Source organism: Ancylomarina sp. 16SWW S1-10-2 (assembly GCF_009669305.1).
Classification (GTDB): domain Bacteria; phylum Bacteroidota; class Bacteroidia; order Bacteroidales; family Marinifilaceae; genus Ancylomarina.
In genome coordinates this window covers 115,344-173,014 of sequence record NZ_SADB01000004.1, presented here as the reverse complement: position 1 = coordinate 173,014, position 57,671 = coordinate 115,344, and the positions used below count along the sequence as shown (strand labels likewise).

Annotated in this window: 49 protein-coding genes, 4 tRNA genes and 1 pseudogene (2 of these 54 cut by a window edge); 33 read left to right on the top strand and 21 right to left on the bottom strand. The window is 33.3% G+C overall.

Features of this window, described 5'->3' with window-relative positions:
• The 7 genes from EMN46_RS04760 to EMN46_RS04730 all read left to right on the top strand — a co-directional run.
• Positions 1-77, top strand: the final stretch of a protein-coding gene (locus tag EMN46_RS04760) for a proton-conducting transporter membrane subunit (RefSeq protein WP_154199533.1). 1,906 nt of this gene lie to the left of the window's left edge; the window shows 77 of its 1,983 coding nt (coding positions 1,907-1,983); its start codon lies off the left edge, out of view; the stop codon is at positions 75-77.
• 1 nt (position 78) lies between these two features.
• The gene (locus EMN46_RS04755) at positions 79-993 is read left to right on the top strand and encodes a respiratory chain complex I subunit 1 family protein (RefSeq protein WP_154199532.1); all 915 of its coding nucleotides are present in this window, start codon (positions 79-81) and stop codon (positions 991-993) included.
• Position 994: 1 nt separating this feature from the next.
• Positions 995-1,624: a hypothetical protein gene (locus tag EMN46_RS04750; protein WP_154199531.1), complete on the top strand. Its 630-nt coding sequence runs from the start codon at positions 995-997 to the stop codon at positions 1,622-1,624.
• 1 nt (position 1,625) lies between these two features.
• Positions 1,626-3,050, top strand: coding sequence for a proton-conducting transporter membrane subunit (locus EMN46_RS04745; RefSeq protein ID WP_195715186.1), 1,425 nt, complete (start codon positions 1,626-1,628; stop codon positions 3,048-3,050).
• 5 nt (positions 3,051-3,055) lie between these two features.
• Positions 3,056-4,579 (top strand): NADH-quinone oxidoreductase subunit C, encoded by a 1,524-nt coding sequence (locus EMN46_RS04740; protein ID WP_195715185.1) that lies wholly within the window; start codon positions 3,056-3,058, stop codon positions 4,577-4,579.
• A 10-nt stretch (positions 4,580-4,589) separates the two neighbouring features.
• Positions 4,590-5,333 (top strand): NADH:ubiquinone oxidoreductase, encoded by a 744-nt coding sequence (locus tag EMN46_RS04735; RefSeq protein WP_154199528.1) that lies wholly within the window; start codon positions 4,590-4,592, stop codon positions 5,331-5,333.
• Positions 5,334-5,830: 497 nt separating this feature from the next.
• Complete coding sequence (locus tag EMN46_RS04730; RefSeq protein ID WP_154199527.1) at positions 5,831-6,292, top strand: hypothetical protein; 462 nt, start codon at positions 5,831-5,833, stop codon at positions 6,290-6,292.
• A 201-nt stretch (positions 6,293-6,493) separates the two neighbouring features.
• Here the strand turns inward: EMN46_RS04730 and EMN46_RS04725 are convergent, their stop codons facing one another.
• Complete coding sequence (locus tag EMN46_RS04725; protein WP_154199526.1) at positions 6,494-7,057, bottom strand: DUF2179 domain-containing protein; 564 nt, start codon at positions 7,055-7,057, stop codon at positions 6,494-6,496.
• 166 nt (positions 7,058-7,223) lie between these two features.
• Between EMN46_RS04725 and EMN46_RS04720 the strand changes: the two genes are divergently transcribed.
• The 7 genes from EMN46_RS04720 (at position 7,224) to EMN46_RS04690 (ending at position 15,214) form a co-directional block, all read left to right on the top strand.
• Positions 7,224-8,102 carry a DnaJ C-terminal domain-containing protein gene (locus EMN46_RS04720; RefSeq protein WP_154199525.1) on the top strand — a complete coding sequence of 293 codons (879 nt, stop codon included), beginning with the start codon at positions 7,224-7,226 and terminating at the stop codon, positions 8,100-8,102.
• A gap of 1 nt (position 8,103) precedes the next feature.
• The gene (locus tag EMN46_RS04715; protein ID WP_154199524.1) at positions 8,104-8,397 is read left to right on the top strand and encodes a chaperone modulator CbpM; all 294 of its coding nucleotides are present in this window, start codon (positions 8,104-8,106) and stop codon (positions 8,395-8,397) included.
• Between the two features lie 481 nt (positions 8,398-8,878).
• Positions 8,879-10,033, top strand: coding sequence for a hypothetical protein (locus tag EMN46_RS04710; RefSeq protein ID WP_154199523.1), 1,155 nt, complete (start codon positions 8,879-8,881; stop codon positions 10,031-10,033).
• A 255-nt stretch (positions 10,034-10,288) separates the two neighbouring features.
• On the top strand, positions 10,289-10,555 hold the full coding sequence (locus EMN46_RS04705) for a hypothetical protein (protein ID WP_154199522.1): 267 nt from the start codon (positions 10,289-10,291) through the stop codon (positions 10,553-10,555).
• A 386-nt stretch (positions 10,556-10,941) separates the two neighbouring features.
• Positions 10,942-11,014 (top strand) — tRNA-Lys (locus EMN46_RS04700).
• Between the two features lie 682 nt (positions 11,015-11,696).
• Positions 11,697-14,585: a class I SAM-dependent DNA methyltransferase gene (locus EMN46_RS04695; protein ID WP_154199521.1), complete on the top strand. Its 2,889-nt coding sequence runs from the start codon at positions 11,697-11,699 to the stop codon at positions 14,583-14,585.
• Positions 14,585-15,214 (top strand): hypothetical protein, encoded by a 630-nt coding sequence (locus EMN46_RS04690; protein WP_154199520.1) that lies wholly within the window; start codon positions 14,585-14,587, stop codon positions 15,212-15,214. Before EMN46_RS04695 ends, EMN46_RS04690 begins: the two co-directional genes overlap by 1 nt.
• Positions 15,215-15,267: 53 nt before the next feature.
• Here EMN46_RS04690 and EMN46_RS04685 read toward each other — a convergent pair.
• From EMN46_RS04685 to EMN46_RS04675, 3 genes are all read right to left on the bottom strand, one after another.
• Positions 15,268-15,349 (bottom strand) — tRNA-Leu (locus tag EMN46_RS04685).
• Between the two features lie 482 nt (positions 15,350-15,831).
• Entirely contained in the window at positions 15,832-17,385 is a 1,554-nt protein-coding gene (locus EMN46_RS04680; protein ID WP_154199519.1) for a glycine--tRNA ligase, read from the bottom strand.
• A gap of 92 nt (positions 17,386-17,477) precedes the next feature.
• Positions 17,478-17,720, bottom strand: coding sequence for a DUF4834 family protein (locus EMN46_RS04675; RefSeq protein WP_154199518.1), 243 nt, complete (start codon positions 17,718-17,720; stop codon positions 17,478-17,480).
• Positions 17,721-18,038: 318 nt separating this feature from the next.
• On the opposite strand from EMN46_RS04675, the gene EMN46_RS04670 reads away from it, so the two are divergent.
• Entirely contained in the window at positions 18,039-19,247 is a 1,209-nt protein-coding gene (locus EMN46_RS04670; RefSeq protein ID WP_154199517.1) for a thioredoxin domain-containing protein, read from the top strand.
• Positions 19,248-19,472: 225 nt separating this feature from the next.
• On the opposite strand, the gene EMN46_RS04665 is transcribed toward EMN46_RS04670, so the two are convergent.
• The 4 genes and pseudogenes from EMN46_RS04665 to EMN46_RS20370 all read right to left on the bottom strand — a co-directional run.
• A complete protein-coding gene (locus EMN46_RS04665) occupies positions 19,473-20,984 on the bottom strand; it encodes a DUF5723 family protein (RefSeq protein WP_154199516.1) in 1,512 nt (503 codons plus the stop codon).
• Positions 20,985-21,001: 17 nt separating this feature from the next.
• Complete coding sequence (locus EMN46_RS04660; RefSeq protein WP_154199515.1) at positions 21,002-22,663, bottom strand: hypothetical protein; 1,662 nt, start codon at positions 22,661-22,663, stop codon at positions 21,002-21,004.
• Positions 22,664-23,689: 1,026 nt separating this feature from the next.
• On the bottom strand, positions 23,690-23,752 hold the full coding sequence (locus EMN46_RS20375) for a hypothetical protein (RefSeq protein ID WP_368667496.1): 63 nt from the start codon (positions 23,750-23,752) through the stop codon (positions 23,690-23,692).
• Positions 23,753-23,960: 208 nt separating this feature from the next.
• Positions 23,961-25,232, bottom strand: a pseudogene (locus EMN46_RS20370) (DUF3352 domain-containing protein); the annotation flags it as partial.
• 593 nt (positions 25,233-25,825) lie between these two features.
• Here EMN46_RS20370 and dusB point away from each other — a divergent pair.
• On the top strand, positions 25,826-26,818 hold the full coding sequence (dusB, locus tag EMN46_RS04650) for a tRNA dihydrouridine synthase DusB (RefSeq protein WP_368667494.1): 993 nt from the start codon (positions 25,826-25,828) through the stop codon (positions 26,816-26,818).
• 83 nt (positions 26,819-26,901) lie between these two features.
• Here the strand turns inward: dusB and EMN46_RS04645 are convergent, their stop codons facing one another.
• From EMN46_RS04645 to rbfA, 3 genes are all read right to left on the bottom strand, one after another.
• On the bottom strand, positions 26,902-27,561 hold the full coding sequence (locus EMN46_RS04645) for a hypothetical protein (RefSeq protein ID WP_154199513.1): 660 nt from the start codon (positions 27,559-27,561) through the stop codon (positions 26,902-26,904).
• Between the two features lie 119 nt (positions 27,562-27,680).
• Positions 27,681-28,823 (bottom strand): ABC transporter permease, encoded by a 1,143-nt coding sequence (locus EMN46_RS04640; RefSeq protein WP_229130272.1) that lies wholly within the window; start codon positions 28,821-28,823, stop codon positions 27,681-27,683.
• A gap of 123 nt (positions 28,824-28,946) precedes the next feature.
• Positions 28,947-29,285 (bottom strand): 30S ribosome-binding factor RbfA, encoded by a 339-nt coding sequence (gene rbfA, locus EMN46_RS04635; protein WP_154199511.1) that lies wholly within the window; start codon positions 29,283-29,285, stop codon positions 28,947-28,949.
• A gap of 620 nt (positions 29,286-29,905) precedes the next feature.
• Between rbfA and EMN46_RS04630 the strand changes: the two genes are divergently transcribed.
• From EMN46_RS04630 to EMN46_RS04615, 4 genes are all read left to right on the top strand, one after another.
• Positions 29,906-31,420 (top strand): GH3 auxin-responsive promoter family protein, encoded by a 1,515-nt coding sequence (locus EMN46_RS04630; protein WP_154199510.1) that lies wholly within the window; start codon positions 29,906-29,908, stop codon positions 31,418-31,420.
• A gap of 10 nt (positions 31,421-31,430) precedes the next feature.
• The gene (locus tag EMN46_RS04625) at positions 31,431-32,195 is read left to right on the top strand and encodes a hypothetical protein (protein WP_154199509.1); all 765 of its coding nucleotides are present in this window, start codon (positions 31,431-31,433) and stop codon (positions 32,193-32,195) included.
• 102 nt (positions 32,196-32,297) lie between these two features.
• Complete coding sequence (locus EMN46_RS04620) at positions 32,298-32,927, top strand: deoxynucleoside kinase (RefSeq protein ID WP_154199508.1); 630 nt, start codon at positions 32,298-32,300, stop codon at positions 32,925-32,927.
• 76 nt (positions 32,928-33,003) lie between these two features.
• Complete coding sequence (locus tag EMN46_RS04615; RefSeq protein ID WP_154199507.1) at positions 33,004-33,618, top strand: deoxynucleoside kinase; 615 nt, start codon at positions 33,004-33,006, stop codon at positions 33,616-33,618.
• An 87-nt stretch (positions 33,619-33,705) separates the two neighbouring features.
• On the opposite strand, the gene recO is transcribed toward EMN46_RS04615, so the two are convergent.
• From recO to EMN46_RS04595, 4 genes are all read right to left on the bottom strand, one after another.
• On the bottom strand, positions 33,706-34,431 hold the full coding sequence (gene recO / locus EMN46_RS04610; RefSeq protein ID WP_154199506.1) for a DNA repair protein RecO: 726 nt from the start codon (positions 34,429-34,431) through the stop codon (positions 33,706-33,708).
• A 64-nt stretch (positions 34,432-34,495) separates the two neighbouring features.
• Positions 34,496-35,068 carry a non-canonical purine NTP diphosphatase gene (locus EMN46_RS04605; protein WP_154199505.1) on the bottom strand — a complete coding sequence of 191 codons (573 nt, stop codon included), beginning with the start codon at positions 35,066-35,068 and terminating at the stop codon, positions 34,496-34,498.
• A 154-nt stretch (positions 35,069-35,222) separates the two neighbouring features.
• Positions 35,223-36,047, bottom strand: coding sequence for a universal stress protein (locus EMN46_RS04600; protein WP_154199504.1), 825 nt, complete (start codon positions 36,045-36,047; stop codon positions 35,223-35,225).
• A gap of 306 nt (positions 36,048-36,353) precedes the next feature.
• Positions 36,354-37,178, bottom strand: a complete 825-nt coding sequence (locus EMN46_RS04595; RefSeq protein ID WP_154199503.1) for a universal stress protein — start codon at positions 37,176-37,178, stop codon at positions 36,354-36,356.
• A gap of 342 nt (positions 37,179-37,520) precedes the next feature.
• Here EMN46_RS04595 and EMN46_RS04590 point away from each other — a divergent pair, with 342 nt between their 5' ends.
• A complete protein-coding gene (locus tag EMN46_RS04590; protein WP_154199502.1) occupies positions 37,521-38,564 on the top strand; it encodes a glycosyltransferase family 9 protein in 1,044 nt (347 codons plus the stop codon).
• Between the two features lie 267 nt (positions 38,565-38,831).
• Here the strand turns inward: EMN46_RS04590 and EMN46_RS04585 are convergent.
• Positions 38,832-38,905: transfer RNA gene (locus tag EMN46_RS04585), tRNA-Gln, on the bottom strand.
• 256 nt (positions 38,906-39,161) lie between these two features.
• On the opposite strand from EMN46_RS04585, the gene EMN46_RS04580 reads away from it, so the two are divergent.
• The 3 genes from EMN46_RS04580 to purU all read left to right on the top strand — a co-directional run bounded on the left by EMN46_RS04580 (position 39,162) and on the right by purU (position 45,270).
• Entirely contained in the window at positions 39,162-42,260 is a 3,099-nt protein-coding gene (locus EMN46_RS04580) for a DUF2723 domain-containing protein (protein ID WP_154199501.1), read from the top strand.
• A 540-nt stretch (positions 42,261-42,800) separates the two neighbouring features.
• The gene (locus EMN46_RS04575) at positions 42,801-44,105 is read left to right on the top strand and encodes a serine hydrolase (protein ID WP_195715182.1); all 1,305 of its coding nucleotides are present in this window, start codon (positions 42,801-42,803) and stop codon (positions 44,103-44,105) included.
• 301 nt (positions 44,106-44,406) lie between these two features.
• Complete coding sequence (gene purU / locus EMN46_RS04570; protein ID WP_154199499.1) at positions 44,407-45,270, top strand: formyltetrahydrofolate deformylase; 864 nt, start codon at positions 44,407-44,409, stop codon at positions 45,268-45,270.
• Between the two features lie 511 nt (positions 45,271-45,781).
• Here purU and EMN46_RS04560 read toward each other — a convergent pair.
• The 3 genes from EMN46_RS04560 to sppA all read right to left on the bottom strand — a co-directional run bounded on the left by EMN46_RS04560 (position 45,782) and on the right by sppA (position 48,684).
• Positions 45,782-46,249 (bottom strand): hypothetical protein, encoded by a 468-nt coding sequence (locus tag EMN46_RS04560; RefSeq protein WP_154199497.1) that lies wholly within the window; start codon positions 46,247-46,249, stop codon positions 45,782-45,784.
• Between the two features lie 34 nt (positions 46,250-46,283).
• Entirely contained in the window at positions 46,284-46,748 is a 465-nt protein-coding gene (locus EMN46_RS04555) for a DUF4190 domain-containing protein (RefSeq protein ID WP_154199496.1), read from the bottom strand.
• Between the two features lie 139 nt (positions 46,749-46,887).
• Positions 46,888-48,684 carry a signal peptide peptidase SppA gene (sppA, locus tag EMN46_RS04550; RefSeq protein WP_154199495.1) on the bottom strand — a complete coding sequence of 599 codons (1,797 nt, stop codon included), beginning with the start codon at positions 48,682-48,684 and terminating at the stop codon, positions 46,888-46,890.
• A 200-nt stretch (positions 48,685-48,884) separates the two neighbouring features.
• Here sppA and folK point away from each other — a divergent pair, with 200 nt between their 5' ends.
• Positions 48,885-49,370, top strand: a complete 486-nt coding sequence (folK, locus tag EMN46_RS04545; RefSeq protein WP_154199494.1) for a 2-amino-4-hydroxy-6-hydroxymethyldihydropteridine diphosphokinase — start codon at positions 48,885-48,887, stop codon at positions 49,368-49,370.
• On the opposite strand, the gene EMN46_RS04540 is transcribed toward folK, so the two are convergent.
• Together EMN46_RS04540 and EMN46_RS04535 are read right to left on the bottom strand one after the other, a co-directional pair.
• The gene (locus EMN46_RS04540) at positions 49,367-51,001 is read right to left on the bottom strand and encodes a SulP family inorganic anion transporter (protein WP_154199493.1); all 1,635 of its coding nucleotides are present in this window, start codon (positions 50,999-51,001) and stop codon (positions 49,367-49,369) included. The two genes, folK and EMN46_RS04540, sit on opposite strands and share 4 nt — an antisense overlap.
• Positions 51,002-51,145: 144 nt before the next feature.
• A tRNA-Gln gene (locus EMN46_RS04535) sits at positions 51,146-51,219 on the bottom strand.
• A 158-nt stretch (positions 51,220-51,377) separates the two neighbouring features.
• On the opposite strand from EMN46_RS04535, the gene EMN46_RS04530 reads away from it, so the two are divergent.
• The 8 genes from EMN46_RS04530 to EMN46_RS04495 form a co-directional block, all read left to right on the top strand.
• Entirely contained in the window at positions 51,378-51,728 is a 351-nt protein-coding gene (locus EMN46_RS04530; protein ID WP_154199492.1) for a hypothetical protein, read from the top strand.
• A gap of 180 nt (positions 51,729-51,908) precedes the next feature.
• The gene (gene rsgA / locus EMN46_RS04525) at positions 51,909-52,832 is read left to right on the top strand and encodes a ribosome small subunit-dependent GTPase A (protein ID WP_368667493.1); all 924 of its coding nucleotides are present in this window, start codon (positions 51,909-51,911) and stop codon (positions 52,830-52,832) included.
• 200 nt (positions 52,833-53,032) lie between these two features.
• On the top strand, positions 53,033-53,833 hold the full coding sequence (locus tag EMN46_RS04520) for a TIGR00266 family protein (protein WP_229130271.1): 801 nt from the start codon (positions 53,033-53,035) through the stop codon (positions 53,831-53,833).
• A gap of 95 nt (positions 53,834-53,928) precedes the next feature.
• On the top strand, positions 53,929-54,957 hold the full coding sequence (gene mnmH / locus EMN46_RS04515; RefSeq protein ID WP_154199491.1) for a tRNA 2-selenouridine(34) synthase MnmH: 1,029 nt from the start codon (positions 53,929-53,931) through the stop codon (positions 54,955-54,957).
• A gap of 177 nt (positions 54,958-55,134) precedes the next feature.
• A complete protein-coding gene (locus EMN46_RS04510; protein ID WP_154199490.1) occupies positions 55,135-56,280 on the top strand; it encodes a PAS domain-containing sensor histidine kinase in 1,146 nt (381 codons plus the stop codon).
• Positions 56,281-56,545: 265 nt separating this feature from the next.
• On the top strand, positions 56,546-57,067 hold the full coding sequence (locus EMN46_RS04505; RefSeq protein ID WP_154199489.1) for a DUF177 domain-containing protein: 522 nt from the start codon (positions 56,546-56,548) through the stop codon (positions 57,065-57,067).
• A 15-nt stretch (positions 57,068-57,082) separates the two neighbouring features.
• The gene (gene rpmF, locus EMN46_RS04500; protein WP_154199488.1) at positions 57,083-57,268 is read left to right on the top strand and encodes a 50S ribosomal protein L32; all 186 of its coding nucleotides are present in this window, start codon (positions 57,083-57,085) and stop codon (positions 57,266-57,268) included.
• Positions 57,269-57,464: 196 nt separating this feature from the next.
• A protein-coding gene (locus EMN46_RS04495) for a beta-ketoacyl-ACP synthase III (protein WP_154199487.1) crosses the window boundary here: on the top strand, positions 57,465-57,671 show its start. The gene runs 792 nt beyond the window's last position; only the first 207 of its 999 coding nucleotides appear in the window; its start codon is at positions 57,465-57,467; its stop codon lies beyond the right edge, outside the window.

The following is a 57,671-nucleotide window of genomic DNA, read 5'->3' as shown; positions in this document are numbered from 1 at the left end:
AAATCCAACACTATTTACTTTATGCCCTGTTATTTTTAGTCTTAATTTATTTACTCACTCATTTTAATTTAATATAAGATGATTAGTTTATTACTGATATTAATCTCCTCTCTATTTTTTGTAGGAATCATAGTAAAAACTAAGGCAAAAATTGCTGCACGTAAAATGCCCTCAGTTCTTCAGCCTGTTTACGATGTTGTCCGATTATTCAAAAAAGGAGCTGTTTATAGTCAAACAACAAGTGCTATTTTTAAAATGGCACCATTAGTTTATTTCGCGTCGGTATTCTTAGCCGTATTATTTATTCCTATAGGTTCTCAAAAAGCTCTTTTATCCTTCGATGGTGATTTCGTTTTCTTTGCTTACTTACTGGGTATCGGAAAATTTATGATGATAATCGCTGCCATGGATACCGGAAGTGGCTTTGAAGGAATGGGAGCCAATAGAGAGGCGCTATATTCAATGTTAGTTGAACCTGCATTTTTTATTCTTGTGGGTTCTGTGGCATTATTTACAAATAATGTCTCGTTTCAGGATTTGTTCTTACACTTAAAACTAGATACCAACTTATACTACATTATTGGGATAGCCTCTATTTATGTATTCGTATATATTGCAATGGTAGAAAATTCTAGAATGCCTGTTGACGACCCTAAAACACATTTAGAATTAACCATGGTTCATGAAGTTATGATTCTTGATAATAGTGGATTCGATTTGGCATTAATACACATTGTTACTTGGTTGAAATTTTCAATTTATGGCGCATTAATCTCGAATTTTATCATCTCAAATTCATGGGCTATCTATTGGCAAATTGCTGCATTTTTTGGAATTCAATTAGCTTTTTCGCTTACAGTTGGCATATTAGAAGCCTTTAAAGCAAGAAATAAGATGGAGAAAAATCCACAATGGATTATCATGCTTTCGGCTATCTCTATTGTGGTATTTCTAACAGTATTAATCATCACTGAGAAAATAATTTTAAATTAAAATGACATACTTATTCATTATTCTATACGCCATAACCTTAATTTATTTTGCTCTATCGGAACGGGTAAAGAAATTTGTGTGGCTCTTGTGTATGCAAGGTTTTATGCTTTTTGGAATAGTCTTTTTCAGTTTGCATAAAATAGAGATTTTCGATTTTATATTTATTCTTACCGAAACCATTTTAGTTAAGTCCTTAATTGTTCCCTGGTTTCTAAATAAGGTTAGAAAGCACAATCAACTTAAAAGAATACAAGAGACTTCTGTTCCTGTCTTCTTCTCAATAATTGTTGTGGTATTAAGTCTCATATTTAGCTTCTTCTTAAGCAACTTTTTAAATAGTAATCAAATACATACCAAGTATTTTACTGTCGCTTTTGCTTCAATTATTTTTGGTATCTATTTTATTATTATACACAAAAATATTTTCTCACACGTTGTTGGTTATCTCATCATCGAGAATGGAACATTCTTATTATCACTTGCCGTGGGAAGCGTTATGCCAATGATGGTGAATTTAGCCATACTACTCGATGTGCTTATGGGTGTATTGGTATTAGGCGTATTTATTAACCGAATTGGTGATGCTTTCGAAAGCACCAAAATTGACCAACTATCTAGTCTTAAAGATTAATATGATGATTTTTATATTTATAATTTTTGCTCTGTTTTTAAGTATTTCAATCTTTATTAGCAGAAACAAATTAGTGAACTACTTTTCAGTAAGTCTGTTTTCAATAGCCTTATTTGCTTTAACTATTTATTCGTACATACATATTAATCAGTTCGATAGCATCTACTATAAATTTGATGCTCTAGGTGTTTTACTGACTGCTGTTTTAAGTCTTTTAAGTCTATTTTCTTTCTATCATAGCTATTTATATCTAAAAAGGAAGTCTAATAATTTAAAACAGAAAGCGCAGTACTATTCTACACTAATTCTATTTATAACTGCAATGATTAGTGCCTATTTTGCTGAGAATTTAGCCCTATTGTGGGTATGCATAGAAGCAACAAGTTTATTTGTTTCAATATTAATATTCCACTCTCGTACAAAAGATGCATTGGAAGCCACCTGGAAGTATTTATTTATTTCATCGGTAGGTTTAGCTATTGCTTTTATTGGCATTTTATTTTTAAGTATTGTTGCTAGCCAAAATGGTGTTAACAATCTAAATTTCACCAACTTGATTCAAGCAGCTCAAAATATGGATATCCTTTGGGTGAAAATAGCTTTTGTTTTAATCCTCACAGGTTTATCTGTGAAAATAAGTATTTTCCCATTATACGCCGTTGCTATTGATGCAAAAACAATAGCTGCTACGCCTGTAAATGCGCTAATGTCAACAGCCTTAGTTAATGTAGGCTTTGTTGGTATTTACAGAATGTACCTAATCGTTGCTCAAACAACAACTTTAATCTGGGCACAACATGTTTTAATGCTTGTTGGTGTTCTTTCAATTCTTATTGCAACCATTCAATTAACTCGAGTTAGGCGGTTTAAACGTCTGTTAGCATTCTCATCGATGGAACATATGGGAATTGTTACCATTGGATTAGCAATTGGTGGTGTGGGTGTTTATGCAGCTATTTTGCATCTTATTTTCCATTCATTTGTAAAAGCAGGTATGTTTTTTCAATTGGGTGCTATTCGTAATCATTTTAAATCGATATGGATAAAAGATACGGGTAATTACTTTAAAATAAACCCATTAGGAGCTATTGCTCTTTTATTAGGTGTCATTTCAATCTTGGCAATTCCTCCATCAGGTTTGTTTGTCAGCGAGTTATTGGTTTTTAAAGCCCTATTTTTCAAGAATTATTTAATCGCAATTCTTGTACTTATTCTCCTTAGTATAATTATTTATATCATTATTAAACGTTTTGCTCATCTGTTATACGCTGATGTTGCTGATGATTTATTGAATAAGGAAGCACAAATAAATCCTTATGAGAACATTTCTCAGTTCATATTATTCGGATTGGTCATTTACCTAGGTGTAAATCCACCTTTATTTTTCACCGATTTGATTCATGCAGCTATCGCAATTTTAAATTAGAAATGATGATTGAATTAGAAAACATATCACGAATCAGGAACAATCAATCTATTGATTTAAATAAGATTACAGCCTTATCATATCATGCATTTTTCGACCTAAGCATAAAGCTCTTTGAGCAAGAAAGTAAGCATTGCCTTACTTATTTTGCATACAAAAAAGACAAGGGGTTACAATTTATAATGGCTGTTGCCGATGATGAAAATCACGATATCATTCTACTATCCCATTTTCTTAAATCATCAGAAAAACAGGAATTAAAATCCCTAAGCGAAACCATTTTTGCTTTACATATTTTTGAAAGTGAAATACATGAGAATTTTGGTGTTGATTTCTTAAACCACCCTTGGCTAAAACCTGTTCGGTTTGCACACAATCGTGCCAATAAAAAATCACAAATTAGCAATTATCCATTTTACGCCATACAAAGCGAAGAATTACACGAAGTTGGTGTTGGACCAATTCATGCAGGCATAATAGAACCCGGACATTTCCGTTTTATCTGCAATGGCGAAAATGTGTTGCATCTCGAAATTCAATTTGGCTGGCAACATAGAGGTGTCGAACAACTTTTTTTAGATAAAAAACACAACTTACAACGCAATATATTAGCCGAAAATATTGCAGGCGATACAGTTATTGGACATACAAGTACATTTGTACAAACCATGGAAGCTCTTGCCGACAAACAGGTTTCCGAACAAACACAAATAGAACGTGCATTGGCTTTGGAATTAGAACGAATAGCGATTCATACCGGCGATATTGGTGCACTCTGTACGGATGCTGCTTACCATCTTGGATCCAATGTTTTCGCGATTTTACGAACCTTAATTATCAATTTTACGCAATTTTGGTGTGGGAATCGGTTTGGGAAAAGTTTAATCCGCTTGGGTGGAACACATCTCCCATTTACCGAAGAATTTAAAAAAGAACTACTTGAAGTCTTATTGAAATTCGAAAAACAATTTAACGAAATGGCCTATGTAACCTATCATTTGCCAAGTATTCAAAACCGTTTCGATTTTGTTGGTACAGTAAGTCAAAAACAAGCACGCTTGATTGGTACCGTAGGCGTATCTGCTCGAATGTCTCAAATAGAACGAGACATAAGGGTTTCACATCCAAATTTTGCTTATCAAAAATACCCTTATAAAACAATTACAGCAGAAAAAGGCGATGTTTTCGCACGTTTTTTATTGAAGAAAAAAGAAATAGCAAGATCAATTGCCTGGATACGAAATTTAATGGACAATTATCAATTTGAGGCTTCGAAAACAGAGAAGCCAAACTACAACTTAACTCTACAAACCAATAAACTAGCCATCTCTATAAATGAAGCATGGCGAGGCGAAGTTTGCCATTGTGCCATTACAAATGAAGAAGGTAATTTGGAGCATTATAAAATAACAGATCCTTCCTTACACAACTGGAAAGCCCTAGAATTATCCTTAAGAAATGTTGAAATATCCGATTTCCCTATCAACAATAAAAGTTATAATTTAAGTTATTGCGGACACGACTTATAAAATTTAAAGCATGCTAAACGAAGTTAAAGTAATAGCCCATAACGGGAAACAATATATTCCTGATTTAAGAAATGTAAACCTTAGAGCACCATACAGAGGTAGACCTGAAATATCGACCGTTAAAGTTGATGAACAAGCCTTGGTTGATATTTGTCCGCTCGGAGCTATTTCTTCTAATCCTGTTCGTATTGACCTAGGTAAATGTGCATTTTGTGGGGAGTGTGCTTTTGCTTTTCCTGAAAAAATAAAATTTACACAAGACTATAAAATCTCTTCTAATATTCGCGAGAATTTAATCGTAAAAGAAGGTGAAAACCATCCCATTCTTTTTGATAAGGATAAAATCAGAAAAGACATAAAAAAAACCTTCTCAAAGTCACTCAAGTTACGAGCAGTATCGGCAGGTGGCGATAATTCCTGCGAAAATGAATTGGGAGCAAGTGGAAATGCGAACTTCGATATGGGGCGTTATGGAATTGAATTTGTAGCATCGCCTCGTCATGCCGATGGGATTGTAATTACAGGTCCTATTACCGAAAATATGGCTGAACCTTTACAAATTTGCTACGATGCAATTCCCTCACCTAAAATCATTATTCTTGCTGGTGTTGATGCTATCAGCGGTGGTGTTTTTGCTGGAAGTCCTGCTTTAAATCGAAGCTTTTTAGATAAATATAAAATAGATTTATATATAGCAGGTAACCCAACACATCCGCTTACAATTGTTAATGCTCTTTTAGATTTAACACGATAATTGATGAAAAACCAATAGAATCACACATCTAAAAACAATAGCGTCTTAAAAGTTTTCATTACAACTCTAGTGTTTTGATATGATGCCAGTTAATACTAATATTCAAATGATGGAAATGTTTTTTTTAGACGCCTTAAGAGCTGGCATTTTTTTAAATGATTTTTGTTTAACGAAGGCTTTAGAAAGACTAGGAAGTTGAGAACTTGTTCGAAAATCACCTAGTCGTACTTAAGTCTGAGGCAAATAAAAAAAACATTTAAAAAGTAGCCTTGAATTTCTTTGCTTCGTTTCTTGTTTCAAGACAAGAAATGATGTCGGGTTTGGGCGGAAAGCCCAATTGTTAAAATCATTTAGAACAAGATTGATCTAAAAATAAAAGAATCGTAATTTCAGAGAATCTAATTAAGTTTCCACATCAATAAAGGTGAAAAATCCCAAAGAAACGAGGACTAACCTTACTTGCAAGCTAAAGGTAAAGCCAATAAAAACTGAAAAGGATGAATTACAAAGACAAAACATTTGAAATTGATGATAATCAGATAAAATTTAAGAATGGGATATTTGTCTTATTCATAATCATTTTCAGCTCAACATTAGCATTCAATTTTATATATTCAAAAGGAAGTCTTATATCTATTGCATCATCAATAATAGGTCTAGTAATCGCATTTTATATTATGAGAATGTTCATTGGGTTTTATTTAAAAAACGCAATTGACCTGTCAGATATAGATTATGTAAAAGCGCAAATTTGGGATAAGAGCATTGATAAAAACAGAAACTTTTGGGGAACTAATCGATTTAAATATCACTTTCCTACAGGATTAAATAGAAAAGAAAATCCACAAGTGATATTTGTACACATAAAAGATAGAAAAGCAGCCGTTGGATTTGTGCCAGAAAATTACGAAAATGTTATTTCTTCATTAAAGGAAAAAGGCATCAAAATTATTTCCTAAGCTGCTTTAATTTTAGAAATATAGAAGAGGTTTAATGTTATAAAGAAGACTCAGCCATCAGCGAATAAAAGCCATAGGTATTAGCAAGTATCATGACATAACAGCACCATCAATAAAGGAAACTATCAACAACACCACATTAACTAAGTAGGTTCACATTTATCTGCAAATCGGTTTGCCGTTTATTAGATTTAACATGACTTATTTATACTGAGTTTTTGACCACATATGTCTTTTTGCAGGCGGCAAATATTCAGGATCGGCAACAAATCGTATGTCTTCTATTGTATAATATGCTTTGGGATTATACTTATTTACAATCTCAATGACTTCGCGCGTCACTTTCCTTTTCAAAATCATGAAAACGATACCTACTTCGCCATCCCTCCCTTCACCTACAACACTGGTGACTGAATATCCTTTTTGGCGCAATACACTTACAAGTTCATCCACCTCAGATCGAGTAATAATTCGCAAAAGTTCATATCCCATTGCTATTTTCTCTTCAATACGCATTCCAATATAAGTACCCATACCAAATCCGGCTGCATAAGCAACATACGTTAACCAATTATCAAGATTTTCCATGATTCGAGTAATCGTAACAATCCAAATCAGGACTTGAACGAAACCAATATAGGGCGCATACTTGCGATATCCCTTGGAAACCATAATCACACGTATCGTGTCAAGCGACACATCACATATACGGGCCATGAAAATCAATAATGGCAGTATTATATAGTCAAAATAGATTGAATCCATACTTCTGGGTGTAAGATTTTTATGTGTAATTTATAATTAATTGACCACTATGGATTCAAGATGTAAATATTTAGTGGACTTGGTCAATTTATTAATCAGTCCAAAGAGTCAAATAAAAGCTAAAAATAGTAACTTTACTCAACAGCCAACTAAAAAAACCTAAAAAATGGCATTTATAAATTATTATAAAATTTTGGGCGTTTCAAAAACTGCAACGGAGAAAGAGATTAAAGCCTCCTATCGAAAACTCGCCCGCAAATATCATCCTGATTTAAACCCAGACAACAAGAAAGCTGAATTAAAATTCAAGGAGATAAATGAAGCAAATCAAGTTTTAAGTGATCCTGAAAATCGAAAAAAATACGACAAATACGGTGAGGACTGGAAACGTGGCGAAGAATCTGAAAAAGCTCAACAACAATATCAATCTCAGAATAGATCGAGACAGCAAGATTTTTCTGATCGAGAATATTCTGATTTCTTCGAATCTATGTTTGGAGGAAGAGCATCTTCTAGACAAAGTCATTACACAAAATTTAAAGGCCAAGATTACCATGCCGAGTTGCATTTGGATTTAAAAGATGCTTACACAACTCATAAACAACTATTAACTGTCAACAACACCAAAATACGACTCACCATACCCGCAGGCGTAGAGAATGATCAGGTAATCAAAATAAAGGGTAAAGGCGGAGAAGGTTTGAATGGTGGTCCCGATGGCGATCTTTATATTAAGTTCATCATTAACAATCAGACACAATTTAAGCGGGATGGCAATAATCTATATTCAAATGTTAATATAGACCTATACACTTCTCTTTTGGGTGAAGAAATAATGGTAGACACCTTTAATGGCAAAGTAAAACTTAAAATTGCACCTGAAACTCAAAATGAAACGAAAGTAAAATTGAAAGGAAAGGGCTTTCCCGTTTATAAGAAAAAAGACGCGTTTGGTGATCTCATAATCACCTACCATATAAAGACGCCAACACATTTGAGAGAAAAAGAAAAGGAGCTATTCAAAGAATTACAAAAACTAGGGTAACATGGAAAACAATTTAATAGCAATAACAACTCTTTGTTCACACTACGAGATTGAATTTTCGTTTATTGATGCTTTGCGCAAAACAGGACTTATTCAAATTGTAATTATTGAACAAGATCAATTCATAGATCAGGACCAAATAAGTGAGCTTGAAAAAATGATTCGTCTGCATAACGAGTTAAATGTTAACATAGAAGGAATAGATGTCATATTTAATCTTCTGGAGAAAGAAAAGGAATTAAGAGAAGAATTAAGTGCTCTGAAAAACAGATTAAGACTTTTTGAAGAAGACTAAATCTATTTTTTTGTATCGCAATCTATATCTTCTGTAATTACAGTTAATGGTAGTAAATGGATTCCTGACTTTTACAACGAGGTTTTGGTATTTGTACGAATTCCCAGTATTACCTATTCCTGAATAAAACATTTTATTTCATGACCCAAAAATCAGCCTATCCTCTTATCAAATTAAAAATTCCATTAATATGATCATATTTTGGAATGATTAAATTAACAATATGAATATTAGTTTTTAATTGACACTTTAGCTTAGTTTTGTTAAAAAGAGGCACAATACCGCCCATATAGGAGTGTATTGTGAACCTTTAAACTAGATAAAGTAGAAATAAGTGCACCAGTGCACATTCTAACAAGTTAGGCAACATATTAATGAACATTTTCGATAGAAGTTTATTTAGAAAGATAAAGTTCAATTTGAACTTAAAACCACATGGCTGTTGAAGTCTGAATATTACCAATTTAAAATTTCACCCCAAATGAGAAAACATTTATTTTTTCTGTTTTTTAGTTGTTTTGTAACAGTTGTAAATGCGCAGGACTATATTCCTTACTTTCATAACATAACAGATGTTGAAAATCAAATAAGGAGTTACAAGTTTTCTTCAGCTCTTAAAACTTATGACTCTCTTTTTAAAATATATCCAAACATTTCCTACAAAAATGTTCATAATGCATGCATTTGTGCAATTAAAACTAAAGATTTCAACTCAGCATTTAAGTCTGCTAAACAGCTTGTTTTAAAGGGCTATGAGCTAAAATATTTTGAGAAGCCAATATTTGCTGATTTACGGAAAAGAACCAGAAAGTGGAACTCATTTGTAAAGGGATATGATAGGCTAAAAAACGAGCGACAATCCAAACTAAATAAAACAGAGCGGAATTATTATTACCAAAAGTATATAGAAGACCAAAAGGCAGCTTCTTCTTTTAATATACCTGTACAAGATAGTGGTTTCTTTAAATTAGCATATGAATTGTCTTATCATATTAAGAAAAATGATTTTCCTAACTTGTTTCTATCAAAGGATACATTAAGCCATAAGGTTCATGTCATGTTTCGACACTATTATGGATTATTTAACCGAATTAAAAATGATCAAGAATTACAAAATGATCCCTCTTACTCTTGTCGTTCAACAAATCCACTTAAAAAAATAATAGAAAATGCTTTAATAGGAGGTTTGATAACTCCTTCAATTTTTGAAAATATAGTTTCTTATAATGATGGTAATCCTTTTGGTGAACTTGCTGTGAAAATTGATATTGATAATAAAAAAGTATACCCTATTTTGCAAGTTAAACCAGAAGATCTTGATGAAATGAACTCAAAAAGATATTCCATTGGCCTTGGCCCCATTGATGATAATTCTTCCTCTTACCTAAAGGGATCGTGGTATTCGTACTACCCTTTTGAGGAAGTGGAATATGCTGTTGAAAATTGTGATACTTGCACTAGCATTCTAGATTACAGTTCAGTTATAAATAAAATAGAGCACGAATATTCAGACAAATATGAGAAGGTAGGCAAACTAGAAGGCTTTCTATTGATTGATTATGTAAATGGTAACACGAAGTATTGTAAGTATAAATTCATGAGGGATTTAGTAAAGAATGGTATTAATATAAAATGAATTGTTGTTAGATAGGGTGAGAGATACTTTGCCTAACAAAAGCTATATGTAATGCGGGGTTTAGCGGGTAAATCAACCGCATTTCTCCGTTGCAACACCGCCAAATCTTTGATTTGTCAATTTATAATTTGAATTAATGTAAATCAAAGTTTTGGCTAAATGCGGATTTGAAAGTGAATTGCTTCGAAATCCCGCAAAACACATAGCAAGCCCGTTGGCTTTAATACCTGAAAATAAAACTTTTAAAAAATACTAATGAAAAAAAATAAATTAACTGAACTTACAAACGAAGAATTACAGATTGAAAAAAAGAAATTAAAAAAACGTAAATTCTTAAAAGCATTATTAATCGGAGTTTTAGTAGGAGTTTTATTTATATTAGGCGCTGCTACAGTTCATTACGAAAGCCCTTTTGGATTTATACCAGTGTTCATTTTACTCTTCATAATTGTTAAAATTGTAAAAAGTCCTGATAAAGACAAAATCCTTGAAGAAACTTTAAAAGAACGGAACATAAATTAACCAGGTCTTAAACCTAAAAATTGATTGAGTTAAAAAATAAAAGTACTAAAGCCAACAACGTGTATAGTTCATAGCGGTTTAGTACTAAATTCAAAGATAGTACCTTTGTATAAAGTTCAGTAATAAATTGAATGGTTTGTACCTTAAAAGCCGCTACTATTCTTATACAAACCGTTCTAATCACCACTCCCTCATCGCACAAACTTGATTAATTCTACAGGCAAAAATCAGAAATAGTGTGATTTTGAATAAATAAATGTTAAATGATATGGCACAATTATATAGATTTTTTTAATAAAACCAGTCTGTAAAAAATTTAATCTTTTTTTTACAGAAAAAGTAATGAGTTAATAAAATTAATATTACTTTTGTCAAACAAAATTGATGACTTCGTAGCTCAGTTGGTAGAGTAAGTGACTCTTAATCATTGGGTCGTGGGTTCGAACCCCACCGGGGTCACATAAAAAAAGCAACTTACATAAGTAGGTTGCTTTTTTTTGTTCTTATGTCTCGACCTAAAATAAGTTGGAACAATTCAAATATCAATCCATACACAAAGCTGGAATCGAACCAGTCCAATTCGCCCCACTACCATTTGAGATCAACGCAACTCCTTATTTCTTTTTATCCTACAAGCAAGAGCCTGAGCTAAATCCGAGTTAACCTATAAGCCATCCTGTTACGAATTTTGCAATCAGAATTAGGTTTATTCGACGTCCTGTAGCTTCAAAAGCCTCCCTGTTGAACAGGAAACGACAAAATGCATACAGGACAACTGTGTAAAGCCACAGGAAAGCCAAACGAACCGCAAGACAAGAAAATAAGCGACTGGGAAAACACTTATCCCTACTGGAAGACGTAAAAGATGAGCAGGACAAGAAATAAACCCACAAGGAAAGGTGAAATATAGGATAAACGAGCTGTGGTGGCTGGGAAGGAGATTGATTGGAATGAATAGGCACTTTCTGTTTATACCTATAAAAATAGTCGACTACAAAACATTGTCTTATTCTGATTTGGGATAAGAAAACTCATTAAAATGAGAGATTCATCTATAGAATTAACAAAATTGCAGATAAGGGCAATCAGTTTTTTTTTTATAAAAATACACCGTGCTTAAAAAATATGTATTTTTACAACGATGAATCAGCCTTCAATAAATAATGTATTAGAGAAACTGGATTTTAAACCAAAATCTAAACTTTCAACTCTATTTTTCACTTCAAAAAATTATAATTCATACGAATTATTATTTGAGGAGAGGTTAATTCTTGATGTTGCAAAAAAACTCAAAGCGGCTGCTGTCTATTTCAGACGATTTACAGAAAATCAATCATCCAAAGCACAACTTTTTATATTTGATAATACCCTAAATTCTTTTACTGAAGAAGAGTTAGCTGAACTCCACAGAAAAATTTGGAGTAGTGGTATCGTTCCTTTATATTATGTATTTGACAAAACCAACATCAATATATTTGATGCTAGGAAACACGTTAACTATAACAAGAATTCTAAAAAGATAAGCGTAGATCCCTTTGATTGTCTTCCTATAATTGCTGAATCTTATGAACGACATCAAAGATATTCGGCTAAACTTTTTGCAAACGGGACGTTTTGGGAACAAAAAGAAGTTGAAAATCGTTTCCTAAGCAAAGAGAGTTCTGAAAACAAATTAATTGAAGGCTTAAAAAAAGTTAGAACAGACTTTATCAACGAAAGTGGACTCGATTCTAAATTAGCACACCAATTACTCGTCCTATCAATTTTAATAAAATATCTTGAAGAACGAAAAGATGAGCATGGCAATCATGTCTTCCCTAATGATTACTTTAATAAATATCAGCAAGCCTCTTCGTTTTGTGAGGTATTGCGAACAGGTGAGGTCGTCAACTTATTTGATGATTTAAGCACTCACTTTAATGGAAAAGTATTTGAACTTGATGAGCCTGATAAACAAATTCTATCAAAAACAGATTTAAATAAACTTGCGGGTTATCTCGATGCCAATTCCCATAATGGACAATTGGTTTTATGGCCACTTTATTCTTTCGAGTTTCTTCCTGTTGAATTAATCAGTAGAATATACGAGGAGTTTGTCGATCAACGAAAGGATGCCGTGTATACGCCAATTCATTTGGCACGTTTGATGGTAGATGAATGTATGCCAATTGCAGAGCCTAAACCAAACTACAAAGTAATAGACGTGAGTTGTGGTTCGGGTGTTTTTTTGGTAGCTGTATTTAAACGCCTTGTTCAATGGTGGCAAAAAGAGCAATTCGAAAAAACGGGGAAACTGATTTTCCCTACAGTAGATGATTTAAAAATTATCTTAAAAAACTCAATTCATGGGGTTGATATTGAAGAAGCATCGGTTCGCCTTTCTGTATTTAGTTTAAGTATTGCACTTTGCGACATGCTTAAGCCTACCGAAATATGGATGAATTTACGTTTCGATGACCTAAGAGAAGAGAACATTTATCTCGGAGATTTCTTTAAATATCTTAATCAAACAAAGAAAGCTCAGTTTGATTTGGTTATTGGTAACCCTCCTTTTGAAGATAAAAAGAAGGATTTCAATAGGTTAATTGCTGATTTCAAGATTGATAGCGACTACCACATACCAAGAAATCAGATTGCCATGTTGTTTCTGCAGCAAGCAATGAAACTTTTAAAACCCAACGGACTGCTATCGTTCGTCATGCCATCGGGTCCCTTACTTTACAACAATACATTAGAATTTAGAAAAGAGTTCTTTTCAAGGTACAAAGTGCCTCAGATTATTGATTTATCTGAACTGCGTGATGCATCTGTCCTTTTTGAAAAATCAATTGCAACGGCTGTTGTATTTGCCTACAATACCATTCCAGACAGGAATCATATATTGACACATATTGGGGTTAAAAGAACTAAAACAACAAAAGAACGCTTGTTTTTTGAGATTGATCATTACGACATGCATCCCGTTTCTCAAGAAATCGCTGAAAATGATCTTGCTATTTGGAAATCGAACTTGATGGGTGGAAATCAATTGTATTATCTGGTTAATAGACTTAGACAATTGAGAAGTCTCAGTAAGTTTTTAGATGATAAAAAGGAGAAAAATGGATGGGCTTATGGAGAAGGTTTTCATTATGGTGATAGAAAAAAGACTGGAATACATTTGACTGGAAAACCTTTAGTGGAGTCAAAAATGTTTACAGAAATAGGTATTAAAGAGACTCGAATAGAATCATCAAAATATTTTGGAAGGACTAGGGAGAGTAATAAATTAATATTTAATGCTCCGCATTTATTGATTAAAGAAATTCTTGGTAAGACTAAATTTATTACAGAATTTGTTGAATATGATTTAATTTTTAAAAATAGAATTGTTGGAATACACTCCCCTGAGTGTGAAAAAAATGAATTAAAACAAATCGAAAATGTATTATTAAATAATTATAACCTGTACAAAGTTTTAATACTGTCATTAAGTGCCGAAGCAGGGATTAATAGATCAGGGGGATATGTAATGTACATGAAAGATATAATAAATCTTCCATACCCTGAAGATGAAAAGGACCTAGAACTTTCATATAGTGAAGAGATCATAAAAGATGATGTCCTCAATTATAAACTAGAAGAACTTACAAAAGGCGAAAAAGCAAAAATTAATACGCAGCTTGTTTCTGAATCAGAACTCTCTGATTTCGGAATCGTTCTATGTAAGAGTTTAAATCCCTTATATGAAAAAGGCGATAAGAGATTTAGAGCATTAACACCTATTAAAACCCTTTCGTATACCTGTTTTCCTTTTGCATACGGCAATGATGAATTTTCTCCAGAAATATCCCCAAAAATAGCAGACGGAGACCTTTCCGACTTAATGGAAAACCAACAGGAGAGTGTTCATTACCGTAGAATATTACGTTTGTATCAAAAAGACATTGTCTTCCTTATCAAGCCCAACAGCTTGCGTTATTGGTTAAAATCTATTGCATTACGAGATGCCGGTGATATTATGAATGATTTTGTAAACAGCGGCTACTAATGATAGGAGAACAAACACATAATCATTCAATACAAGTACAGGATTTTTCCCTTGAGAAAAACCAGACTGTAAAACGCATCCTCATATTCATAAAGAATACACTACCCGAATTTGAAAGTGTATTCAAAAAATCAGAAATAACTTTCAATTTAGAAGATGATATTTCAAAAGAGTTATCTCACTTTTTTAATGACAAAGCCCGTTCAGAAAACTTACTATTTCAATTTAATGAGAAGAAAGGTGTAGATTTCACAATTTTCACCTTCCCTTTTACCATGGGGGCCTCATCAATATTTATGATTGAGGCTAAAAGATTATCAAAAAAGCATTACGATTATGTTTCTGGAAGAACTGGTGGGATTGAAAGAATAAAAAAAGAACAAGATGAATTTGGGAAACATTTAAATCAGGGGGCTATGATCGCCTATATTCAAGACAATGATTTAAACTACTGGGAAAATCGTATTAATTCTTGGATAGAAGATCTTATTAAAAAGGACACCGATATTGAGTGGCAAAAAAATGATCTGCTGATTGTCAACAATCAATTTTCAAACTATACATCAATGCATTCAAGGGTTTCTAAAGAAGCTATTACTCTCTACCATTATTGGATATCAGTAAATTGATCTCAAATAAAAGCATAAAAAAATCCTCTTGATTTCTCAAGAGGATTTTAGCGTACCCAGGGCCGGGATCGAACCGGCACGGGTTGCCCCACTGGTGTTTGAGACCAGCGCGTCTACCAATTCCGCCACCTGGGCATTGCTTTTGAATGCGATGCAAATGTATGGAAATGTTTCATTCCTGCAAAAGAAAAGGCATCTTTTTTTTATAAAAAAAAGTCAAGTACAATGCCTCCTACAGATACTTATCTGACACTCATTATACTATAAATTACATAGAAGCTAAAAAACTTTCACTTACATAAGTACAAATACAAACGAAAGCCCCAAACTAAGGCTAAAACCTACAATTGTAGACATCAATAAATGTCAACATCAAAAAAAACAAATTAATTGACCTCGAATAATCACAGGTGCAACCTGTGGACTAGAATAACCCATCACAAAGAATCCCGAAGGAATTCAACTCGAGTAAGCACAGATAGAACCACTGAACAGTAATATTAGATGCCCTATGAGAATAGCTAAGCACATCTAAAGCAAGAAACCCAGAGAAGTTTACAACAAAAAAAGAGGCATCCCGTAGGACACCTCTCTCAATATATAAGCTTGTAAAAAGTTTACTTAAGTTTCTTAAAAAGATCTTTCATGCTTACGCCTGCTTTCAAAATCTCATAAAGATTCGCAATCTCAACGCGCTCTTGAGCCATTGTATCACGATGACGAATAGTTACTGTATTATCTTCTAACGACTGATGATCTAAAGTTACACAGAAAGGCGTTCCAATAGCATCCTGACGACGGTAACGCTTACCAATTGAGTCTTTCTCATCGTACTGGCAATTGAAATCAAACTTAAGATCGTTGATTATCTCACGAGCTTTCTCTGGTAAACCATCTTTCTTAACCAATGGCATTACACAAAGCTTAACTGGTGCCAATGCTGGTGGTAATTTCAATACCACACGCTCATCAACCTTACCATTCTCTTTTTCAATTTTCTCTTCCTTATAAGCTTCCGCCATAATTTGAAGGAACATACGGTCAACTCCAATTGAAGTTTCAACAACGTATGGTGTATAACTTTTATTCAACTCAGGATCGAAATATTGGATTTTCTTACCAGAAAATTCCTGATGTTGTTTCAAGTCAAAATCGGTACGAGAATGAATTCCTTCAACCTCTTTAAATCCGAAAGGAAACTTAAATTCAATATCAGTTGCTGCATTAGCATAGTGAGCCAACTTATCGTGATCGTGAAAACGGTATTTATCATCTGGAAAACCAAGTGCTTTATGCCAGCTCATACGTGTTTCTTTCCACTTTTCGAACCATTTCATTTCGTCACCCGGACGAACAAAGAACTGCAGTTCCATTTGTTCAAACTCACGCATACGGAAAATGAACTGACGAGCAACAATCTCGTTACGGAAAGCTTTACCAATTTGTGCAATTCCAAAAGGAATTTTCATACGACCCGTTTTCTGAACATTCAGGTAGTTTACAAAAATACCCTGAGCCGTTTCCGGACGAAGGTAAATTTTACTACTTCCGTCAGATGTTGACCCCATATCAGTTGAGAACATCAAGTTAAACTGACGAACATCAGTCCAATTCTTTGTTCCTGAAATAGGACAAGCAATCTCATTATCGATAATAATTTGCTTCAACTCATTCAAGTCGTTTTTATCTAAAGCCTCAACAAAACGAGTATGCACAGCATCCATCTTTTCTTTGTTGGCTAACACACGAGGGTTTGTAGAACGAAACTGAGCCTCATCAAAAGTCTCGCCAAACTTTTTCTTAGCTTTAGCGACTTCCTTATCCATTTTGGTCTCATACTTAGCCATTAAGTCTTCAATCAAAACATCAGCTCTGTAACGCTTTTTAGAATCCTTATTATCAATCAAAGGATCGTTAAAAGCATCAACGTGGCCCGAAGCTTTCCAAATGGTAGGATGCATAAAAATAGCAGAATCAATACCCACCACATTTTCGTGCAGTTTCACCATTGAATCCCACCAATATTTTTTAATGTTGTTCTTTAATTCAACCCCCAATTGCGCATAATCGTAAACCGCAGACAAACCATCATAAATTTCTGATGATTGAAATACGAATCCGTATTCTTTACAATGAGCTACCAGTTTTTTGAAAACATCTTCCTGAGCCATAGTTTTATATTTAGATTTTATTTTTTCTGAAATTGGATAACAAAAGTAGCCGTTCAACTTAAGAGAAACAAGTCATTTGTCCTCTTAATTATTTATTCGTCAACTTCTTCGAAATCAACATAATCACCTATATCTTTTGTATTATGCTTTTCTTTACTTTTCGTATTTTTTTCAACAGTAACTTCACCTTCTGGTTTTTCCTGATATTGTTGCTGCTGCTGATTCTGTTTTTGCTGCATTTTATCAAAAGTTTTCTTAACAATAACAGGAAAGAAAGCCCTAAATAGATATTTTATAAGGAAATAGATTCCTACTACAATTAATATAAATTTCATAATCCTACTTTATTTTGAAACACAAATATAAGCATTTCATTTTTTAATACACATCTTCACTTCTTGCTTTTGGGTGTTCTCTAATATCTCCTTAAAAGAATTTATAGGCTATGAACTTTCCACTTCAACACGCTACTTAGCTAACAATAATGGTTAAAACGACACACTAAATATCAAGTATCTACCACAAAACTTAAAGCTATATAATGAATCATTAACCTTAATTAACGCAATTAATAACATTGATTAACCTACTTGGTGGAAAAGTTTATATTATTTAGCCCATTAATATCAACAATGACTTAATAAAATAATGATATGAAGAAATTATTAATTGCTTTATCAGCAATACTTATTACGGGTAGTCTGTTTGCTCAGGGAATAAAATTTGAACATGGAACATTAGCTGAAGCACAAGCATTAGCAAAAAAAGAAAACAAGATGATTTTTATGGATTGTTACACAACTTGGTGTGGTCCCTGTAAAGCTTTATCTAAAAATGTGTTCCCAACCAAAGAGGTCGGTGATGTTTTTAATGATAAGTTTATAAATCTTAAAATGGACTGTGAAAAGGGTGAAGGTCCTGAAGTTGCAAAAAAATATGGTGTAGCCGCTTACCCAACTATGGTATTTCTAGATGCTGATGGCAATGTGTTACACAAAATCGTAGGTGGTACTGATCCTGCAGGACTATTAGCTCAAGCAGCTATTGCACAAGATCCTACAAAACAAATTAGCACACTAGAAAAACGTTATGCTAACGGAGAGCGCAGTCAAGAGTTTTTGGCTACTTATATGGAGGCCTTATCGACTGCTTACGAACAAAAAAAACTAGCTAAAATAGGAAGTGAATTTGTTGCCAATACAAAACAAAAGGAATTCTTGAAAAAAGATGCTTTTACAATCTTACTAAATTCTGGAGGACTGGAATACAATAGCAAATTATTTAAGTTTATCGCAGCAAACAAATCAACTTTAATTGCTAACAAAGAAATTGGAGCAGATAATTACAATCAACTAATAGGTGTTAGTATTGATAATCATCTTAAAGCATATAAGATGCCTACAACTATTGAAGCTTTGAATAAGGAAATTGACGGTATGCGTCCTTATTTAGACGCTGCACAAGTAGATATGATCGAAGGTCAATTACAATCTCAATTTTATTTAGCAAACAAAAAATTTAGTGAGTGGTTTGATGCGACAATAAAGTCGATTGATGCAGCTTTTAAAACTGATAAAAGAAGAGGTGAGAGCATGCTAGTTCAGAACATGTTTACAATTGCTATGGATCCTCAATTTGCTGATGCAGGTTTGTTCCCTAAAGCCATTCAAAAAATGGGGAGCTATTCTAAAGAAAATAGTTCATTATACATTAACTACTGCTTAGCTGCTTTATACAAAGCCAATGGAAACAAGGCTAAAGCAATTGAAAACATCAATGCTTTTATTGCTAAGAATAAGGAAGCTGGAAATCCAACTGACCAACGTATAACTGATTTTAAACAGTCTATTGAAAATATGTAATCAATGACGTTTCAATTTGAAAAAGGGCTATTTCTAATGAGATAGCCCTTCTTTATTTGTTTATCATTCGTAGTCGATAACAATTGAATGGCTTTACAACTTCCAAAGAATCTCTTGCTTTTTTTGTAGAGTTTATTCCCATTCTAGCTTTCAAAAAAAGATAAATATGACCATAAAAAAAGAGCTTATCAAAATGATAAGCTCTTCCTATTTATATAATTAAAATCATCTTTTTTTCTCCATCTCTTTTTCTGTATTCTCTTTAATCTTTTCCATATGTTGAAGAATTAAATCTTCTTGAATTTTACAAACATCCTTCTTCTTAGCTTTTTTCTTTAGGCGACCAAACATCATGTTCACACCAAATCGAATATTCGCTAATTGAGCCGTATTGGGATTCATTGCCAAAACATTATCACTCACAGCATAAATTTGTAAAGGTCCTAGTTTAGCAGCAACACCTACTCCTACATTATTATACGAGTTATTAACCATTGAATAACTAACCGATGCTGAAAAGTTACGAATCACCCTTGTGTTAGCAGATAAGGTTAAAGATGGACGAAAATTTCCATCATAAATTTCGGAACGACTTACCGCACCAAAACTAAGGCGATCGTTTAGTTCATAGCTTCCACCTAAATACACTTTTGTAGGCAAAGCTTTTGAATAAGATCCTGTATTATCTCTAAATCTAAAAGCATCCGAGATTGAATCTGTTAAATCTTCCATTACATCCTCAATTTCACGATAATTAGGATCGTTTGAATTACCAGATTGAGACCAATCTCCACCTTTCCAATCGAAAGTAGCATCCTGATATAATTCATAAGAATCATTCCACTTTATACCTCCAATATCAAGAATACTAGCGTAGAATGTTATTTTCTCATCGAATTGATAAGTTGCTCCCAAATCGAAAGCAAAACCTTTATTGTTTGTTCCTGAGAAGAAATTGGCATCCATATCATCATCCAAAACATCAATATCATCGATATAACTTGTGCCATCGGGATCCGTTTTTTCTGTTATATCAAGAGGCATAGAAACCTTCATTAATTGTTTAGAATGTAGACGAACTAAATCTCCCGTTTCAGACGTAAAAACCGACATGTCAGATTCATCCAAATACGCATTAGCAACACCAAATAGTGCTTTTGCTTTGATACCAACCGTTAACTTTTCAGTTACTTGTTTTGAAACACCAAGAGCAACTTCATTGTAAGCTGTTCCCTCTAAACCCAATCCGCCAAGATTAGCTGTTTGCCCCATATACAATGCATTCCCGTTCTTTAAAAAGGAAATTAAACCTTTATCAAAACCAAAGCGTGTATCTACTTTTGAACTAACATCTAGCGTAAAGAACATTTTTTTTGCTCGAATACCTAGACTAAAAAAAGTGTAACTAAATTGATTTGAAATTGTATTTGTCGATTGTAAAGCATCATGAAAACTATTGATATCTACAACCAAAGAATCCTTTTGTAATCCTGTTCCGTCCTTAATAATATCATTATATGTGAAACCATTATTGGAATAGTTCAAATAAATTGAGCTTAAACCGGGGAAACCTATAAAGACTTTACATTCTGGTTGAATAGCTGGATTTAATTGATTGCTCTGAGGAACATTCTTCATTAAATACAAGGTATTATTCATCTCTTGTGCTGAAGTCAAATTACTTACGATTAATCCGACAAATAAAAGCAGCGTATATCTTATTATTATTTTTTGCATCTGTAAAAAGCTTTGGGTTATTTAGATAAATCAAGTTGAGCACTGACAGAAATAGTAAATTTCAATTTATCAGAACCTTTAAATTTTACTGTCTGTGTACCTTTATCATAGGTACTCACGGCTGCCTTAACAATAATATTCTCAGTGTCGTTAAGACTCTTAATCTGTTCTGCAGTCAACTCAATTTCATTTACGACTTCTTTAATAGAACTCAAATCAACATCACCGTTAGAATCTACAGCGGCTGCATTTATAATACTTTCGGAAGATATTGTAGAAAGGACGTTATATGCTGCATCAGTTAAATAGATATATTCAATTGTCGCATCTAATGGCAAACCATTCTCGGTAGTAATAATAATAGACGCTTTTATAATCTTCTCGGCATCATCAATATCAACCTCATCAATCGTATCTGAAATGCTTAAATTATCTGCTGTAAAATTTAATGGAATATCAATATCCAAATCGGCAGATATTGAAGAACTCCCTGAAATAATATTAATGTTGTTACCCGCAGCTAAAGGATCGTAATCATTAGGATTAATAATTACATTTCCCGAATAAGTAATCTTATCTGATGGTGGTAGAGACATAAGAGCAACAATGTCCGAATTTTCTTTATCAACCGTCATAGTCCCCTTAATCTTATCTATAATCTCTTGTTCGGTTGTAGGATATTTCTCCAATGTTAATGGTTCCAGTAAATTCAAATCTTGACTATCTCCATCTGAATTAATTCCTGTCATATCTACAGACAAAGCAAATGGTACACCAACACCATTCTCCATAATTAAACTTATTTTTGGGTTCCCAAACATGAAGTTACCATCGATATCATCCCAAAAGTCAACATCTAAATCAATATCTCCCGAACCTAAATCAATTGTTTGATCACCAAAGTCCCCTTCTGCAAGTACGAAATGTAATTCTTCAAACTGGTAACTTATATCTAAATCATTACCATTACTCATAATCCTATTTGAAGCATCTTTATTAATTGTGCCACCAAAACTAATCGTTAAAGTATTGTTGGGTGTAGGATCAGAAAAAGTAAATTCCATACCTGTTAAATCCCATTCAAAAGTTTTATTAGTGGCACTTGGGGCAATATCAAAATTCTTACTAATAGGATTTTCCCCATCAATACGACCTTCATTTAAAGTCACATTTAGAGTAATTTCCTTATCTAAAGGATTTGATACAATAAAATTAATTTTAGTATCGAGCTTTAATTTTGTAAGTATAATATCTGTTTCATTAGCCTTAATATCGAAAGCTACCGTCTTAGTGGTTAAGTTCACATCTGAAGAGAATGGGATACTAAACTTTGGGTATGCTGACATTTTAAAACTTAGCGAGTAAGGATCCTGTTCAGGAAAATCCAAAACCTCACTAGCGTCATAAGTAAATATATCTTCTTCAGTATATTTAATATGAATTAAGCCATCCTCGCCTAAAACAATAGTTTGATCCTCATCTGCAGCCTCATGCTGATTAAGTAAGTACCAAAGGCTATATTCACCATAGCCTACAGGAGCCACAAAATTAGGTTGCCAATCTACTTTTTCGGAAAGCTTATCAAAATCATAGTCATCAGAATCGACACACGATTTAAATGGTAAAGTCAAAAAACAGAACAAAACTAAATAAAAGGGAATTCTAATTTTTCTTTTCATCATACAATATTTTGATGGTGGTGATTACGTTTTTTTATAAAATAAAGTAGCAAACATACTCATCCTTTCTCTAAAAAAATAACTAAATCAGAAAATAACTCACCATCAAAAAATGTCTCTTTGTCATAAAAAACTATTATTTCACAGAATAATTCAGTAAAAAATTCCTATCATCACAAGTAAATAGATAGAAACCTTTTTGTGAGCCTTTTGAAAATGCGATAGAAAAAGCCGTATTCCCTTTTAAAGGAAAACCTCTGTGGTTCTCACCATTAGTCGAGATTAAGTGTATTTCATTATCGTCCTTTAAGCAAATCCCAATCTCACATTTCGTTCTCGAAAATTCGTAAACTGCCGGAGCTGCAGATATACTTGATGAAAATTCCTTTTCTAGAATCTTACTTCCATTGGTATCATAAACATCTAATTTATTGTGGTCGCTAATAATATATTCTGAAACGCCATCAGCATCAATATCTCTAACTACAAAGTGATGTTCATTATCTAAACCTGATAAATTCTTGGTTTCAACATTGCCATTCATATAGAAATATTGAATATTTCCCTCTCTATCGGTAGTAACCAACCTATCGGCGTGTTTAGAATTACCCTCTTCTAGATAGAAACTATTATACTTCGATTTAGAGATCTGCTTATTCGGCTTTAAGCGCACTTGTCCTTTTCTATTTAGAAAGTAAACACGATACTCATCAGCAAATACGATATAATCCTTTCCTTTTATTCTAAAATGCTGAACCTCACTTATAATTGGATTTTCAGCCTTCTTAAATTTCCAACCATTAAGAAGTTTACCATCTTTTGAGTAGGCATATACCTTTCGATCTTCCCCTGGCACAAAGAATCGATAGCTTCTATTATTACTATAATCGAAAACAGAAAGGCCTCTTACCGCTTTTGCACGTAAAAGAACTGGATATTTCCCCACATCTTTTCCATTTCTATCGATTAAATACAACTTATCCTCACTCACAAATACATATTGTAACTTATTATTTCTAAACGCATCTATTTGATACACTTCGCCAACAATAGGAGAAGATAAGGGACGCTTCCAAAGAATTCTACCAGATGCTGAGTTAATAAGATAAAGCTGATTATTTAAATCTTGAACCAAAACCTCATACTCTTGCGTGTAATGATTTTTCACCAAAAAAGGCTTATGCACAAAAGCCGTATCCAAACGAGATTCCCAAACCGTTTGTGGCGCTAATTCCAAAATAGGATTGTGCTTCACAAAAATATTATTGTAAATCAAATCTTCGTTGGCAGTCATCTGTAAACCAATGGCTTGAAATTTATTTAAACCTTCTCTTTGTTCTAATAAGTCTTCTCTAAAATCCTCATCAAAAAAACTAGAAATCACCTTATTAGATCGAGGCATTGAGGTATAAAAAAAGAAATTAGCCTTATTCGACAAGTATTCTTTGCTCCCATCGTAAACAGGATCTTTATCCAAGGTTTTTCTCAAGAAAGAAGCATGCACAAATTCCGATAATTGAGCTTTAGTCTCTCCAAAAATCAGGTAATTATCAAAAATAGTTACATAATTTGTTGGAGCACCTTTAAACATTCTACCAAATATTTTCTCAAAAATGAAATCATCAGGCATTCTAAACACATCAAATTTTGTTGCTCCATCGAGCTTTAATGTTGTAGAATAATACGATAAACTACGTTGTGTCTTTTCTGCATAAAGTGATAACATCTTAACCAACTTATCCTTAGCTGCACTAGATGATTTAGTTCGTATAATAGAAAACTGTTTATCAACTTGATTATCAAGATAAACCAAAGCAATTTCCTTATGAATAAGTGAATAAAACAAGGTTTCAAGATCTGATCCTGTTTTATCCTTTAACTCTTTTAAACCTGCCAAGTATGCTGCCATACCTCCGTTACCCTTTAAAAATTTTCGATAAGCGACTTTATGCTGATCAGGATCATTCATACCAAGGATAGCAACTAAACCTGAATTTGCAGGCAATACCGATTCCATCTCCATTTTAACAGCATCCTGTTTCATGAAAACGTTCAAATAATTATTCTCTTGCTGATTTGAGTATGTGAACCCATTTAATAGAACCAAGTGATCGCGAAAGCTAAGATCTAGCTCAATCCAATTTCCAAATTGTGAGTAATTATTAATGTATGATTTAATCTCCTTATCAAAAAAAGAAGCAACCTGCTTTTGACATTTCTTTAAATTAAAATAAATATTAGCATCAACATTTTCGCCTTTGGTTTTAAAAACCTGAGCAAATCCTTTCGATTCACTTATGGATCCAGATTGCTCAAACTGACGAACAGAATTCTCAAGATAGATCATCGATGAACTCAATAACATCAAACCATTACTATAACAATAGTGCAAAGACTTTTTATTAGAATTAGCTATTGAGAGAGTGTATAAACTTAAACCATTATATCTTCGAGTATCCAACTCCTTATTTTTACTAAAGCTGTTTTGAATAAAAGATTGAATTCTCTTTTCCTCAAGATAACTTCGCACAGGCAATATATAAAGGTATTCCACCTGATTTTTCCCCATAATCTGACTAGCAATCGTTAAGGGACGGTTTAAATCTAACTCTGACTCCGAAGAAGAACTATTGATTAAATCAGAAAGATCTTTAAGATTCTTATTTATATCGCTAAGTGTTTTAAACTGACAAAGTTCTTTCCAAACACCAGTGTTCTCGCCTAATTTTGAAATCAGATCTTCAAAATTATCAAAATGAATCATAATTTCAGAAGAAGAGGGAATTGCCAAAAATGGATTACAAGTCTTATATTCTTTCTGTTTTTGCATATAGAAATAGGCCACCACAAGTATTCCTACAAAGAATATGGCCAAAAAGGGAATCAAACTTTTTTTAAACATATAGACAAGATTTCTCAGTATATTTAGATCATTAAAAACAAAATTAACAATTTTAACTAAAAGTATATTACACATATTGGCTTGCTTTTAGTTAAAAAATACTTGTTCCAATAAGCCTCTTTTTAATTTAAGGATCTATTCTATCTTTGCATTCTAATAAAAAGAACATCAAACACAATTTTAGATAACCTAAATTGTATTTTTTTTACGTTTAAGTTGTGTTTTTTTATCAGTTGTACGAGGCTCTAATAAGGTATAAAGTGAAGATAGGAAATTTAGATTTAGGGAACCAACCAGTTTTACTGGCACCCATGGAAGATGTAACTAACCCACCATTTCGTTTGTTGTGCAAACAATATGGTGCAGATTTAATGTACACCGAATTCATTTCATCCGATGCACTTATTCGATCGGTAAATCGTACAATGAAAAAATTAACCATTCTTGAAGATGAGCGACCTGTTGCCATCCAAATTTATGGAAAAGATATAGATGCCATGGTTGGGGCAGCAAAAATTGTAGAGCAAGCTAATCCGGAATTCATCGATATAAACTTTGGTTGCCCTGTACGTAAAGTTGCCACTAAAGGTGCGGGAGCTGGTATGCTTCAAAATATTCCTTTAATGCTTAAGATTACCGAAGAAGTCGTAAAGGCTGTAAACATTCCTGTCACGGCTAAAACCCGATTAGGATGGGACGATGATTCTAAAATTATTGTTGATTTAGCAGAACAATTACAAGACACAGGAATTCAAGCCTTAACTGTTCATGGCCGTACTCGTTGCCAAATGTATACCGGCCAGGCCGATTGGGATTTAATTGGGAAAGTAAAAAACAACCCTCGAATGCGCATTCCAATTATTGGCAATGGTGATATTACAAATCCAATAATTGCCAAAGAAGCCTTCGATAAATATGGTGTAGATGCCATAATGATTGGCCGTGCTGCAGTTGGTAAACCTTGGATTTTCCGCGATGTGAAACACTATCTTAAAACAGGTGAACTCTTAGCTCCTGCAACTGTAGCCCAACAAGTCGAAATGCTAAAACAACAAATAGATGCTGCAATTGATTGGATAGACGAAAAACGAGGTATCCTACACATGCGTCGTCATATGGCTGGCATGTTTAAAGGGCTGTATAATTTTAAATCTACTCGTATAGAAATGCTTCGTTCAGGAAGTTACGATGAACTAATGCTTATACTTGATCGTATTTCAAGTGACTGGGGAGAAAACATTTCAGAAGATTAATAATTTCTGATATTAATAAAAGACAAAAAAGCTGGCTAAGTCGAAAGACTAACCAGCTTTTTATATGTTTTTTTTAAAAGAATCTACTTCATCAACTTAGGCAATTCACTAACAAAATAAGCAGGATTCGAAATCTTATATTCCTCACTTCGCTTACTCCAATTCATTGTCGCTTTTACAACAACATTAGATCGCAATAAAGCAATTTGCTCAAGACTTAAATTCAAATGCGTTTTATAAGTCGAAAAACCATATTTCACATATTCTTTAGGCTCAAATTCTTCAGTATAATTTAGTTCAACAATTTTACCTCCCATTAATTCAAGGTTGATTGAACAGCCTTCTTTAATGAATCCAAAGTAAGAATAGCCTTCACCCGTCATAACTTTCCAGTCAATATTTAATTGAACTTCACCATCTTTTGAGACAAGGTTTAGGTCTGCATTTACAATATTCTTAAGCTTAAAGTATTTCTTAAGCTTCGCACTTGGTCCATTTAAGAAATTTAGCTTCTGAGTTTCAGCATCCTTCAACTCAATTTTCGAATTTATCACTTTAGGCATCTCGGCAACAACCTGATTCGTAGCTGGAAGACTTTCAGTTGATTTATTATCAACATATTTCCAAGTTCCATTTTCAAATAAAACAACGACTCTACCAGAGTTCGTTTTTGCAACCTGCTGGGCCTGCGAAGTCATTCCCACACCAATAAAAAATAAAACAAAAAGAAAAATACGAGTCATAACTTAATATTTAGTTTTGATTATGATTCCTTATCACAATCCTTATAATTAACGCTAAAGTACATTTTTATTGTATTATCGAGATTCATTTCCTAAAAAAATTATTGTTTAAAAATCGATTAACCAACATTCAAAAATTTCCGAGTAAGATATTTAACTGGTAAACGAGATGCTAAATAACCAATAATTACGACCGTTACAAAAACTAAACTTACATCTATAAATTCAACTCGAACGGGATATGTTGAGAAAATAATATTGTCTCCTCCAATACTAACTAGACCAAATTTAAGTTGTAAATAACAAACTAAGACACCTAAAATTGTTCCAATCACAGCTCCTGAAAGTGAAATAAGCCAACCTTCGAGTAAAAAGATACGTTGTATCAAATTTTTATTCGCGCCTATACTTTTCAATGTCTCAATATCGTTTTGCTTATCGATAATAAGCATACTAAGAGATCCAATAATATTGAAAGATGCAATAACAAGAATAAAAGCTAAAATAAAAAAGATAGCCGTTTTCTCTGTTTCCATCATTTTAAAAAGCACATCGTGTTGCTGAAAACCATTTTTCACTTCATATTCATCACCTAATAGGTTTTGAATTTGCTTCTGCACCTCATCAGACTCATCAATATTCTTCAATTTAACTTCAATGGCACTCACCTCTTCTTGTTTGTCGAACAAACGACGAGCAAAGTCCATTGGAACTAAAACATATTGAGAATCGAAATCTTCCTGAATGGTAAAAACGCCTGAAGGGAAAAGAAAATCCATATTAAATGCATCCATAGGATTGATTCCAACTTTTGCATTTCTTTTGGGTACATAAAACTTAATTGGGTCGATAAAATTTAAGCCAACACCCAAATCTCTAGCAACATTATATCCCAATACAGCATAATTTCTATTCTTGTTTTGCAGAATAAATTTACCGTCTATCAACATGGTATCAATACCCGTCATCAACGCAAAATCTTCACTTACGCCTTTTACAATGGCCGGTCGTTGTCGCTTTCCATACTTTAAAAGCGCATTATCCTCCAAAGCTTCGGCATAAAACAGAACCTTGTCCATCTTCTTTATTTGCTCAAACGCTTTAGAATTGGGAACAAAAGATTTTCCAACGACTGATGTAATCTTTAAATCAGGATCAAAACTGCCATATAAATCTGTAATTAAGCCATTAAGCCCATTAAAAGCAGACAGAACGATAATTAAAGCCATTGTACCTAAACTAACACCCACTACCGATATCATTGAAATGATATTGATAACATTCTGTTTCTTTTTAGAAACTAAATAACGTTTGGCTATGTAAAAAGGTAAATTCAATTAGTTAGCTTAAAAATTAAACGTGGAGAAAGAGATTTGTAGGTGCAATTACTCATTCAAAATAGAATCAATATTTGCAATATAATCAAGAGAATCATCTACAAAGAAAGACAATTGTGGAACAATTCTTAATTGTTTTCCCACACGATTTCCCAATAAACGACGCATGTTCTTAGTTTGAACTTTAACCATTTGTAAAACAGCTTCTGACTGATCTGATGGAAAAATACTTAAGTACACTCTTGCTAACCCAAGGTCAGGACTGATTCTAACACGAGTAACCGAAATCATCTTTCCTTGAAAAAGATTACGTGATTCCATTTGAAAAATCTCACTTAAATCCTTTTGCAATAATCTCGATATCTTATTTTGTCTAGTTGATTCCATTAAATGTAAATTTCTTAATTTCTAAATTATCTTAGCAAAGATAGGTATTAATATATTATAGGTGTAGTTAATAATTATGAATTACGAATGACAAGCCCAATAACTCTCAGAAAGCAAACAAGCTCGTATGTAAAAACAGCTTTCCGATTATTAAAATCACTAGTAAAACAAAGGAAACTTGACCTCAGATTACACAAATTAAAGGGAATAATTAAAAATACAGAAAGAAATCACAAACCTCTAATACAAAATCTGCAGAGAGTATCTCCATAAGAACGATAAGCACATAATTTAAGGACTCATTATTGACAACTCAATTCCCTTTTTTAATCATTCATGCGCAAAACTTAGGAATGAGATAAAAAAGAACTCATCATGTTCCATAATTAATTTTTCAACGACTTTCAGAAAAATAAAGCCTAACAAAGTAAGTTTAACGATCTCATCATTGTCACAAAATAAAAGTATATGGAAACAGATGGAATATTACTTAGATTAAAAGTAATTCTATGTTTAACAGACAAAACAAAAGTTTAAAATAAAAAGGCGATATTTTAACAAGAATTATTTCCTATCTTAGCTAATAGTATAACTGCTAGTTCTAACTAATAAGTTAACATATGGCTCTAATTAATTCAATTGTTTCGTGGTTCAACACCAAGCGTCTTTCAGAAATTGAATTCATGAAAGAACACCCTATTGATATTCAGCACGAAGTCTTAACTCAACTGTTGGACAAAGCTAGGCACACTGAATGGGGTAAAGAGCATGACTTCCAATCCATTGATTCATTGGATGATTTTAAAGAACGTCTTCCAATTCAAACCTACGAAGACATAAAACCTTATGTGGACAGATTACGTAAGGGAGAGCAAAATATCTTTTGGCCTAGCGAAATCAAATGGTTTGCAAAATCATCTGGCACAACCAATTCTAAAAGCAAATTTATACCTGTAAGTAAAGAAGCCCTTGAAGATTGCCACTTTCGTGGAGGGAAAGATATATTAACTCTTTATACATCTCTATTTCCTGATACTGGCATACTCAAAGGTAAAGGACTTACCCTTGGTGGATCACATCATATCAATAATGTAAATAATGAATCATACTATGGTGATTTATCTGCCATACTTATTCAAAATCTTCCTTTCTGGGCCGATTTTATTCGTACTCCAGATACGTCCATCGTACTTTTGGACAAGTGGGAAGAAAAGCTCTATAAAATAACAGAAGCAACTATGAGTGAGAACGTAACAAGTCTGTCTGGCGTTCCATCTTGGTATTTAGTTTTACTAAAACATATCTTAAAAGTAAGTGGCAAAAAAAACATTCATGAAATTTGGCCTAATCTAGAATTGTTTGTTCATGGCGGTGTTTGCTTCGATCCATATCGTAACCAATTCGACTCCATACTCCTTCCTGAGAAAATGAATTATATGGAAACCTATAATGCATCCGAGGGATTTTTTGGAATACAAGACGATCTTAATGACAAATCTATGTTGTTAATGCTAGATTATGGTATCTATTATGAATTTATTCCTCTTGAAAATGTGGATGATGAAAATCCAAAAGTATTAAGTCTAGAGAATGTTGAATTACATAAAAATTACGCCATTATTATAACAACTAACGGAGGTTTATGGCGATACCAAATTGGAGACACCGTACAATTCACCTCTTTAAAACCCTTTAAATTCAAAATTTCAGGAAGAACAAAGCTCTTTATAAACGCATTTGGAGAAGAAATTATCATCGACAATGCAGAAAAAGCCATGCTACAAGCTTGTGAAAAAACCAATGCTATTATAAAAGACTATATGGGTGCTCCAATCTTTATGGCTAATGACAAAAAAGGGACACACCAATGGTTAATTGAATTTGAAAAGGCACCTGCCAACATTGATGAATTTAATTATCTATTTGACAATGCTTTGATGAATCAAAATTCAGACTATGAAGCTAAGCGATATAAAAACATTACACTTGACAAACCTGTTATAACTATAGCTCGTTCTGGGTTATTCTATGATTGGTTAAAGAAAAAAGGTAAATTAGGAGGCCAAAACAAAGTACCTCGATTAGCTAACGATAGAAAGCTTATTGAAGAAGTTTTAAGCATGAATCAGATTTAAATCATATTCAATGAAATTTTATATCAGCCTTCTTTTTCTTATTACAACACTTCAGGCTCACACACAAAATAATGATCGACAAATAGAAGTCGATCATTTTGGTAACATTTATACTATTGAAGGAATAGAATTAACTAAATATTCATCGAACAAGGAAGTTCTTTCCAATTTTTCAGATGCCCTACTTGGTGAAATCACTTCTGTTGATGTCTCCAATCCTCTTCGTATACAGTTATTTTACAAAGAGTTCAATCAAATCTTATATCTTAATCAAAGTTTAAGTCCAATTACCGATCCTATTGATCTATACACATATTCTGACAACGAAGCGCAAGTTTGTTGCGATGCTTCATCGGGAGGCTTTTGGATGTATAATAATGATGACAATCAAGTTTTTCAGGTTTCAAAACAAGGTGATATTATTAACAAAAGCGGTCTATTAACATCTTATTTCAAGGGTATTTCCCCCTCAAAACTGATAGAGTATCAAGAAAGGATATACTTTCTAATCCCAGCTCAAGGATTACTTATTCTAAATAAATTTGGTCAATTCTATCAACAAATTCCCATTCCAGGAATAATAGATTTTTGTATTAACAATCAAAAAGTCAACTACATAAAAAGTAACACTTGGTATAAATACGAGCCCTTATTAACATCGGATTCAATCATTTATCACATAAAAAATTCAGGCGTAATTAAGAGTCGAATTCTAAATGATAAAATTTATATGTACAGTGAAAACCAAATATCAATAAGATCACTAAAAGACTGATACAAAACCATCTATTTCCAAACTAAACTCAAGACATTGTATTCCTAAAAATTATGTGTAATTTTAGTTGATTTTTTAAAAAATTAAAACAAAAACATAACAATGCATATTGCTGTTGCAGGAAATATTGGGGCTGGGAAAACAACTTTAGCCGGTTTACTTTCAAAACATTATGGATGGGAAGCTCATTTCGAAGATGTTGACGAAAACCCATATCTAAACGATTTTTACAAAGATATGAAGCGTTGGTCGTTTGCCCTTCAAATTCATTTTTTAAACTCGCGTTTTAGCCAAGTATTGGCTTTGCGTCAATCTGGCAAAGAAATAATTCAAGATAGAACCATCTACGAAGATGCTCATATTTTTGCTCCGAATTTATATTCAATGAATTTGATGCTAAAACGAGATTTTGAAAATTACAAAGCCCTATTCGACGTTATGAGTGGTTTAATTCAACCGCCAGATTTACTCATATATCTTCGAGCATCAATCCCTACTTTAATTAAGCATATACAAAGTAGAGGTCGCGATTATGAAGAAACAATCCGCCTTGATTATCTAAAACGTCTTAACGAACGATACGAAGCTTGGATTTCGAACTACGATAAAGGAAAATTACTTATTATCGATGTTGATAATATTGATTTCATCAAAAATCCAAAGGATTTATCAGAAGTCATCTCTAAAATTGATGCCAACCTTAACGGTCTTTTCACAGAAAAAACAGTTTAGACACGCTTTCGCATCTCAGTTTATGCAAATATTGATCCGACTCTAATCGGATTTACAAACAGAAAATAATATCGCTATGCATATCGCAATTGCAGGAAATATAGGCTCAGGAAAAACAACACTTACAGAATTACTTGCCAAACAATACGGTTGGGAAGCTCACTTTGAAGATGTAAACGAAAATCCATACTTAAATGACTTTTACGAAGACATGAAGAGATGGTCATTCAACCTTCAGATTTATTTCCTTAAAAGTCGTTTCACTCAGATTATGGATATTAGAAAATCGGGGAAAAATGTCATTCAGGATAGAACCATATATGAAGATGCTCAGATTTTTGCGCCTAACTTATATGAAATGGAATTAATGAGCGAACGAGATTTCAATAATTACTCTAAGCTTTTTAAGCTAATGAGTTCTATGATTCAAGCTCCCGATTTATTAATATACCTACGTTCTTCAGTTCCTACTCTAGTTGATCATATTCAAAAAAGAGGTAGAGATTACGAAGAGACTATTCGCCTAGATTATCTTAATAATTTGAATACTCGCTACGAAAAATGGGTTGCAAACTACGACAGAGGTAAGCTATTAATTATTGATGCAGATAATATTGATTTTCTTAAAAACCCCAATGATCTTAATTCGATAATGGACAAGGTTGAAGCTCAAATTCACGGTTTATTTTAAAGAGATATATAACCAAAATAACAAAGCTCCAAGATCTTACATTCTAAGTTCTTGGAGCTTTTATTTTATAATAAAATAGCAATAGCATCAATCATTTAAATCTTCAAAAACAGACAAAGATTTTAATTTTGTGAAACCCTGACTATGCAGAGCATAAAAATTAAGAATAGCTCTAAGCAAAGCCTTAAGATCTTCAGACGACAAAACCAAAGTGTCTAAAGAACTTAATTCAGATTGCAGTATTAAGTGAAACACATAGCTAATATGAAGGTCCAAACAATGTGCGTGTCTATCGTCTAGCCTCACAAATACAGCGTTACCCAAATCAAAAAGCGGCTTTTCTTCCGACCAATTGTCAATCGGATTAAATCCGAGGAATCGAGTCAAATTAATTAAAAAATTAAGATGATAAGCCTTGGGAATATCATCTATCTGGATCAAATAGATAATATGATTACTCAAAAAACTAAAAAGTTGGGGATTACCTTCTTCCTCTTTTAAAACCTTATAAAGAACCTCTGCTAAAAATAAAACAAGTGGATTTTTGTACGTTTCAAAATTCAAGTGAGGTGATGATTCCGAGAACTGGACCTCCTTTATCATCTGAAGACTCTTTCCATCACGATGAGACACATTCATATCTAAAAGGAAAAGAGATTGAAAAAGATTTCCCTTAGTTCTAGACTTCTTAGATCTTCCTCCTTTAATTATATAGGTCTGCTTTCCAAATTTCTCTGTGTATGCGTGTACAATTAAGCTTGTTTCACCATACTTAATCGAACCTAAAATAATCGCTTCCGTTCTATGAATCATACTGCAAAAATAAGTCGAATAATGTCAGGCAATAGAACCTTATTTAAAAGATAATAAACAGTTCTTACTTAAGTAAATATTCAACTAATTTACGAACCGCATTTCCTCTGTGACTAATTTTATTTTTCTCATTAATAGACATTTCTGCAAAAGACACATCGTAAGATTTGGGTTGAAATATGGGATCATAACCAAAACCATCTTTCCCTTTTTCTTCAAGTAATATATCGCCATTTACAATACCTTCGAACTGTGTCTCTTTGCCATCAATAATCAAAGATATAACCGTTCTAAATCGAGCTTCTCTCTCCTCAACACCATCTAACCTTTGAAGCACCTTCTTCATATTATCCTCAGATGAACGCGAACTGCCAGCATATCGAGCTGAATAAACGCCTGGCTCGTTGTTTAATGAAGCAACCTCTAATCCTGTATCATCAGCAAAACAATTCAAACCAAACTTCTCATAAATATAATGTGCCTTTTGACTTGCATTCTCTTCAAGTGTTTCATGATCTTCAGGAATTTCATCTTGACAATTAATATCTGCCAAACTTAAAACCTGAAATTCATTTCCTAACATATTCTGAAGTTCAGAAAGTTTGTGTTTGTTGTTTGTTGCAAAAACAAGTTTCATATTGTGGATTTTATAATTTATCTGTGTTAAAATTTAGGCAAAGATAATGGCATTCTTTAAATATCTACCTATCATTTAAACGATGCCACATGAACCTTAAACGAAAAAAGTCCCATTTTTTAAATGGAACTTCAACTTATAAAGTTTTTATTGATTATTTAAAAGGTAAAAACCTCCACATTTTCCAAACAGATGTGATACACATAACTGGAATTTTCTCTTTATTTGCAATCAGATAATGACTTTTAGGTGTCGTAAAAAGACTTCTATATCCAAATTTCCTTTTAGTTAAATTAAAGATCAGGTCTACTCCTTTCTTTCGAGAAAAATTAACAATCGAATTATTAAAATCATAGACACTAAAACATTCACTTTCAAAATCTATCCTTTCTTTTTTCAAATAATTCTTTGCAAACGCAACATTTCTAAAAGCCTTCTTATTCATACCCGGTTCTGCAAACTCAGGATAAACCAGATAAACTTTTATCGTAATATAACGAGCAAAATAGGCGAGCCATTTCAACAAAAGCTTACTTTCTCTATTTTGATCTATTGGACAAAGAATAGTAAAAGTACTTCGAGAACGCTTAGGTCTTTGAACAACAATTGAAGGGATAACAGCTCCAGAAATCACATTTAAAATTGAAGTACCTATATATTTTTGAATTCCCTTAAAACCATCAATTCCAACAAAAATCATACTTGCTTGATTTTTATCAGCGGCTTTCTTTAAACCACTATGAAAAGAACCAACCTCTACAATAGTACGTACATGCTTTCCTTTTCTTGCAAAGACATCAGCAGCAATCTTATCAAGCTTACTTTTTGCTTCTTTAACAAACGACTCTTTTTTTACGACACATATTAAACAAACACTCAATTTTGTAGCCGAGGCATAAAACAAGGCATGATCCAAGGCGTACTCCGAAACACCTTTAAAATCCCATGGAACAAATATTGTTTTTCCGCTTTCTATCATCTTTAGTATTTTGATAAATCATTTTGCAATTCCCCTTCATCAATGCTTCTTTGAAAAAATACGAATAAAAAAATCAGATTTAATTTCAATTAAAATTAAACCTGAAAAAACAGTGTTTTATTATGCCATTTCCAAATTCGCTATTACTAAGTTAACAAAACAAAGATGAATAACAAAAAAATACAGCTATTATCATCAATCAAAAAGCGTTGGAATTACCTTATTACTAAAGCATATTGACACTTCTACAGGGAATAAGGATCAATATAATTTAATCATAATTCGAAGCATATTCACAATCTAATTTTATTTATAAGAAACATATGACAACAAATCTTTACGTGGATTCAAACAAAACACAGAAATTTTCTCTTTATTGGCAATTAAATATTGAATTTTTGAAGCCGAAAAAAAGTTCAGAACTTTTGTTCTTCTATTTGTAATTGTAAAGATTAAATCCGCCTTTTTTTTCTTAGCATAATCAACAATAGCATCATTGAATCGATTTGAGTTCAACTTCACTTCATTGTATTGGATCCTATAACTATTCAAATATTTTTTTGAAAATTTGACATTAGCTAAAGTACGTCTTACTCTTGCTTTACTTTTATATTCAGGATAAACCAATGTAATTTCAGCATCAAGAATATGAGCAAGATAAGCTACCCAATACAGCACCTCTTTACTCTCTTTTCTATGATCAATAGGACACACTAAGGAGTATCTGGTGTGTTTTTCGAGAGGAGCTTGCACAATCACAAAAGGTATAGAAGAATCCATTATCATCTTTAATGCATTACTCCCCGTATAATTTTGAAGACCTTTTATACCATGAGTTCCCACAAAAACAACTGCTGCAGAAACTTCTTTTGCTACTAATTTTAAGTCTTGAGACACACTTCCACATCGAACAATCATCTCAATAACCTTCCCTTTGTCTTGATAAACTCTATCAACAACCTTTTGCATATCAAGCTTCATTTTTTCTGCATCAGATTCTCGCTTGATAATATGCACCAAATACAACTTCATATTGGTTTGATATGAATAATACAAAGCATGCTCTAAAGCAAGTTCTGAATATTCTGAAAAATCCCAACCAACAACTATCGCTTTCCCTCTCTCTTTCATATCCGTAGGATTAAATGTATTACCATTATAAAACCTAAATGAACACACCAAATAAGAACCTCTCACAAACTTTCTTTAAACACGTAAATTAATTTGTTGCGAAACCCTCAACGATCCTTCCTTTAGCTCTGATATACAATTTACTAAGACTAAATCTGTTTTCAACGAGATTTTTGACAACAGGCTCTATTTCTATGGTTAATTTCATCCAAATAAAAATTTCAGAAAAAAAAAGTACAAAAACAGATCATTTTTCATCGCTCATGACTTCTTTATCCAGTTTATAATTCAACTTTTGAGAAAAAACTTTCTAATTTTGTTGTTCAAGCTTAAAAAAAATTCATGCCTAAAAAATTCCTCATCATCCGCTTTTCTTCAATAGGTGACATTATACAATGTATGACCGTTGTCGATGGCATAAAAAATCACTATCCTGACGCTGAAATTCATTGGATTGCAAGAAAAGATATGTCTTCTTTCCTAGCTATGGACGATCGTATTACAAAAATTTGGGGATTTGACAGAAAAGCTGGCTTTAAGGGTTTATTGAAACAAGCCAAAGAACTAAAAAAAGAAAAATTCGATTATATATTCGATGCGCATAGCAACATTCGCTCTATTGTTCTTAAAACAGTCTTAGTTCCTAGGCTAAAACGTTGGTTTGGCCTTGGACCGAAATACACGCTTCGTAGTAAAGACAGAATAAAACGTATTCTTTTATTCAAATTCCGAATTGATAAATTTCCTATGCCTTTTAGAGGCATGATGTCATTTAGAAAACCGCTTAAAAAATGGGGTATTACTGATTTCTCTATCAATAAAACGGATTGGTATTTTCCTGAAGAACTAAAACAAAAGATCGACACCAACATTCTTAACTTTAAGGATAAAGGCAATTTAAAGTTAATTACACTTGTGCCTTCGGCTGCATGGCCAATGAAACGCTGGCCTGTTGCGCATTGGCAAAAACTTGTTTTGAATTTACCCGATTACAAATTTATGATTTTGGCTGGCCCAGATGATTTATTTTGTAAGGAAATAGAAGACATTGCTCCCAATCGAATTCTTAATTTAACAGGAAAAACCAATCTCTTGGAATCTTGTTATCTGATACAAAAATCACAATTAGTTATTTCTGGAGACACCGGTTTTCTTCATGCTGCGGATAAATTTGGGATTAAAGCTTTATCACTAATGGGACCTACAGCCTTTGGATTTACTAGTGGTGATCAAATTAAAACGCTAGAAGTAGATCTTAAATGTCGTCCCTGCACAAAAGATGGATCAGGAAAATGCTCTCAGGATGTCTATCAAAAATGTATGGTTGATATTTCTCCTGAATGGGTGGCTAGAGAAGCTATTGCGATGTTTTCAGATAAAATATAAAATAGATCCACTTCTTATTATTCTTGTGATTTATGCCAAATTTAAGGAATTCATCAAAATGCTAAAGGGAAATAACGAGCGGGGAAGCTCCCGCTTAGTAAATATCCATTCAAATTTGAATGGATAAAAAAGTAAAAGTCAAACAGCTTAAATAAAACAAATAACCACACAAATTACAACGCAATATATTAAACCTTAATTATCAACACCTTACAAAAAACTTAAGGCATAAAAAAAGCTCCGATTGTAAAATCGAAGCTTAAATTTTGGTTGTCCCACAAGGACTCGAACCTTGAATGCCTGTACCAAAAACAGGTGTGTTACCATTACACCATGGGACAATACCTTTGCTCAATATCCTTAGAGCACTGCAAATGTAAACAAATTTTTCATTCTGCAAAAAAAAAAAAATTTTTTTACAAAACACGTGTATCTAAATGCTTAAAAATGACTATTTTCAGGCTTTAATTATTTTTGTAAACAAAGAGATATATCAGTAAAACCGTATGGTCTAAAAAAATATGCCATCTTTGTTTGTCAAAAATTAGAAAATATTAAAATTGAACTCATCATATCCTATAAATTTTAGATAATAATATGTCGGAAAACAAAAAACTGTCGAATTCAGATTACGGTCGATATAACATTATTCTAGGTTGGCTAGCTTTTGCTATTGCAGCCATAACCTACACTTTAACCATGGAACCTTCAGCCAGCCTGTGGGATTGTGGTGAATTTATTACAACAGCACATGGTTTAGAAGTTGGTCACCCTCCTGGGGCTCCTCTTTTCATGATTATTGCACGCTTCTTTTCCCTATTTGCTCCAGACCCATCATATGTGGCTCTCATGGTCAACTTCATGTCTGCACTTGCTTCGGGATTTACTATTATGTTTTTGTTTTGGACAATCACTCATCTTGCTAAGAAATTATTTATAAAAGATAGTGAAATAAGCTTGACAAATGGTGTTGCTGTTTTTGGAGCAGGAATGGTTGGAGCACTTGCTTACACTTTTTCTGACACGTTTTGGTTCTCAGCTGTTGAGGGTGAAGTTTATGCTTTATCGTCCCTATTTACAGCAGTTGTATTTTGGGCTATCTTAAAATGGGAAAATGTAGCTAACGAGAAATATGCCAACCGTTGGATTATTCTCATTGCTTATCTAATGGGACTTTCTATTGGAGTTCACCTTTTAAACTTATTGGCAATTCCCGCTATCGTATTTGTATATTATTTCAAAAAATACGAACCAACACGAAATGGTATTCTGGCTTCTTTAGGTATATCTCTTGTTATCTTAGGAGCTATCATGTATGGTATTATTCCTGGTGTAGTAAAAGTTGCTTCGTGGTTCGAGCTTGCTTTCGTAAATGGAATGGGAGCTCCTTACAACACTGGCGTTTTAATATATGGCATTGCCATGGTTGCTCTTATAGTTTGGACTATCAACTATTCAATTAAGCACAACAAGGTTATTCTGAATACCATTATGACTTCTTTTGTTGTCATCATGATTGGTTATTCTTCATTTGCTATGATTGTTATTCGTTCATCAGCCAATCCTCCTATGGATGAGAATAATCCGGATAACGTATTTGCTCTATTGTCCTATCTAAATCGTGAACAATATGGCGACAGACCTCTTGTTTATGGAGAATATTACAATGCTCCGGTTTTGAGTGTGAAATACACAACACCAATTTATATTCAAAAAGGAGATAAATATGTTATTGCTTCACGTAAACCTTCTTACGAATTCGATTCTCGATTTAACACCATATTTCCACGTATGTACAGCTCAAATGCTAGTCATGTGCGCGATTACAAATACTGGGGCGGTGATTCGAAAAACAACCCAATAACAGTAGATAACGGAAATGGTCCTGAAATGATCTACAAACCTAGCTTTGGAGATAACTTAAGCTTCTTTTTCAGCTATCAGTTCAATAATATGTATTGGCGCTACTTTATGTGGAATTTTGCAGGTCGACAAAACGATATTCAAAACCATGGCGGTATCCGAAATGGGAATTGGATTTCTGGTATTCAATTCTTAGATGAAATGCGATTAGGTAATCAGGATAAATTATATTCTGAACTCAAAAATAAAAAATCTAGAAATACCTATTTCTTCCTCCCTTTCCTTTTAGGATTAATAGGCATATTCTTTCAACTAAATGCTGGTAAAGAAGGCAAAAAAGATTTTTGGGTCGTTATGCTGCTTTTCCTACTCACAGGATTAGCCATTGTAGTCTATCTGAATCAAACACCTTATCAGCCTCGTGAACGAGATTACGCTTATGCTGGATCGTTCTATGCATTTGCTATATGGATTGGATTTGGTGTATTAGGAATCTACAAATTCCTTAAAAATAAAATGCCCGCTTTAGCATCTGCAGGTTTGGTTACCTTAATTTGCCTTATTGCTGTTCCGGGTCTTATGGCTCAACAAAATTGGGACGATCATGATAGAAGTGGACGATATGCAACATTAGCCTATGCTAAAGATTATCTAAATTCATGTGATCCTAACGCTATTCTGTTTACTTATGGCGATAACGACACCTTCCCTCTTTGGTATGCACAAGAAGTTGAAGGTATTCGTCGAGACATTCGTATTGTCAACATCAGTTTATTGGCCGGCGATTGGTACATCAATCAGATGCGTAAAAAAGCCTACGATTCTGATCCTGTTCCAATGAGTTTAAGTGCAGAAAAAGTAGAACCAGGTATTCGTGATCAGGTTCCTGTAATTGATCACTTAAAGGGGCAACCAGAAGATTTAGCAAAACTGATTGAGTTCGTTGGTAGCGATAATAAACGTACCCGTCTTGAAACTCAATCAGGAAAAATGATGGATTATTTCCCTGGTAAACATATTTATTTGCCTGTTGATTCAGCTAAAGTTGTGAATAATGGAACTGTTCAAAAAGGAGATGTTAATTTAATTGCTGATCGACTAGATTGGACATTGAAAAGCGATTACCTATATAAAAACAGCATGATGATTCTTGATATCATTGCTACCAACAATTGGGATCGTCCTATATATTTCTCAATTGGAATGGGGCCTGAAAATTATTTAGGTCTTGAAAAATATTTCCAGTTGGAAGGTGCTGCGTATCGCCTAGTTCCCATTGAGGCTGAAAACTCATACGGTGAATATGGACGTATAAATTCAGACTTGCTTTACGATAACATGATGAATAAGTTTGAGTATGGACGTATTAAAGAGCCAGATGTATATATGGATCAATTCCATATTATTACTTGTGGTATCATGTCGTTCCGCTCAAATCATGTTCGACTGGCAGCTAAACTTAACGACGAGAACAAACCAGAAAAAGCAATTAAAGTGCTTGATAGATGTATGGAAGAATTACCTACTTCAAAAATTCCTATAGACTATTCATTGGTTGGTTTTATTCAAGAATATTATCGTGCAGGAGCAACCGAAAAAGCAAACAAATTGCTTCTTCAAATTGCCCAGAACTCGTATGAGAAGTTAGACTATTTTCTTTCTCTCGAACCTGTTTTTTACGAGAGTATTCAAACAGATCAACAACGAGAAATTAGAATTGTTCAAATGCTAATGGGAGTTGCCGAAGCTGGTGGTCAAAATGACATTAAAGATAAAATACAACGAGACATTGAGGGTTTATTTACAACCTACAAAGAAAATAGTATACAATAATAACTAAGATAAAGGCTGCGAAAATCGCAGCCTTTTACTTTTAAAATAAGTGAAATTAAAACAGAATAGTATCTCTCTCCTTTATAATAAAATTGTATAACTTAGATACGAATTATAAAATCTGACATTTAACCCTGAATTTAAATTATGATCCCTAACAACAAACACGCAAAAATCATATTTATACTTGGTGCAATATTAGGAATAATTGCATCAGCCCTAAAAGTAAGTAACATAGGAATAGCTGATTATATTCTTGGCTCAGGTATATTTCTAATGGTATCAGCCGCTGCTATTTTATATTATAATTTCGCAAAGTAGAATAGGACAAAAAGTTACCAATCTGATATAAATTGCCTAAAAGAATAAGCAAAAGCTTAATTCTCTATATTTTGATCAGCATAATAAGCCTATTAATACTAAAACGTAAGAGAAATTCTTATTTTTAATCTATGAAAAGAGCCTTGCCAACAATTAATTTCTGAGAAGTTGATGTATGAGGTGATTTCCATGTGGAATCTTAAAATAAATAATAAGCACATGAAAAATATAAAGCGAATTTTACTAGCCATTATTTTTATTGGCTTAGGCTACTTAATATACGACACCAGTATTAAACTTCCAGTTGTAACGGCTTATGCAGCTAAAGATGTATGCTCAGGCATTTTCATTGCCAACAGAAGTCTCGAATCATTAGAAAACAACGATATTAACTACTCATTTATGAGTAAAACCAGTATCACGGTTAATAAAGAAGAGAAATCAGTAACAGCTAGCATCTTCGGCCTTTTTCCTCGCAAAGCGATTTTTCGTGATGCTTTGGGTTGCTGTGTAACTAAAGGTTACGAAGAAAGTGAACTAAAAAAACAAGCTTTTAAAAGACCAATCATAGAAAATATTCCTCTAGACACAGTCTTAACTGATATTGAAGATGAAATCGATTTTGAACAACTAAACACAGCTCTCGATTCAATTTTCGATCATGAAGAAAGAACACGAGGTGTTGTGGTACTTTATAAAAATAAGTTGGTTGCAGAGCGATATGGTAAAGGTTTCGACCAATCAACTCCCCTATTGGGTTGGTCTATGAACAAAAGTATTATCAATGCACTTGTTGGGATAATGAAAAAACAAAACCGTCTTGATCTTAACGACAAAGCACTTTTTAAAGAGTGGGCAAATGACGAAAGGAAAAACATCGCCCTAAACGATTTAATGCACATGAGTAGTGGTTTGGATTGGGACGAAGGTTATGGTGGCTTGTCAGATGTAACTAAAATGCTTTACAAAACAGGAAAAGCATCAGTATATGCAATCAACAAAAAATTCGCTATAAAACCAGATTCTGCATGGGTTTATTCATCAGGCACTTCGAATATCATTAGTCAATACATTCGTAATAAAATTAGTAATGATGAAGCATATCACAACTTCCCTTACCTCGAACTGTTCAATAAAATTGGAGCAAGCTCATTCTACTACGAAACTGATGCCAATGGCACATTTGTAGCTTCATCTTTTGGTTATGCTACAACTCGCGACTGGGCTAAGTTTGGAATGCTGTATTTAAACGATGGCATGGCAAACGGAGAGCGTATTCTTCCTGAAGGTTGGGCAAAGTATTCAGCTGAACCTGCAAAGGCTTCTAATGGAAAATATGGTGCCCAATTTTGGGTAAACAATCTTTCCGGAATCGACGAATTTAGAAGTGTTGGTCATCATGGTCAGATCGTATCAATTATTCCATCGAAAAATCTCGTAATAGTTCGTCTTGGTCTTTCTATAAATAAGCGTTTCAACAGCAATAAGTTTATTCAGAACGTTGTGAATTCTATCAAAGAATAATTCACCAGATTATCTAGCTATCAGATGAATTACCATGAATATTATTATCCATCTGACAACTTCACACAATTGCAAACTTGTATTCTGAACTCAAAAACTAAACAAGATTCATAATAATTCTTTTGAACAAAGCTTTGCAAAGCAAGCTATTTTAAAATTCAAGAAACATAAATAGTACAAGACTTATTACCTATTTTCTCTGAAATTCCTACTTTTACGCTTAACCACTTTACGATTTAGAATCAATCGTATACTATTAATCAAATTAACCACAGGAGATTACTCCAAGAAAAGTATTATTATGACAGAAAATAATGTGAATGCATTTTTACTCTTCACTTGTCCCGACCAAAATGGAATTGTAACCAAGATCACCCAATTTATCTACGAAAGTGGTGGCAACATTATCAATTTGGACGAACATGTAAATCAAAACCAGCAGTTTTTCTCACTTCGTATAGCATGGAACATGTCAAACTCAACAATTCCAGCATCGGAACTTCGTTTGGCTTTTGAACCTTTAGCCAAGGAATTTGGTGCGCACTGGAAAATTGAATTCTCAGATAAAAAACAACGCGTTGCCATTTTTGTTTCGAAATACGACCATTGCTTGCAAGAAATTTTATGGCGCTACAATATGAACGAATACCATATTGAAATTCCATTAATCATATCCAATCATCCTGATTTAAAACCGATAGCTGATGCTCACGGTATTCCCTACTATGTGTTTCCAATTACCAAAGACACCAAGAAAGAACAGGAAGCCAAAGAAATTGCTTTATTAAAAGAACAGAATATAGATTTGGTTGTTTTGGCTCGTTACATGCAGGTCCTATCACCTAATTTTATTGAAGAATTTGAAAACAAAATCATTAATATTCACCATTCCTTTTTACCTGGATTTGTGGGTGGCAACCCATACAAACAAGCCTACGAACGAGGTGTTAAAATGATTGGAGCCACAAGTCATTTTGTGACAACAAATTTAGATGAAGGTCCAATTATAGAGCAGGACATTATGCGAATTACACATAAGGATACCATTAAAGATTTAATACGAAAAGGTCGTGATTTAGAACGAATTGTACTGGCTCGTGCTCTTAGCTATAAATCGGAACATCGTATTATTGTTGATGGTACAAGAACTATAGTCTTTGATTAATTTAGGTACAACAAGTTTCTATTTGCCGTAAGTCTTTGACTTGTGGTAAATAGAATATAAGCTTTATTTCCAAGTAGTCTTTATCAGAGCTTTACAAGCACATCTCGAATTGTAACTAAAGTAAATATGATAAGAGGATAAAAGGCTATTAGGAATAGGGTAATTGATAAGACAATATCAATCCGTATCCACGTCTTTTTAGTTATAACTGAAATAATATCCACCTTGAGTGAAAGTATTCGGAAAAGGAACTGAAAACAGAAGAATGCAAAGATCACCGTGGCATGAGGGTTAAATTGATTAGCTAAAGTCACATCGCCTCGCACAAGAGCTGAAAACGCCCTTGAAAGTCCCAAGGAAGGACTCGAATTCCCTGTAATATCGGTATAGAAAGAGGGAATTAAGTGCTTGCCTCCTTCTGGTAAAAAAAGACAGGAGTAAATGAAAACCAGTCCAATTACTCCTGCAAATATAATATTGATGATTCTATAGGAATCAAAATTCTTCATCACTATTTATTAACTCGTTTGTAGGTTATACTTGATTTTAATGGATCTGAACTTTCCTCTCCTAATCCAATAGTATTTTCATCAATAAATTGAACTTTAAAATCTTTTGAAGTCTGTTGCCCATATAAAGCAAACAATGAACTCCCAATTTTCTTTTCTGTCAATTTGAATTCAAAATTAGAAGATCTACTTATGTTAGAAACCCAACTGTCACCGTTTTCAACAAACATTTTTACATATTTATTGTTATTCAAACTAATAACCTTACCTGATAAATTTCCTTCTTCATTTTTTTCAATTGAGACTACTACACCTTCGAATATTGATCTTCCTTGAAGTACCCATTCTCCAATAAAATTTTCAATTGGTGTCTCTTTGAGTTTGCTTGAGTTGCAACTTGAAGTAATTACAACAGTCAAAATAATTAACCATCGTCCACCAAATCTTTTTAGCCTATTTACTTTTCCCATTATAAGTATTTAATAATAACCTAACTCTAATCAATTACTCTTTTTCAATATGAACTTTAATCTTCGTTGAATCTGTTTTAATGATTATCATTTCATCAAGTTTAATACTATCCAACTGTTGCTCTAGCTTATCCAAATCATCTTGCAAGTCGGTATTACAAGAATTTGTTCCATTAACAACCTCTTCCATCACATCTTCCACCATGCCATGAATTTGATCATCATCGAGCGAAGCGATACCAACAAAAACAAATATCCAAAGACTGGCTATAATAGTACCCAAACCCGACACAATTAGGGCGGCTATATTTATGCCCTTTGCACCATTATTTTTATTTGCTTGAACAAGTCCAACTATTGATAAAATAATAGCGACAACACCAGGCCCAATGGCAAAAGCACCCACACAGGGAATAAAAGCCATAAACAAGCATAAAATTCCAAGAACTAATCCTGCTACACCTAAACCATGACCGGCATTTGTTTTAATAATTTCCATATCAACTCTTTTTATTCTAGTTTGTTAGAATCACTATAAAGATAACAAGTTTTTCTTATGTCTAAAAATCTCTATTCAAACAAAAAAGACCTCCAATTACTTGAAGGTCCTTTTACCGTTTTCGATAATTTATTTGAAATTAATATAAATCAATTTGGTATGGAATTCTAACTTGAACGCCACCCATATTCATTATCTCTTTTGATTTTTCGTAATACTGGTAATTAACACCTAGTTCGCTTTTAAGAACACGCATTTTCACATTTCCAGTTAAGTCATCGACTATAGCTTGGAATGGATCTTTCTCTTTTGGTAAAGATGTTAATCGGTACTCTTCAATTCCAGCTTTCTGTTTTGCAATTTCAATAGCTGTTTCAAGTCCACCTAAAACATCAACCAAACCATGTTTTTGTGCATCAATTGCATTCCAAACACGCCCTTGTGCTACTTCATGAATTTCTGCTTTAGTTTTATGACGACCAGCAGCTACTCTACTTATGAAAGTATCGTAACCTTCGTTAAGAAACTCTTGAAGAATCATTCGCTCATTCTTATTGAACTTACGTGACATAATTGGTGCAAATGGAATTGCTTGTCCACCGCCAAAAGATGCATATTTATGAGTTCCCATTGGATCAGTTGTTAAACCAAGCTTGTTCTTGATTAAATCTTCTCCAGAGAAAAATAAACCATAAATACCTATAGAACCTGTGATTGTATTAGGATCAGCCACAATTGTATCGGCAGCACATGCAATATAATAACCTCCTGAAGCTGCAACATTACCCATTGAAGCAATAACTGGCTTAGTTTGTCTTGCCAAGTCAACTTCTCTCCAAATAATATCCGAAGTTAAAGCACTTCCTCCTGGAGAATTTACACGCAAAACAATCGCTTTTATAGTTGAATCTTTTCTTGCCTTACGAATTGACTCAACTAATTCTGGACCAATCGCAGTAGATGATTGCTCAAAACCTATTGCTCCTGTTGCATAAATAACAGCAATCTTATTTTTTGAATGCTTTTTATCAAGATTTGGAGCCTTAGCATATTTTTCAATACTAATTGTATTTAATTTTTTCTTCGCTTTTGTTCCTGTAAGATCCTTCAACATATCTTCCATCTGATCTTCGTAGATCATACCATCAATCAATTTGTAATCTAAAGCATTTTGTGGCTTACGAATAGCGAATTCATTAGTCAATTGATTGAACTTCTCAACTGTTATATCACGATCTTGAGAAATAGCCTCTGCCATCTGATTCCACATGGCTGACATATAAGCCATACTTTGCTCGCGAGATTCGTCACTCATTTTCTCTAAGAAATATTGCTCTGTAGCCGATTTGTATTTACCAACTCGAATAACCTGAGCTTCAACACCAATTTTCTTTAGAAAATTTTTGTAGAAAGTCATTTCTCCACCCATACCTGTAATCCAAATATTAGCTTGTGGATTAAGAAAAACACTATCGGCAACTGAAGCTAAATAGTAACCTTTTTGAGAGTACCCCATATTATTATAAGCTACAATAAACTTATCTGTTTCCTTAAATTCTTTCAGTTTGTTACGAATTTCTTGAGCAACAGCTAAACCTCCAAAACTTGAAGAAATATCGTTAACATTCAAGTAAATTCCTTTAATCTTATCATCTGTCTTAGCTTTCTCAATACAAGCTAAAATATTGTCTAAACCCAATTTCGTTTCTGGTTTCAAACTCATTACATCAAATCCATCCAATGGATTATCCGAAGCTCTATCGACAATCTCTTTATTTAAAGAAATTTCTAGAACAGAATTCGTTTTAACAGTAACTTCCTTATCGCCACTCGCAACAAGTGCTCCAATGATGCCTATACCAATAAATAGCAACAAAATACTACCAATGATAAAACCCAAAAGAGAGGCAAATGTAATTTTGAAAAAATTTTTCATAGATACTTAGTTTGATAATTAATTTTCTAATTAGTCGTTTCTCATATTATAAGATTAGATTGACTCCAAAAATTTTAATCTAACCATAATAACAAATATATCTATTTTGTGGTTGACATTAACTTTAATACTTATTTTTTCGATGTATATTTTGCTGAGTAAGATTTCTTTAGTTGTTTTGCCGTTTAAATAGATATTTTATGACTAGAATTTACTTTTTATTAGGAGGAAATATTGGGAATCGTGAAGAGATATTGTCTGAAGCAATCAAAAAGATGACAAAACAGCTAGGCAAATTCGTTCAAACTTCGGCTCTTTACGAAACGGAGCCTTGGGGTTTTACTCACGAACAAAATTTTCTAAATCAAGTTGTTGTTTTTGATTCAGAACTTTCTCCGCTCGATATTCTAGATAAAACTCAAATTATAGAAAAGGAATTGGGTCGCGTTCGAAAAACCACTCAGTATTGCGAACGAACCATAGATATTGACATTCTATTTTATGGTGATGAGTGTATAGAAAATCAAAGATTATCTATTCCTCACCCAAGAATTCAGGAACGATCATTTGCGCTCTATCCTTTAGAAGAACTAATACCAGAATTCATACACCCAAAATTAAAAAAGAGCATCCAACTACTTAAAGATGAATGCTCTGATAAACTAAAAGTTAATAAGTTCCGTTAACGACACTTTGATTCTGCATATTCCAAGGCATTATTAAACGAAACAAAAATATGTTTTTTTCCTATCTCGTTGACAAGATCATACTTTTTCATATCTCGGAATACAGACTCTGTAACTCCCGATAAAATAATCTTCACATGAGAATCATGAAGAGACTTAATCACGGCATGGAAATTTCGAAACCCTGTTGCATCAATAAATGGAACGTGTCTCATACGAATAACTATTATTTTGCTTTTTAAGCCTATTTGCTCAATAAGTTGAGCATACTTTTTAGCTGATGCAAAAAAGAATGGACCACTTATCTCATAAACAGTAATTTCCTTAGGCAAATAACTATAATCTTCAATCAAATCGATATTTACATCTGTTTGAATTTGCTCACCATGATCTGCCATTCTCTTCATGAAAAGAAGAGCAGAAAGCACAACACCAACTTCAATAGCAACAGTTAAATCGACTAACACAGTTAAAAAGAAGGTTGATAATAGAACAATAATATCAAAAGCAGAACTTTTTAGAATAGAACGGAAAGCGCGCCACTCACTCATATTATAGGAAACAACAATAAGCACACCTGCTAAACAAGACATTGGAATCAATTTTGCCCATTTCCCAAAAAATAACATGATTAATAAAAGTGTTGCAGCATGTATCATACCTGCAATAGGTGTTCGTCCACCATTTTTAACATTGGTTGCTGTACGAGCAATAGCACCTGTTGCTGGAATACCACCAAAAAAAGGTGTTACAATATTAGCAATTCCTTGTGCTATCAATTCAGTATTAGAACGGTGATTACCACCAATCATACCATCGGCAACAACAGCAGAAAGTAATGACTCAATAGCACCTAATATCGCAATTGTAATTGCAGGAGCAACATAATCACCTAGGTTTGCCCACTCAACAGAAGGAAGGCTAAAATGAATAGATGTTGGTATTTCACCAAAAAACGACTCGATAGTTGTTACAGGCAAATCTAAAATTTGCACCACCAAAGTGACACCAATAATGGCAATAAATGAACCAGGTATTTTACTTGTAATTTTCTTTGAAAATATACTAATCAGTATAGTAGCTACGGTTAGAATTAATGCGGTAAGATTAAACGTATGCAACTGCGTAAAATACAACTCCCACTTCGCTATAAAATCAGAAGGAACTTTCGTAATATCTAAACCAAGAGCATCTTTAACTTGAGTTGAAAATATGACTAAAGCTATACCACTTGTAAAACCAACAATTAAGGGATGTGGAAAATATTTTAGTAGTGCCCCTAATTTTAAACAACCAAACATAACAAGAAACATACCTGCCATAATAGTTGAAATAATAAGACCTTGAACACCGTGAGTCTCGACGATACCATAAACAATAATAATAAATGCACCAGTTGGTCCACCTATCTGAACACGACTTCCTCCCAATAAAGCAATCAAAAATCCAGCAATAATTGCCGTTATTAAACCCTTATCTGGAGATACACCAGAAGCAACAGCAAAAGCAATTGCGAGTGGAAGTGCGACAATACCGACAACAATCCCAGCCATTATTTCATTCGAAATTTGCTTTTTATCAATTCCGGCTTTTAAAAGACTAAATAACTTAGGGTTAAATAATTTTGACATTAGAGTATATATATATTATTTTAAGGGCGCAAAATTAAACATATTATAGGCTCGTTATTCTCAAAAACGTATGTTTAAGAACCATAATCGCCATAATTTTTGCACATAAAAAAAGCTCCGATTATAAAATCGAAGCTTAAATTCTGGTTGTCCCACAAGGACTCGAACCTTGAATGCCTGTACCAAAAACAGGTGTGTTACCATTACACCATGGGACAATACCTTTGCTCAATATCCTTAGAGCACTGCAAATATATGAGATTTTTCCTTTTCAACAAGGGCTCTTACAGTAAAAACATCGTTTTTTTTCAACTTAGTTTTGTATCTTACTGAAAATAAAATATTTTGACACAAACAAAAAAAATAATTCCGTACAATGGATAAGCTAAGTGGTAAATGGCTCTATGAAGAAGATTACAAGTATGGAAAAGCTAAAGGTGAACTCTTTCTCAAACACATAGGTAATAACCTAATGGGCAAAATCATTTTTCTTGAGAATATTAACACGTCTAAACCAATAATGATTCAAGAATTTGTTGAAGGAAAAATAAATGATAATCGAATCATATTGCAAGCAACAGAATACGACATTATTCATTCTGAAGAAACAATTATATATAAACTCGATTGCTGGAAAGGTGTTCTATTAGACGAATACACAATAGAAGGTGAAAGTCAAGACAGTCAAAATATTTATGGCAATTTTACTTTCCAAAAAGTCCACTAATTTTTCGAAAGACTGTTTGTGGACATTCTTATGGTTTATTAAGCTAAATTTTCTAAAAACTAATCACAAAATTCACTATTTTTGTTGAATTATTAAGAAAGAAATTTCTAATAGCATACCCAAATAAATAAACAAGGTCCATAAAGGTGTGATAAAGCCTTTTCAAAAAACAAATAAGCTGTGAAAGAAGGATTAGTTATAAAATCAACTGGTAGTTGGTACACTGTTAAAACCGATGATGGAGAAATTCATGATTGTAGGATCAAAGGTCGTTTTCGTATGGAGGGTATTCGTACAACTAACCCAATCTCTGTAGGCGATATTGTCCAATTTGATACAGAAAAAGACTCTCATGTTATTGTTAAAATCAATGACAGAAAAAATTACATTATTCGTAAATCGACTAACCTTTCAAAAAGTAGCCAAATTATTGCTTCTAATATCGATCACGCTTTTTTAATTATAACTGTCAACTACCCGCTTACCACAACCACATTTATCGATAGATTTTTAGCAGCTGCAGAAGCCTACAACATTCCCGTAAACTTGGTATTCAATAAAGTTGATCGTTATAGAGAGAACGATAAAGAACAGTTAGCAGAACTTAAACTCATTTACGAGAATATTGGATATAAATGTTTCGAGGTTTCAGCTACAACTGGCTTAAATATGGATCTGCTTAAAGCGGAAATGAAAGATAAGATAAACCTTCTTTCCGGACACTCTGGAGTTGGAAAATCGACTCTCATAAATTCTATTCAACCAGGCTTGGAATTAAAAACAGGTGAAATTTCAGAATCCCATTCCTCAGGGAAACATACAACTACATTTTCAGAAATGTTCGAACTTGATTTTGGTGGCTATATTATAGACACACCAGGAATTCGAGGTTTTGGAACATTTAATATGGAAAAAGAAGAAATGTTTCATTTCTTTCCTGAAATTTTCAGGATATCTAAAAAATGCCAATTCCACAATTGCACGCATATGCACGAACCTAAATGTGCTGTTAAAGAAGCTGTAGACTCTGGTGAGATTGCAGAATCAAGATACGATAGCTATTGGGGCATGATGTCAGAAGATGAAGAATTAAAATACAGATAAACGCAATCAAAATAGGCTTCTCAAGAACTAAATTTGGCATCTTAAACACACTCTTCTTTGAGTTTAAGTTAAATCCTTATATCTTGAGCTTTTATTTCATGTGTCTGTAATTTAAACGCAAAAGCTCAAGTGAGTTAAAGCCATAGTCACATGGAAGTCTCCCATTGAGTCATTCACTTTTTGTTTTAAAAAGCTTACTAATGGAACGTTTCACAAATTCTAAAACTACAAATATGCATTCACACGAAATAGACTACAAAATATACGGTAACGACATTCAATTGGTTGAAATTGAATTAGACCCAAACGAAACTGTAATTGCAGAAGCTGGAGCCATGGCTTATATGGAAGAAGGCATTCAATTTGAGGCTAAAATGGGTGATGGTTCAGAACCTGAAGCAGGCTTATTTGGTAAACTTCTATCTGCAGGTTCACGAATACTAACTGGCGAATCACTTTTCCTTACTCACTTCACGCATAAAGGTTACGGTAAAGCTAAAGTTGCTTTTTCAGCTCCTTATCCAGGTACAATTATGCCAATTGACCTAAATCAATCAGGTGGTTCTTTAATTGTTCAAAAAGATGGTTTTCTTTGTGCTGCTCTTGGAACCAAAGTTAGTATTGCATTCAACAAAAAAATAGGTGCTACATTCTTTGGTGGCGAAGGTTTCATTCTACAAAAACTCCAAGGAGATGGCAAAGCCTTTGTTCATGCAGGTGGTACTGTAATTGAAAAACAATTAAACAATCAGACTTTACGAGTTGATACGGGTTGTGTAGTTGCTTTTGAAGAAGGTATTGATTTTTCAATTGAAAAAGCTGGAGGTTTAAAATCGATGGTTTTCGGTGGTGAAGGTCTCTTTTTAGCAACTCTAAAGGGAACAGGTAAAGTTTACCTTCAATCTATGCCTATCAGAAAATTGATACAAGCTATTTCTCCTGTGGGAAATAACACGAAAAAAGGTGGCAGTTCATTGTTAGGTGAATTATTAGAAAATTAAAATTTCTATTTTCAGCTTATTTAAGTTCATCCACACATATACTTACTTATAATCCTGGTCTTAATTGTTGAGAACGGGAAATTTTAGCTAACAACATGATCACTAAATTATCGGCAAAAGAATTTCTTGAAAAAGGGAAAACAATTCCAATGATAGACGTAAGAACGCCTGCTGAATTTGAAGACGGACACATTCCTGATGCTATCAACATTCCAATTTTCACGAATGAAGAAAGAGCTCAAGTTGGTACGAAGTATAAACGTTCAAGCAAAGATGCTGCTATTCTCTTAGGTTTAGAGCTCGTTGGTCCCAAGTTATCTATATTTGTTAGAAGAGCTAAAAAAGTAGCCGTAAATGGGGAAATCCTAATTCATTGCTGGAGAGGTGGCATGCGAAGTAGTAGCATGGCATGGCTTTTTGAAACAGCAGGATTAAAGCCAAGCTTACTTGTTGGAGGCTATAAAGCATACCGACACCATATACGTAATGCATTCTCAGAACCAACAAACTTAGTTGTAATTGGTGGTTATACTGGCAGCGGCAAAACAGAAATACTGCACAAGTTGACTGAGATGAATGAACAGGTTGTTGATTTAGAAGGTTTAGCAAACCATAAAGGTTCAGCTTTTGGAGCCTTAGGTCAAGCAGATCAACCAACAACAGAACAATATGAAAATGATTTAGCTAAGATATGGTCCGGTTTTGACCACACAAAACCAATTTGGACAGAAGATGAAAGTCATTCAGTAGGTTCAGTTTGGATAAACGATGCTCTTTTCTCACAAATGAGAAAAGCCCCAGTTTTAGCCATTATCATTCCAAAATCGGAACGTATAAAACGTCTCGTAAAAGAATATGCATGCTTTGATATCGAACAACTTAAACAATTGTGTAAAAAAATTGAAAAACGATTAGGAGGCTTAAGAGTGAAAAGAGCATTCGAAAGTTTAGACCACGGTGATTTTGCAACAGTGGCTGATATAACCCTTGATTATTACGATAAAGCATACGGTCATGGTCTTGATACAAGAACAACACAAAAAGTTTATCGAATAGAAATTGAAAAGGATGAACCTTTAGAAAATGCGAAACTTCTTATCGACTATTTTAAAAAGTTGAAATAGAAAAATCACCCATAATATTAAAAAGACTGATACAATAATTAAACACATATACTGTTTTATTATTGTATCAGTTTTTTTTGATGCCAATTTAGACGGCAGTACAATAAATAATTAGCATCTTTAAATACTATTTATTTCAAAATAAAAGATCCGACACAGTAAGAAAACATCTTATCGATGAATATATTTTTAAAAAAACGTCAATGGAAAATAGGGTTTCTACTCTTTGCAGGATTCATTGTTTTGGGTTCAATATTCTACACCAGTAATTTGGTAAATAAATTAGCTCACGAAGAAGAGAAAAAAGTGAAGTTATGGGCAGATGCGCTTACCAGCATAAATTCCGATCCAAATCAAGATATCACCCTTCTTACTAATATCCTAGAGCAAAACGAAACAACACCCATTATTTTAACCAATGAGAAAGGTGAGATAACAGATCATCGCAATTTAGGTTTAGCCAATAGAAACTCCGAAGAAAAATTAAAAAAGGTTTTACATAAAATGCAACAAAGTGGCCTGCATTTCGAAATTGAACTCTATGGTGTTAAAACAATCCTCTATTACGATGATTCCAGTCTTTTAAAGCAATTAGAAATTTATCCTTACTTACAACTCGGACTCATCATTTCTCTCGTTCTATTGGGCTATTGGGTTTTTAGTATCACTAAAAAATCAGAGCAAGATCAGGTTTGGGTGGGTATGTCGAAAGAAACAGCTCACCAATTGGGTACACCCATAAGTTCTCTCCTTGCCTGGATGGAGTTACTTAAAGCATCTGATATAGACAAAAGCATGACACAAGAAATGGGCAAAGATGTAGAACGCCTTGAGGTAATTGCTGAACGTTTCTCAAAAATTGGATCAAAACCTGTTTTAGTTTCAAATGATATTAAACTAATTTTAGAGGACAGTATCAACTACCTTAAAAAAAGATCATCTAATAAAATTGAATTTATTGTCAACATAGATAAAGATATTAACATTAAACCTGCCATCAATAAAGAGCTGTTTTCTTGGGTGATAGAAAATACAACCAAAAATGCCATTGATGCCATGAGTGGCGCAGGACGTTTAAGTTTTAATCTAAGTAAATCACAAAATAATTTATGCCTTGATATTTGCGATACAGGAAAAGGCTTACACAAAAATCAATTTCATGCCATTTTCGAGCCTGGTTACACAACTAAAAAACGTGGATGGGGCTTAGGACTTTCTCTTGCAAAACGAATCATAGAGGAATATCATGGTGGAAAAATATTTGTACACCGTTCTGAATTGGGCAAAGGCAGCTGTATTCGTATACTATTACCTACAAATTAGCACTTTTGCTTATTAAAAATCCTCAAATAATTTTTCAATCAGTAATTTCTGACTATTTTTGCAGCCCATTTATACGGGTAAAGACTTCAAATTGTAAGTTTTTATTTCGAACAAATGGCTATAACTAATCCATTAAACTGAACACTAAGTCGTTTAAGCGAAATCTCTTTAATCAAAAATCCATACTTTTTGCGAAAAAAGATGTTCGAGTTTAAGGATAGCTATTATAAATTTATATACTTTTGCAAAGTTTTATTTAAGCATCTTGGATTATTTAGCAAAATACACGATTCCTTACAAAGGATTAAAAGACGGCAGACATGAATTCGAATTCACGGCTGACAAAGAGTTCTTTGAGCATTTTCATTTCGAGAATGACTTTCAAGGTAGTATTTCTGTAAAAGCATCGCTTTTAAAGAAAACCCTTGTCATGACACTTGACTTAGAAATTGCAGGAGAAATTAATGTAATTTGTGATCGTTGTTTAGATCGTTTCATGTATCCGGTAAAAGGAGCTTCAACCCTCTTTATCAAATTTGGTGAAACGTATGAAGAATTGGATGATGACGTTGTTGTCGTACCAGAATCGGAAAGCGAAATTAGAATAGCTCAATATATTTATGAGTTAATTTTGTTGAGTTTTCCAATTAACTTTATACACCCAGATGACGAAGATGGATACAGCACTTGCAACGAAGAGATGATGCAAAGATTGGACGAACACTCGGAAAAAGAAGAAATTGATCCGAGATGGAGTGAATTAAAAAAATTGATTGATAATAAATAGTTTAATAGGTTAAAAATGGCACATCCAAAACACAGAACATCGAAGCAGAGAAAAGGTAAGAGAAGAACTCATATTAAGGCTACTCCTGCGACTCTAGCATCTTGCTCAAATTGTGGAGCAACTACTAAATACCATACAGTTTGCCCTGAGTGCGGATACTATAGAGGTAAATTAGCGATTGAAAAAGAAGTTACAGCATAATCTAATTCTTTCGGATAAGGTTTAACGCAATAGTAAAATTGCTCTTTAGAATAAGTCTATGGAGCAATTTTGCTTATAAGTATTTTTGTGTCTAATTCATTTATCCTCCATGATTGTAAGCTTTGCAATTGATAATCGTTTTGGTTATAATTGTGAGTTATTTTAATCAAAAAAAGAATAATAAGTAAGCACAGTAATGACAAAGATAAACGCAGTAATTACAGGAGTTGGGGCTTATCTTCCTGACTACATTCTTACCAATGAGGAATTGAGCACCATGGTTGATACCAACGATGAGTGGATCATGACTCGAATTGGTATTAAAGAAAGAAGAATTTTAAAAGGCGACGGTCTAGGTTCTTCAGAATTGGGAAGTAAAGCAGTTGCAGAATTGCTTAAAAAG

Excerpts from the sequence above, each read along its gene's own strand:
- EMN46_RS04755 (WP_154199532.1), top strand. The coding sequence starts at position 79 with ATGATTAGTTTATTACTGATATTAATCTCCTCTCTATTTTTTGTAGGA.
- EMN46_RS04750 (WP_154199531.1), top strand. The coding sequence starts at position 995 with ATGACATACTTATTCATTATTCTATACGCCATAACCTTAATTTATTTT.
- EMN46_RS04745 (WP_195715186.1), top strand. The coding sequence starts at position 1,626 with ATGATGATTTTTATATTTATAATTTTTGCTCTGTTTTTAAGTATTTCA.
- EMN46_RS04740 (WP_195715185.1), top strand. The coding sequence starts at position 3,056 with ATGATTGAATTAGAAAACATATCACGAATCAGGAACAATCAATCTATT.
- EMN46_RS04735 (WP_154199528.1), top strand. The coding sequence starts at position 4,590 with ATGCTAAACGAAGTTAAAGTAATAGCCCATAACGGGAAACAATATATT.
- EMN46_RS04730 (WP_154199527.1), top strand. The coding sequence starts at position 5,831 with ATGAATTACAAAGACAAAACATTTGAAATTGATGATAATCAGATAAAA.
- EMN46_RS04725 (WP_154199526.1), bottom strand. The coding sequence starts at position 7,057 with ATGGATTCAATCTATTTTGACTATATAATACTGCCATTATTGATTTTC.
- EMN46_RS04720 (WP_154199525.1), top strand. The coding sequence starts at position 7,224 with ATGGCATTTATAAATTATTATAAAATTTTGGGCGTTTCAAAAACTGCA.
- EMN46_RS04715 (WP_154199524.1), top strand. The coding sequence starts at position 8,104 with ATGGAAAACAATTTAATAGCAATAACAACTCTTTGTTCACACTACGAG.
- EMN46_RS04710 (WP_154199523.1), top strand. The coding sequence starts at position 8,879 with ATGAGAAAACATTTATTTTTTCTGTTTTTTAGTTGTTTTGTAACAGTT.
- EMN46_RS04705 (WP_154199522.1), top strand. The coding sequence starts at position 10,289 with ATGAAAAAAAATAAATTAACTGAACTTACAAACGAAGAATTACAGATT.
- EMN46_RS04695 (WP_154199521.1), top strand. The coding sequence starts at position 11,697 with ATGAATCAGCCTTCAATAAATAATGTATTAGAGAAACTGGATTTTAAA.
- EMN46_RS04690 (WP_154199520.1), top strand. The coding sequence starts at position 14,585 with ATGATAGGAGAACAAACACATAATCATTCAATACAAGTACAGGATTTT.
- EMN46_RS04680 (WP_154199519.1), bottom strand. The coding sequence starts at position 17,385 with ATGGCTCAGGAAGATGTTTTCAAAAAACTGGTAGCTCATTGTAAAGAA.
- EMN46_RS04675 (WP_154199518.1), bottom strand. The coding sequence starts at position 17,720 with ATGAAATTTATATTAATTGTAGTAGGAATCTATTTCCTTATAAAATAT.
- EMN46_RS04670 (WP_154199517.1), top strand. The coding sequence starts at position 18,039 with ATGAAGAAATTATTAATTGCTTTATCAGCAATACTTATTACGGGTAGT.
- EMN46_RS04665 (WP_154199516.1), bottom strand. The coding sequence starts at position 20,984 with ATGCAAAAAATAATAATAAGATATACGCTGCTTTTATTTGTCGGATTA.
- EMN46_RS04660 (WP_154199515.1), bottom strand. The coding sequence starts at position 22,663 with ATGAAAAGAAAAATTAGAATTCCCTTTTATTTAGTTTTGTTCTGTTTT.
- EMN46_RS04645 (WP_154199513.1), bottom strand. The coding sequence starts at position 27,561 with ATGACTCGTATTTTTCTTTTTGTTTTATTTTTTATTGGTGTGGGAATG.
- EMN46_RS04640 (WP_229130272.1), bottom strand. The coding sequence starts at position 28,823 with ATGATATCGGTAGTGGGTGTTAGTTTAGGTACAATGGCTTTAATTATC.
- rbfA (WP_154199511.1), bottom strand. The coding sequence starts at position 29,285 with ATGGAATCAACTAGACAAAATAAGATATCGAGATTATTGCAAAAGGAT.
- EMN46_RS04630 (WP_154199510.1), top strand. The coding sequence starts at position 29,906 with ATGGCTCTAATTAATTCAATTGTTTCGTGGTTCAACACCAAGCGTCTT.
- EMN46_RS04625 (WP_154199509.1), top strand. The coding sequence starts at position 31,431 with ATGAAATTTTATATCAGCCTTCTTTTTCTTATTACAACACTTCAGGCT.
- EMN46_RS04620 (WP_154199508.1), top strand. The coding sequence starts at position 32,298 with ATGCATATTGCTGTTGCAGGAAATATTGGGGCTGGGAAAACAACTTTA.
- EMN46_RS04615 (WP_154199507.1), top strand. The coding sequence starts at position 33,004 with ATGCATATCGCAATTGCAGGAAATATAGGCTCAGGAAAAACAACACTT.
- recO (WP_154199506.1), bottom strand. The coding sequence starts at position 34,431 with ATGATTCATAGAACGGAAGCGATTATTTTAGGTTCGATTAAGTATGGT.
- EMN46_RS04605 (WP_154199505.1), bottom strand. The coding sequence starts at position 35,068 with ATGAAACTTGTTTTTGCAACAAACAACAAACACAAACTTTCTGAACTT.
- EMN46_RS04600 (WP_154199504.1), bottom strand. The coding sequence starts at position 36,047 with ATGATAGAAAGCGGAAAAACAATATTTGTTCCATGGGATTTTAAAGGT.
- EMN46_RS04595 (WP_154199503.1), bottom strand. The coding sequence starts at position 37,178 with ATGAAAGAGAGAGGGAAAGCGATAGTTGTTGGTTGGGATTTTTCAGAA.
- EMN46_RS04590 (WP_154199502.1), top strand. The coding sequence starts at position 37,521 with ATGCCTAAAAAATTCCTCATCATCCGCTTTTCTTCAATAGGTGACATT.
- EMN46_RS04580 (WP_154199501.1), top strand. The coding sequence starts at position 39,162 with ATGTCGGAAAACAAAAAACTGTCGAATTCAGATTACGGTCGATATAAC.
- EMN46_RS04575 (WP_195715182.1), top strand. The coding sequence starts at position 42,801 with ATGAAAAATATAAAGCGAATTTTACTAGCCATTATTTTTATTGGCTTA.
- purU (WP_154199499.1), top strand. The coding sequence starts at position 44,407 with ATGACAGAAAATAATGTGAATGCATTTTTACTCTTCACTTGTCCCGAC.
- EMN46_RS04560 (WP_154199497.1), bottom strand. The coding sequence starts at position 46,249 with ATGGGAAAAGTAAATAGGCTAAAAAGATTTGGTGGACGATGGTTAATT.
- EMN46_RS04555 (WP_154199496.1), bottom strand. The coding sequence starts at position 46,748 with ATGGAAATTATTAAAACAAATGCCGGTCATGGTTTAGGTGTAGCAGGA.
- sppA (WP_154199495.1), bottom strand. The coding sequence starts at position 48,684 with ATGAAAAATTTTTTCAAAATTACATTTGCCTCTCTTTTGGGTTTTATC.
- folK (WP_154199494.1), top strand. The coding sequence starts at position 48,885 with ATGACTAGAATTTACTTTTTATTAGGAGGAAATATTGGGAATCGTGAA.
- EMN46_RS04540 (WP_154199493.1), bottom strand. The coding sequence starts at position 51,001 with ATGTCAAAATTATTTAACCCTAAGTTATTTAGTCTTTTAAAAGCCGGA.
- EMN46_RS04530 (WP_154199492.1), top strand. The coding sequence starts at position 51,378 with ATGGATAAGCTAAGTGGTAAATGGCTCTATGAAGAAGATTACAAGTAT.
- EMN46_RS04520 (WP_229130271.1), top strand. The coding sequence starts at position 53,033 with ATGGAACGTTTCACAAATTCTAAAACTACAAATATGCATTCACACGAA.
- mnmH (WP_154199491.1), top strand. The coding sequence starts at position 53,929 with ATGATCACTAAATTATCGGCAAAAGAATTTCTTGAAAAAGGGAAAACA.
- EMN46_RS04510 (WP_154199490.1), top strand. The coding sequence starts at position 55,135 with ATGAATATATTTTTAAAAAAACGTCAATGGAAAATAGGGTTTCTACTC.
- rpmF (WP_154199488.1), top strand. The coding sequence starts at position 57,083 with ATGGCACATCCAAAACACAGAACATCGAAGCAGAGAAAAGGTAAGAGA.